Genomic DNA, 56821 nt, shown 5'->3' with positions numbered 1-56821 from the left:
AGCAGCCCGCGAAACACCGGGTCGCGTCCCAGCTTGCCGCGCGCGAAGTGCCAGGCGAAGCTGCCGCCTTTCTTGTAGGGAACGGTCGCGGCCTCGTGCAGCTCGCGCCAGGCGGTGTCCGTCGAAGACGACGGCGACATCACGGCGCTCATGCTTTCAGGCCCTCGGGCAATGTGACAGCGCGCAGTCCATCGGCGCGCAGGCGTTCGAGCAACAAGGGCAATACCTCCAGCAAAACGGGTTGTCCTTCGGCCGTGCGCGCGGCGTTGCCGTCGTGCAGCAACAGGATGTCGCGGGCCTGCAGGTCGCGGCTCAGGCGCGCCATCACCTTGGCGGCGTCGCCTTCGCGCGTGTCGAAGCCGCGCCGCGTCCAGCTCACGAGCGAAAGGCCGAGGCGGTGCAGCACGGGTTCGAGAAAGGGGTTGCGCAGGCCGGCCGGCGCGCGGAAACAGGTCGGGCGCTGGCCGGTGATGTCGCTCAGGATGTCCTGTGCGCGCGCGATCTCGGCCGCGAAACCGCGTGGTCCGAGAAAGGAAAAATTGTGCCGGTGCTGCGCCGTGTGGTTCTGGATGCTGTGGCCGCGCGCGACGATCTCGCGCGCCAGCTCGGGGTGCGCCAGCACGCGCTCGGCAATGCAGAAGAAGGTGGCGCGCTGGCCGTGCGCGTCGAGCAGGTCGAGCACGCGCGGCGTGACCTCGGGCTCCGGCCCGTCGTCGATGGTGATCGCCACTTCGCGCCGCGCCGCCGCCGCCTCGGGCAGCCGCGTGACGTTCGGCCCCAGCAGGTTGCTGCGCGGCGTCAGGCCGGCGCCGGTGATCAGCGCGTGGTTCAACACGATGGCGCCCACGGCCCAGGGCCATGCGCCCGGCACCAGCACGCCCGCGCCGATGGCCGCGACGTGCCACGCCGCGCTGGCGCGGATGGCCGTCGGCCAGGGCCAGGATTCGGTGCGGGTCGAAGCGGATGCGGTGGACATGGAAGCGGATTTTCCCATCAGGCACGCGGGGCCGGCGAACCCTGCGGCGGCGTCACGCGCCGCGCAAAAGCCGCCGACAACAGCAGCGCCAGCAAGGCGCCCGGCGCCACCACGCGGCCGATGGACGACAGCGCCGGAATGTCCGAGATCGCGATCAGCCCGAACGACACCACGGTTGTCAGGTTGGCCAGCATCAGCGACGCCAGCGTGTCTTCGTCGGCACGCCCCGTGGTGCGCAGCTGGTCGAAGAACAGCGCGTAGTTGGAGCCCACCGCCACGATCAGCAGCAGCCCCACCAGGTGCAGGATGCCCAGGGCCGCCTGCAGCACGGCCATGCCGCCCAGCGTGAGCACCACCGCGAACAGCAGCGGCTGGCACACGGCCACCAACCGGCGCCACGAGCGCAGGTAGATGCCCAGCAGCACCACCACGGCCAGCGCGCCGAGCAGCACCTGCACGAAAGCCTCGTGCAGGTAGCGCTGGTACAGCCCCGCGAGCTCGCGGCCGACATCGACCACCTGCACTTCGGGCAACCCGGCCAGCGCGGCTTCGAGGCGGCCCTGGTCGAACTTGGCTCCCGGGTGCAGCACCAGCAGCGTGCCCCAGCCGCCGCCGGGGCGCTGGTACATCAGCGTGTTGAGCACCGAGCCCAGCGGCCCGTCGGCCAGGTCGGCGCGCTGCACGGGCGCGAGCTTGCGCGCCGCTTCCACGTCGTCCAGGAAGGGGCCGAGGCGCGAGGCCGGCAGCGGCAGGCCCTTGGTGGCCTCGCCGAGGTTGGCGCGCAGCGTGTCGGCATTCGGCAGGCTGGCGATGCGCGCCGCCTGCGTCTGCATGCTCGGCAGCACGCGGGTGACGGCTTCGTAGCCGACGAGTTCGCCCTTGTCCACCAGCGCGTCGAGCCGGGCCGCGGCGGCCTCGGTGTTGCGCAGCGCGGCCTGTTCGTCGTTGCCGTAGGCCACGACCAGCACGCCGCCGTCGCTGGCGCCGATGTCGTTGCGCAGCGTTTCGTCGAGCTGTTGCGCGGCCTTGGGCACCGGGCTCATCGCGCCAAGGTCGGCGCGCCACAGGTGGCCGCCCTGCCACAGCACCAGCGCCAGCGCGGCCACGCCGAGCGCGGCCAGCGGCCAGCGCAGGCTGGGCAGGCCGCGCACCAGCGCGCCAGCCATCTGCGCCATGTACTTGCGCATGCCCATGCCGGTGGCGCCGTCGGGTGCCAGCATCGGCAGCACGTAGCGGGTGGCAAGCGCCGCCGAGACCAGGCCGGCAATGGAGAACACGCCCAGCTGCGCCAGCCCCGGGAAGCCCGAGAACACCAGCGCCGCGAAGCCGCACACCGAAGTCAGCAGGCCCAGCCGCACGGTGGGCCAGTTCAGGTCGCGCCAGCGGCGCCAGCCGGTGCCGGCCACGGCGGCGCCTCGTGCCTGGATCAGGTAATAGATGGCGTAGTCCACCGTCTCGCCGATCAGCGTGCTGCCGAAGCCCAGCGTGAGCCCGTGCACCGAACCGAACACCACGCTCACGCTCGCCGTGCCGATCACCACGCCCGTGGCCACCGGCAGGAAGGCGATGACCAGCGCGCGCGGTGAGGCGAAGGCCAGCAGCAGCAGGCAGCCCATCACGATGCCGCCCACCACCGCGAGGTGCATGGCTTCGGTCTTGATCTTGTCGCGGCTCATCACCGAGAACACCGGCGGGCCGCTGAGCAGCAGCTTGGGGGCATCGGCGCCCATGTCGCGCGCGGCGGCCTCGTAGGCGGCATGCACCCGGGCGATGGCCACGGCCTGCGCGTCGAGGTCGCTGCCGGCGGCGCGCGTGGTGGCGATCATCAGCGCGCGCGGCGCGCTGCGCGACATCCACACGCCGTCTTCGCTGCGCGGCGCGCTCGCGGGCATCAGCTCCATGGCGATGCGCTGCGTCTCGCCGGTCGGATCGCGGTCGAGGAACGGCTTGACGACGTTGCCGGCCGGGGTGCCCAGCATCGACAGGGTTTCGTTGATCGCGTCGCGCAGGCCTTCGGTGCTGAACTGGCCGGGCGTGACGCCGGGCGACAGCTGGTAGCGGTGCTGGAACACCCAGGTGCCCGCGTCGCTCCAGTCGCTGACGTCGCCGTTCTGGACCAGGTCGAACAGCTTGCTCTCGCGCATGTCCTTGGCCACCGCGCGCGACACGGCCGCGCGTTGCTCGGTGCTGCCGCCCTCGATGCCCAGCATGAGCGTGCGCGAGGCCACGCCGCTTTGCAGCTGCTCGATGAGCACGCGCTGGCGAACGTCGGGGCTCTTGGGCAGGAAGGCCGAGAGGTCGGCGCCGATCTGCGTGCGGGCGATGATCACCGCGCCGCACAGCAGCACCAGCAGCCATGCCAGCAGCACGACCGCCCGGCGCGACCAGCTCGGCGGGCCGTCGGTCTGCGGCGCCGTCACGGCGTGGTGCGTCCGGGGGGGCCGGACGGAGCCATGGCCGCCGGTGCGGCCGGCGCCGTTGCGGCCGGTGCGGCGCCCGGCGTGATGTTCATCGACGAGCGGTCGCCGCCGACGAACTCCATCTCGAGCGCGAGCACGTCGCTCGCGCGGCCGCTGATGCGCATGCTGCGCACCTGCGCGGCCAGCCGGCTGTCCAGCGGCACGAGGTCGAGCGTCCACTTGGCCGGCGAGCCCGTCACCGTGCTCTTGAAGTAGCGCTGCAGCGTGGCGCCGTCACCGGTGAGCGTGCCGCGCATGGCTTCGACCAGGCCCAGCAGCTCGGGCATGCTGTCGAGTGCCAGCGTGCGGTTGCGGCCGCCGCGCGACAGCGTGAGCGTGTTGCCCTCGACCGCCATGGTCTCGATGCGCGGCGACAGCGTGCGGCGCACCAGCTTGTCGGGCGCGTCGAAGCTCAGCGTGCCGCTGGCGTCGAGCGGGCCTTCGAGGCCGTGCACGAAGCGTTGTTCGGTGAAGCGGGCCTCGCCGCTCTTCTGCTTGGCCAGCAGGCTCATCAGTTCGGGCAGGTCGAAGGCCGCCCAGGCCGGTGCCGCGCCCAGCGTCAGGGCCAGCGCCAGCACGAATGCCTTGCCAAGCGAGTCAAGCCGCATCTTCGAGCCAGAAATCATGAAAGTTGAACCAGTTGTAGGGGTACGCGCGGCACAGCGCCTCCAGGCGCGCCACGTAGGCTTCCACCGCCGCGCGGATGCGCGCTTCGCGCTCCTCGGGGCTGGTGGCACGCTCGCGGAAGTCGGCCAGCGGGTCGAACCGGACATCGTAGCGCCCGCCTCCGCCATAAAGCCCCGCCATGAAGAAGACCTTGCGGCGCAGCAGCGACGCGAGGCGAAACGGGCCGTCGTTGAAGACGGCGGGCTGCCCGAGGAACGGCAGCACGATGTTGTTGCCGCGCTGCTGGGCGGGCTGCTCCTCGCTGCCCGGCAGCGTTCGGTCGGCCAGCATGCCGCCCATCCCGCCGCCGTCGAGCCAGTCGCGCAGGTCGAGCATCGAGTGCGGGCGGCCCAGCGCGATCACGTGCGGGCGCAGTTCGGGCACCGCAATGGCGTTGAGGATGCCGGTGATGCGCTGCGCGTTGTCCGGGTACATGAGCATCGCCAGGCGCATGTCGCGCTGGTGCGTCTGCTGCTTGCAGGCGCCCAGCGCCTCGAAGCTGCCGACGTGCGCGCCGAGCAGGAAGGCACCCCGCCCGCTCGCCAGTTCGGCGTCGACCGGCTCGTTGCCTTCGATCTTCACCTCGAACAGGTCCATGCGCCCGCGCAGGAAGTACACGCGGTCCAGCACGGTCGAGGCAAAGGCGTGCAGCAGGCGGAAACCGTCGAACCAGCCCGCGCGCGGGCCGATGGCACGGAACAGGTACCGCTTGATGTGGCGGCGCTGCGCCGGCGCGAACAGGAGAAAGTACAGCGCGATCGGCGGCAGCAGCAGCCGCGTGACGTGGCGCCCGAAGAACAGCGCCATGAACACGATGAAGCGCAGCGCGAGCATGTTGCTGCGCTCGGGCGCACGGGCCCAGTCGCCGCTCTCCCCTTTGGGGGTCGGGTGAGACGCCTGGCTCGTGTGGGCCGCCTCTTTCACGGCGTGCGTCTCGACGTGCGTGTGCTTCATCACGCCGAATCTTGCACGGCCGTCCAGCGGCCGGTGACGGCCACCACGCCGTCGCAGCGCACGTCGAAACGCACGCCGCGCGCGACGCCGGCTTCCGGCTGCAGCTCGATCGACAGGGTGCTGCCGGGCCGCACGGGCGCCAGGAACTTGGCGGCGGCGAGCGTCGGGTTGGCGCCCAGGCGCGCGGTGAGCGCCGGCACGCGGCGAATGGCTTCCATCACCTCGGCCAGCACCAGCGCGCCCGGCAGCAGCGGCTGCCCCGGGAAATGCCCGGCAAACACGGGATGGTCGGCGGGCACGGTGTGCGCCATCTGCACCGGCGTGTCGTCCTCGGCGAGCTGCGCCAGCGCGAACTCGCGCAGCGCCCGCACGGTGAGCTTGCCCGTGCCTTCGCGCGGGAACGCCTTGACCTGCACCACGCGGCGCGGCACGAACACCGGCTCCAGCCGCTGGCGCAGGGCCGCGATGATCTGGCCCGCGCTCAGCGTGGGCGCGACCACGAAGGCCACCGGCCGCACCACGCCGTCGGCCACCTCGTCGGGCAGCCAGAAGGCGCCGTCGTCCACGCCGGCAATGCTGTTCAGATGAAAGTTCAGGTGCGCCAGCGAACTGCGCCGCCCGGCCACGTGGATCAGGTCGTTGGCGCGGCCGAACAGGCGGAAGCGGCGCTCGTCGAGCAACTCGAGCACGTCGGCCATGGGCGTGGGCTCGGGCATGAAGTCGCCCTGGAAGATGAAGCGCTCGGGGCCGCCGTCGGCCGAGGGCTCGGCGTGCACGCTGATCTCGCCGAAGGTTTCCCAGATCTCGCTGTCGGTGGTGCGGCGGGTGGCCACCTGCCCCGACTCGGTGCTGCCGTAGATCTCCAGCAGCACGGCGCCCATGGCCTGCTCGGCCTGTTGCGCGAGCTGCGGCGACAGCGGCGCGGTGGCCGACAGGATGAGGTCGACCGGCGGCAGCGCGATGCCCGACAGCAGCAGCGTCTTCAGGTGGAACGGCGTGGTCACCAGCGCGCGCGGGCGCGGCACCGAGGCCAGCGTCTGCGCCACGTCGGCCGGAAAGAACGGCCGGCCGCTTTCGAACGCGGCACCGCCGAGCATGGCCAGCAGCGCCGACGACTCGAGGCCGTAGCTGTGCTGCACCGGCACGGTCGCCACCAGCGTCAGGCCTTCGAGCGTGGGCCGCTCGAGCACGCGGCACAGGCGCTTCACCGCCACCGCGACGTCGCCGACCAGCGTGCGCCAGGTCTTGGCATGCGGCTGCGGCACGCCGGTGGAACCCGAAGTCAGCAGGCTGGCCGCATGCATGGCGCCGTCGATGCGCGGCACCGCGGCGCCGGCATCGCCTTCGAGGCTGGAGCGGTCTTCGATCAGCACGCGCTGCATGCCAGGGGTCTGCAGCTTCGCATCGTCGGTCAGCGCGAAGAGGTTCGGCCCGCCCGATTCGACCAAGCGCGCCAGCGTGTCGGGCCGCGCGTCGGGCGGCAGCAGGCTGGCATGGCCGCGCACCAGCGCGGCGCCCAGGCTCACGGCGAAGGCGTAGCGGTCGACGCACAGGTTCACGGCCGGCCCCTGCGCCGGCAGGGTGGGCGCGAAGCGCGCCACGTCGGCCAGGTACTGCCGCGTGCTCACGGGCACGCCCGCGCGCCAGGCCAGGGGGGCATCGGGGTCGCGCTCGGCGAGCAATGCCAGGAAGCCGGCCGGTTCCGAAGTCGAGGTATCTGTCGTCACGCGGGCCACGCCTGTGTCATCGGCCACCGGCGCTGGAATCCACCGACGATGTGCCGTAGAACGCGCGCACGGCATCGACCAGCCGCGTGCGTTCGAATTCGGGATGCAGCCGGTACCGCACCAGGTGCTCGCCCACGAACAGCAGCGCCACCATCACGGGGCACAGCACGTTCGAGAACAGCGACCAGTCGGAAAACGGCCGGGTGAAATAGAGGGCGATCGACGCCACCACCACCAGCGCGAAGAACGCGGTCCAGATGCGCGTCAGTTGCGTGGTGTAGGCCAGCATGTGTCCCTTCAGCGGGTGCACGCGCTGCGCGAACTGGGTGATCAGCGGCAGGCCGTGGCCGCGCAGCGTGGAGCCGAACCAACCGCACAGCGCGGTATTGATCGCCACGTGCTGCATCACGTACAGGCGGTTCGGGTCGCCGGCCTCACCGAGGAAGACGAGCGCGAAGCCGCCCACGCCCAGCGCGGCCGCGGCGGCAAAGCCCCACCGGCCGAACCAGCTCGCGGCAAATCCCATGGCGGCCAGCCAGAGCGGGCCGAGCAACACCACCACCGCCCAGGGCGCCGTGGGGTGGAACACCGTCATCCAGTGAGAGAGGCCGGCATAAGCCACCCCTACCACCAGCAGGAGTGCTATTCGCCATCGAGACATGGGATCAGGTAGCGGCGCGATGCTGGGCGACGTGGGTCGCGAGCGTGCGCAGCGACTGGAAGATCTGCTGGTTGCGCTCATCGTCCGAGCGCAGCTGGAAGCCGTAGCGGCGCGACACTTCGAGCGCCACTTCGAGGATGTCGATCGAGTCGAGTCCCAGGCCTTCGCCGTAGAGCGGGTCGGTCGGCACGATGTCTTCGGGCGCGACTTCGAGATTGAGCGCGTTCACGAGCAACACGGCCAGCTCTTTTTCAATCGGCGACTGTTCGGATGCGTCGCCAGAGGCGGGAATGGGGGGCTGAGCAGTCGATGACAAAAAAACCTCCTGAAACTTTTTCCTGAACTACCGTGCGGCCGTGGATTATAGGAGTGCCGCTTGATTAGACTGCCCCTTTCGCTACGACCCGGAGCCCCCCATGGCCGACCCACTTCCGATCGCACGGCATGACGCCATCGAGTGCGCCCTGCTTCCCGGCCTGGCCAACCGCCACGGCCTGATCACCGGGGCCACCGGCACCGGCAAGACAGTCACCCTCCAGACCATCGCAGAGAAGCTCTCGGGCATCGGTGTGCCGGTGTTCATGGCCGACGTCAAGGGCGACCTGACCGGCATCAGCCAGAAGGGTGCCATCGGCGGCAAGCTGGCCGCCACGCTGAAGGAACGCGGCATCGAGGCGCCCGAGCCCGCGGCCTGTCCCGTCACGCTGTGGGACGTGTTCGGCGACCAGGGCCACCCGGTGCGCGCCACGGTGTCCGACATGGGCCCGCTGCTGCTGGGCCGCATGCTCGACGTGAACGAAACCCAGGCCGGCGTGCTGAACCTGGTGTTCAAGATCGCCGACGACAACGGCCTGCTGCTGCTCGACCTGAAAGACCTGCGCGCCATGCTGCAGTACGTGGGCGAGAACGCGAGCCAGTTCACCACGCAGTACGGCAACATCAGCGCCGCCAGCGTGGGCGCCATCCAGCGCGGCCTGCTGCAGATCGAGACCCAGGGCGGCGACAAGTTCTTCGGCGAGCCGATGCTCAACATCGCCGACTTCATGCAGACCGAGGGCGGCAAGGGTGTCATCAACATCCTGGCGGCCGACAAGCTCATGAACTCGCCGCGGCTGTACGCCACCTTCCTGCTGTGGATGCTGTCGGAGCTGTTCGAGCAGTTGCCCGAAGTCGGCGACCCCGACCAGCCCAAGCTGGCCTTCTTCTTCGACGAGGCCCACCTGCTCTTCAACGAGGCGCCCAAGGCGCTGGTGGAACGCATCGAACTCGTGGTGCGCCTGGTGCGCTCCAAGGGCGTGGGCGTGTATTTCGTCACCCAGAACCCGCTGGACATTCCCGATTCCGTGCTGGCCCAGCTCGGCAACCGCGTGCAGCACGCGCTGCGCGCCTTCACGCCGCGCGACCAGAAGGCCGTGAAGGCGGCCGCCAGCACTATGCGCCAGAAGCCGGGGCTGGACATCGAGACCGCCATCACCGAGCTTGCCGTGGGCGAGGCGCTGGTGAGCTTGCTGGACGACAAGGGCCGCCCGAGCGTGACCGAGCGCGTGTTCGTGCTGCCGCCGGCCAGCCAGCTCGGCCCGATCACGCCCGACCAGCGCAAGGCGCTGATTGCCGGGTCGCTGGTCGCGGGCGTGTACGAGAAGACGGTCGACCGCGAATCGGCCTACGAAAAGCTCAAGGGCCGCGCCGACAGCGCGCCCGACGCGCCGCCCGCCACGCTGCCTGGTGGCAAGCCCGCTGCGGAGGCTTCGGGCTCCGGCATGGGCGGCATGCTCAACGACATGCTGTTCGGCACCACCGGCCCGCGCGGCGCCAAGCACGACGGCCTGGTGCAGACCATGGCCAAGTCGGCGGTGCGCACCATGGGCACCTCGGTGGGCAAGGAGATCCTGCGCGGCGTGCTGGGCGGGATCTTCGGCAGCAAGAAGCGCTGACCAGCTAGAAGCTGGAAGCCGGGGCTGCCTACCAGCGCAGCAGCCGCGGCCCCAGCACCGCGCCGGCCAGCACCGGCACCGCGATGCCGCTCACGTACCAGACCGCAAGAAACGGCGCGGTGAGCTCCATGCAGTGCAGCGCATAGACAGAAGCCCCCACCCCGCCGGCCAGCGCACCGGCCGCGGCGCCCGCCAATGCGGGCCGCGTGGGCGCCAGCCCCTTGAGCGCCACCAGCGTGGCCGCGAGCACCGGCAGCGCCATCAGCCCGATGCTGGCCGCGCAGATGCGCCACGACTGCCCCATCAGCGACGGCATGCGCTCGGCCATCGGCACGGTGAACCACGCGATCGCCGCGAGCACCCAGATGCCGAGCACCGGCAACGCCGCGCCCATCCAGGCATGGCGGGCCTCGACGCCCGGGCGCGCGAGCCGCTGCACCGCCACGTAGCCCGCCGCGGCAATGCACAGCGGAAACAGCACCTTGACCCAGAACATCGGCCAGAACATGGCCTGCACGATGTCGCGCCGCATGCCGTATTCGGCGAACAGGATCAGCAGCGACACCGGCACGCCGGCCAGCAGCGCCATGCGCAGGCGCCGGCTCGCGGCGCGGCGCGGCGCGGCCACGTCGCCGGTGGCGAGCATCGCGATGAGCTCGTCGGTCTTCATGCGGCTTCTCCCCAGCGGTTGCCGAAGCGGGCGGCCAGCGACTTCAGCCCGCGGTGGATGCCCACCTTCACGGCCGACTCCGACATGCCCGTGAGGCTCGCCGTCTCGGCCACCGACAGCCCCTCGATCTTCACGTGCACGATCGGCAAGCGCTGGCGCTCGGGCAGCGACTCGAGCAGCCCGCCGAGGTCGCGCCTGGCGTCGCTGGCCTCCTCGGCCGACGCGGCGAACACGGCCAGGTCGTCGTCCAGCGGGTCATGCAGGTCGTCGCGGACCGACTTGGCGCGCAGCAGGTCGATCATCTTGTAGCGCGCAATCGCGTGCACCCAGGCCGTCAGCGGCTGGTCGCTCTGGTAGGTGTGGCGCTGGTTGTGCATGGCGAGCAGGCATTCCTGGACGAGGTCTTCCACTTCATCGGGCCAGCCAAACAGGCGCTTGCCCAGAAAGGCGCGCAGGTGCGCGCTCAATTGCTGCAGGAACTCGCGGTAGGCCTTCGCGTCGCCGTCGAGGCCGCGAAGGAACAGGCTGCGCAGCGCCGCTTCCACGTCGCTCGAATTCGTCCTGCTGCCTATGGTGTTTCGTGCCATCCGGTCGGCCGGTTACAGCCTCGTCGAAAAATAGTCGTGCAGGATTGTGCCGCGAGCCACCGCACCCGCTCGGCCCGGCTCGCCACGACCCCACGCCCGCACTGAAATTCCATGGACGGAGCGGCCATGTCCGGCGGACCCGCCCGGCGCCGGAGGTGGCGCGAATCACGGCCTGGACGTCGTTCGCCGAGCCATCGGCCGCGCCCCGGACGCGGCGTTGTCCGTCCCCGCGCGGCTTGCAAGCCGCGCGGGCGGTCGGTACATTGCATTTTTTGAGGGCCACCAATGTCTGCCGACAGCACAACGATCCCTTCTTCTTCCCCCTCCTCGGCTGCTTCGACCGCCTCATCCGCTTCGACCGCCTCGTCCGCTCCGTCGCCCTTGTCATCCTTGCCGCTGGCAGAGCAAACGACGCCGCCCGGCCTCACGCCCCGCTTCCCCGTATCGCCGCTGGCCACCTCGCCGCTGGCCACCTCCCCGCTGGCGACCCCGCCGCTGCACGCCTCCTCGTCGACCGGCCACATCCGCCTGACCTCGCACGCCGGCGGCTTCGGCGCCCTGCCCATCCACTGGGGCGCCGCCACCGCCACCGAGCGCGGCCCCGTGGTCGGCACCACCACCAAGCGGGCGCACCGCAACGTGATCGGCACGCACAGCGGCTCGTACAGCGTCTACCGCGCGCTGGCCGTGGCGGCGGGCGCGCTCAAGCGCGAGCACAAGGCCGACCTCACCAACACCGCGCCCACCGACGTGATCGGCCCCTACCCGCAATGGAGCGAGCCCGGTCGCATCGTGTCGCTCGACCCGTGGGGCGCGCTGGTGGCCGACGTGTTCTCCACCGAGCTGGCGGCCGGCTACGACATCCGCCCGACCATCGCGATCACCAAGGCCCACGTGATCCTGCCCGAGGTGATCGAGGCGCTGCAAAGCGGCCGCCTCAAGGCCGACGGCCATTTCCTCACCGCCGGCGGCGCCGCCATGGTGACCAAGGCGGCCATCGAGCCCGTGTGGTACCTGCCCGAGGTAGCGCGCCGCTTCGGCTGCTCCGAGACCGACCTGCGCCGCACCCTGTTCGAGGAAACCGGTGGCATGTATCCCGAGCTGGTCACGCGCTCCGACCTCGAGGTGTTCCTGCCGCCCATCGGCGGGCAGACGCTCTACATCTTCGGCAACCCGCGCGACCTGGCCAATCCCGCGGTGGAGCTCACCGCGCGCATCCACGACGAGTGCAACGGCTCCGACGTGTTCGGCTCCGACATCTGCACCTGCCGGCCCTACCTCACGCACGCCATCGAGGAGTGCATCCAGGGCGCGCAGCGCGGCGGCGTGGGCCTCATCGCCTACTCGCGCAAGGAAGGCCGAGCGCTCGGCGAGGTGACCAAGTTCCTGGTCTACAACGCACGCAAGCGCCAGGTGGGCGGTGACACGGCCGACCAGTATTTCGCGCGCACCGAGTGCGTGGCCGGCGTGCAGGACATGCGCTTCCAGGAGCTGATGCCCGACGTCTTCCACTGGCTCGGCATCCAGAAGATCCATCGGCTCGTGTCGATGAGCAACCTGAAGTTCGACGCGATCACCGGCTCGGGCATCGAGATCGGCGAGCGCGTGAACATTCCCGACGAACTGATTCCGGCGGACGCCCGCGTCGAGATGGACGCGAAGATGGCCGCCGGCTACTTCACACCCGGCCCGGTGCCGGACGCCGACGAACTCAAGAAGGCCAAGGGCCGCGGACTCACCGAATGACCACCAGCCACAACACCGACCCCCATATGCCCGTCGACGGTTCCGGCAGCCTGCCGCCCGGCGGCGCGGGCAAGGTCGATCCGTCGATCGAATTCACCGTGGACGCCGGCCATGCCGCCGGCGCGGCCAGCCTGCTGCGCACCACCACCGCCGTCCGCCAACGCGCCGCGGCCTTGCTGGCACGCGCGCGCAACGGCGAATCGCAGTGGTTTCGCATCGGCGACGACAGCGCGCTGGAAGACGCCGCGCGCAACGTCGCCGAGGTCACGCGCGAGCGCTATCCGTGGGACACCATTCCGTACCACAGCCGCTGGCGCCACTTCGAGGCCGGCGGCGTCAACCGCCTCGAAGAACTCAACACCCTGCTCGGCGAACGCGACGCGCGCCAGCGCGCCCGCGCCCACATCGACCTGGTGCTGGTCAGCGTGCTGCTCGACGCCGGCGCCGGCCCCGACTGGCACTACACCGAGTCGGCCACCGGCGAACGCTTCACGCGCTCCGAAGGCCTGGGCGTGGCGAGCTACCACGCCTTCTGCGCCGGCCTCTTCTCCTCCAACCCCGACAACCCCTACCAGGTCGACGCGGCCGGCCTGCGCGGCCTGGTGGCCGACCGGCTCGGCGACGCCTTCCAGGTCAGCGAGGTGAACCCGCTGGTCGGCCTGGCGGGCCGCGCCACGCTGCTGCGGCGCCTGGGCGAGGCCATGAACGAGCAGCCCGAGACCTTCGGCGACGACGGGCGCCCCGGCAAGCTGTTCGACGCGCTGGTCGGCCCCTACGGCCCGGCCGCGCCGCCGACCGCGGAAATCACGGCGCACCAGATCCTGTCGCTGCTGCTGGAAACGCTGTCGCGCATCTGGCCGGCGGCCAATGCCGTGGACAGCATCGCGGCGGACGGCAGCGACAGCGCGGGCGGCATCGGCTCGGGCGACCCCGCGCTGGCGCTGGGCGACTGCTGGCGCCACAGCGCGGTGCGCGGCCCCGGGCTCACCAACGGGTGGATGCCGTTCCACAAGCTGTCGCAGTGGCTGACCTACTCGCTGCTCGAACCCTTCGAATGGGCCGGCGTGAAGGTGCGCCACCTCGACGCGCTCACCGCCTTGCCCGAGTACCGCAACGGCGGCCTGCTGATCGACAGCGGCGTGATCGTGCCAAAAGACCCGGCTTTTCTGGCCCGCCGCTGGAAGGTGGGCGACGAGTTCATCGTCGAATGGCGCGCGCTCACGGTGGCGCTGCTCGACGAGGTGGCGCCGCGCGTGCGCAAGGTGCTCGACCGCACCGAGGAAGAATTGCCGCTGGCCTGCGTGCTCGAAGGCGGCACCTGGGCGGCCGGCCGGGCGCTGGCGCAGCGCCTGCGCGACGGGGCGCCGCCCCTGTTGATCGAGAGCGACGGCACCGTCTTTTAGACTCTCGGGTTATCCCAGCAACGCCACACGCACAATTCCAATGAGCAACGTCCACCTCGTCAGCCACCCCCTCGTCCAGCACAAGCTCACGCTGATGCGCCGCAAGGACGCGTCCACCAACAGCTTCCGCCGGCTCCTCAACGAAATCAGCATGCTGATGGCCTACGAGGTCACGCGCGACATGCCGATGCAGGACATCGAGGTCGAGACCCCGCTGGAAACCATGCAGGCCAAGGTCATCGACGGCAAGAAGCTGGTGCTGGTGTCCATTCTTCGCGCCGGCACGGGCATCCTGGACGGCATGCTGACCGTGGTGCCCGGCGCGCGCGTCGGCCACATCGGCCTGTACCGCGACCCCAAGACGCTGACGGCCGTGGAGTACTACTTCAAGATGCCCGGCGAAATGGACAGCCGCGACGTGATCGTGGTCGACCCCATGCTGGCCACCGGCAACTCGGCCGTGGCCGCGGTCGAGCGCCTGAAGGAACTCAACCCCAAGTCGATCAAGTTCGTCTGCCTGCTGACCTGCCCCGAAGGCGTGAAGACCATGCAGACCGCGCACCCCGACGTGCCGATCTACACGGCCGCGATCGACCGCGAACTCGACAGCCACGGCTACATCCTGCCGGGCCTGGGCGACGCGGGCGACCGCATCTTCGGCACCAAGTAACGCTCGCACCCAGGCTCCGCGCACTTCGTGTCGCTTCTCCTTCCCCCTGCCGGGGGCAACACCCGAGGCCCGGCAGAGCCGGTTCCTCGGTGTTTCTGGAAGGGGTCCGTCCGGGAGCCTGGCAAGCGGGCATGGGGATTGCAGCGCGTATCTTTTGAATAAACCGAGGAGAAGCACCGTGACAGCACGCCGTCAATTGATCATTCGTTCCGTGGCCGTTGCCGCCGCACTTGCGGCCGGCGCCCCCGGCCTCGCGCTGGCGCAGGCCAAGCTGAAGGTGGCGGCGGTGTACACCGTGCCGTTCGAGCAGCAATGGGTGGGCCGCATCCACAAGGCGCTGAAGGCGGCCGAGGCGCGCGGCGAGATCGAATACAAGGCCACCGAGAACGTCAGCAACGCCGACTACGAACGCGTGATGCGCGAGTACGCCACGGCGGGCAACCAGCTGATCCTGGGCGAGGTGTTCGGCGTGGAAGCCGCGGCGCGCAAGGTGGCCAAGGACTTTCCCAAGGTCGCGTTCCTGATGGGCTCGTCGCTCAAGCCGCAGGCGCCCAATTTCAGCGTGTTCGACAACTACATCCAGGAACCGGCGTACCTGAGCGGCATGGTGGCCGGCGGCATGACCAAGAGCAACCGCATCGGCATGGTCGGCGGCTTCCCGATTCCCGAAGTCAACCGCCTGATGAACGCCTTCATGGCCGGCGCCAAGGAAACGAATCCGAAGGTGGAGTTCAGCGTGAGCTTCATCAACAGCTGGTTCGACCCGCCGAAGGCCAAGGAAGCGGCCTTCGCCATGATCGACAAGGGCGCGGACGTGATGTACGCCGAGCGCTTCGGCGTGTCCGACGCGGCCAAGGAAAAGGGCAAGCTCGCCATCGGCAACGTGATCGACACGCAGAGCCAGTACCCCGACACCGTGGTCGCCTCCGCGCTGTGGAACTTCGAGCCCGCGGCCGACCGTGCGATCAAGCTGGTGAAGGAAGGCAAGTTCGCGGCCGAAGACTACGGCGTGTACGCGCAGATGAAGCACAAGGGCTCCGAGCTGGCGCCGCTGGGCACCTTCGAGAAGAAGGTGCCCGCGGACATCGTTGCCAAGGTGAAGGCCAGGCAGGCCGACATCCTGGCCGGCAAGTTCACCGTGAAGGTGGACGACGGCCAGCCCAAATCCACCGCCAAGTAAAAAGCCGAGCCCCCGATGCCCATGAAACGTGCGCGATGGCAGATCGCCGGCCTTGCCGTGGCCGTTGCGGCGTTGACCATGGGACTGGCCGCGTGCCAGCGTGAGCCGCAGAGCGCACCAACGCCTGCCTCTGCGCCGGCGGCCGCGCCACCGGCAGCCCCGGCTTCTTCGGCCGCCGCGCCTCCCGCGGCCGCGGCCCCGGTCGGCATTCCCGCCGCCCTGCAGGAACGCGCCGACGCCCTGCTCGCCGCGCACCGCCAGATGATCGTGCTGATGACCGGCGAGCGCACGCTCGACGCGGCCGGCAAGCGCGCCATCGGTGCGGTCGGGCAGATGCTGTTCCACGACATGCAGGAGCGCCAGCGCGCGCTGATCGCCCAGGCCGGCGAGATGACCGACCCGGCCACCGTGCCGGCGCTGAACGCGCTGCTGGACCGCATCGAAAGCGAGCCGAGCTGGTTCGACGCCGACCGGCTGGCGTTCAAGGAATTCCTGGGCGAGCTGAGCACGCGCTACAGCCAGGCGCAGTCGCTGCCCGGCCTCAAGCTGGGCCGCCGCGCGAGCGAAGACCTGGCCGTGCTCGCCGAGATCGAGCAGGCCTACGACCGCGAGCTGAAGGACGTGTTCGGCCGCTTCGCGCAGCGCGGCATCGAGCCCAAGCGCGAGAAGTGGGCCGACTACGTGGCCAAGCTGCAGGCCCTGTACTCGCGCGAACAGATCCTGAAAGACTTCGGCACCATCGTTCCCTACACGCTGGCGCCCCAGTCCGCCGGCGGCGGCAAGGAAGCCAAGGAGAAGGAAGGCGCCGACACGCGCGAGATCTTCGGCACCTCGCTGCCGCCCAAGACCGTGGTGCTGACCTTCGACGACGGCCCGCACGCCAGGCACACCGACGAGATCCTCGAGATCCTGAAGCGCTACGACGCGCCAGGCATCTTCTTCGAGCTCGGCCAGAACCTGGGCAAGCTCGACGCGCAGGGCAAGGCCCAGCTCGGCGCCAACGGCGCGGTCGCCAAGCGCGTGCTGGCCGCCGGCCACACGCTGGCGAACCACAGCTTCAGCCACGGCATGATGGCCAAGATGACCGACGACGCGGTGCGCAACGAAGCCACCGAGACCGAGGCCCTGCTCGACGCCACGGGCCGGCCGCAGTCGACGCTGTTCCGCTTTCCCTACGGTGCGCGCAACGAGGCCAAGCTGACCACGGTCGAGGCGCTCAAGCTGCGCTCCATGCTGTGGACCGTCGACTCCATGGACTGGGCCGACCCCGTGCCCAAGTCGATCGCCGACCGCGTGCTGGCCGAGGTCGACAAGGCCAAGCGCGGCGTGATCCTGTTCCACGACATCCAGGGCCGCACCGTGCAGGCCCTGCCCACGGTGCTCGACCAGCTGGTGGCCGACGGCTACCGCTTCGCCACCTGGCGCGACGGCAAGTTCGTCGTCAACGCAGCCAAGCGCCCGGCGCCCGACGACGGCGTGGCCGCCACCGCCGGCGACACGCTCTACCGCGAGAGCCACGCGCTGGTGATCGGCATCGACAAGTACGCCCAATGGCCCGGCCTGCACCACGCGGTGACCGACGCCAAGGCGATGGAGCAGCAGCTCGTCACGCGCCTGGGCTTCAAGCCCGAGAACGTCACCGCGCTGTACGACGCCCAGGCCACGCGCGCCAACATCCTGCGGGTGCTCAACGACAAGCTCACCGACCCCAAGCGCGTGAAGCGCGACGACCGCGTGCTGGTGTTCTTCGCCGGCCACGGCAGCACCCGCAAGCTCGCGAGCGGGCGCGACGTGGGCTACATCGTGCCGGTCGACGCCACGTCCGACGACCTGGCCGCCGACGCCATCTCCATGCCGCAGCTGCAGGAAGTGGCCGAGGCGCTGTCGGCCAAGCACGTGCTCTTCATGATCGACGCCTGCTACTCGGGCCTGGGCCTCACGCGCGGCGGCGGGCCGCGCAGCAGCAAGAACTTCCTGAGCGACAACGCGCGCCGCATCGGCCGCCAGATGATCACCGCCGGCGGGGCCGACCAGCAGGTGGCCGACGACGGCCCCGGCGGCCATTCGGTCTTCACCTGGACGATGCTGCAGGCGCTGTCGGGCAAGGCCGACCTGAACGGCGACGGCGTCATCACCGGCACCGAGCTCGCGGCCTACGTGTCGCCCGCGGTCTCGGCCATCGCGCGGCAGACGCCGGCCTTCGGCAGCCTGCCGGGCTCCGAGGGCGGCGAGTTCGTGTTCGAGCTGCCCGCCGAGCGCGAAGGCCTGAGCGGCGACAGCCTGCAGCTCGACGCCGCGGCCAGCCAGGTCAACAAGCGCATCGACGAGGCCAACGAGCAGGCGGTGCACACGGCCGCGGTGCCCAAGGCCGGTGCAGCAGGCGCATCCGCTGCCGCCGCGCCCGCCATCGAGGTGGTCGTGAAGAACCTCGACGGCGCCGACGCCAAGCTCACCATGCCGGCCGCCGCGCCGCTGTCGCCGCGCGTGGCCGCCCAGCGCGCCAACGACCGCGGCCTGCAGCTGTACCGCGAGCGCCGCTACGACGAGGCCGAGGCCGCGTTCACCGAGGCCCTGAAGCTGCAGCCGCGCTTTGCGCTGGCGGCCAACAACCTCGGCTTCGTGTACTTCAAGCGCGGCAAGCCGGTCGAGGCCGCACGCTGGTTCGAACAGGCGATCGAGATGGACGGCAGCCGCGCGCTGGCCTACCTGAACCTGGGCGACGCCTACCTGCAGGCCGGCAACGACGCCAAGGCGCTGGCCGCGTACACCACCTTCGTCGGCCTGGCGCCGAAGCACCCGCGCATCGCGGCGCTGCAAGCCTGGATCGCCACGCCCGACGCCGCGCACCGCCCTCCACTACCGACCACCAACTCATGACGACATCGCTCCTGCTGGCGCACCCGCTCGCGCGCCTGCGCCGCCCGTTCCTTGCCGCCGCTCTGGGTCTTGCGCTCACCGCGCTCGCGGGCTGCGCCGGCGTCTACCGGTCCGGCGGCACCAGCATCAACAGCAGCACGCGGCTGGACGACACGCCCCGCATCGCGGTGATGTCGGCCTTCGAGCCCGAGCTGAAACTGCTGCTCACGCGCCTGCAAGGCCCGGCCAAGCACAGCGTGAACGGCGTGGAGTTCACCACCGGCACGCTCGAAGGCAAGCCCGTGGTGCTGTTTCTCTCGGGCATCAGCATGACCAACGCGACCATGAACACGCAGCTGGTGCTCAACCGCTTCCGCGTCACGAACATCGTGTTCAGCGGCATCGCGGGCGGCGTGAACCCGCAGCTGCACGTGGGCGACGTGACGGTGCCGGCGCAGTGGGGCCAGTACCTCGAAGTATTGATGGCGCGCGAAACCGCGCCGGGCAAGTTCGCCGCGCCGCCCTTCATCACCGATGCCACGCTGCCCAACTTCGGCATGATGTTCCCGCGGCCGGTCGAGGTGCGCTCGGCCGCGAAGCCCGAGATCGCGCGCAAGTTCTGGTTCGAGGCCGACCCGAGGATGCTCGAGGTGGCGCGCGGCATTAGCAACGTCGAGCTGGCCAATTGCGGCGCCGGCAAGTGCCTGCCGCGCAAGCCGCAGCTGGTGGTGGGCGGCAACGGCGTGTCGGGCCAGGCCTTCATGGACAACAAGGCCTACCGCGAATACACCTACAAGACCTTCCAGGCCAACGTGCTCGACATGGAAACCGCCGCCGTGGGCATGGTCGCCTACAGCAACGGCGTGCCCTACATCGCCTTCCGCTCGCTCAGCGACCTCGCGGGCGGCGGCGACGGCGAGAACGAGATGGGCACCTTCATGAGCATCGCGGCGGACAACTCGGCCAAGGTCATGCTGGCCTTCCTCGCCGCTTGGAAGTGACGACGGCCCACGTCCCCGGTACCCGCGACATCCGCGACACCCGCGACACTGGCGACATCCGCCACGCCCGCCAAGCCATGCCCGTGCGCCTCGTCCTGCTCCCGGGCATGGACGGCACGGGCGATCTGTTCGAACCCCTGCGCGAAGCCATGGGCGCGCACGCGCCGGTGGACGTGGTGCGCTACTCCGGCACCGAGCGGCTGGGCTACAGCGAGCTCGAACCGCTGGTGCGCGCGCACCTCGCGCGGTTGCCCGAGGGCGAGCCCTTCGTGCTGCTGGGCGAGTCGTTCTCGGGGCCGCTGGCCATCTCCATCGCGGCCTCGCCGCCGCCGGGCCTGCGTGGGCTCATCCTGTGCTGCAGCTTCGCGCGGCCGCCCAGCCCCGGGCTGGCGCTGATGCGCGGCGGGCTGATCGACCTGCTGATGACGCTGCTGCACGCGCCGCAGATGGCCGGGCCGGTGCGCCGCATGCTGCTGGGCCGCTTCGCCACGCCGCGGCTGGCGGTGCTGCTGCAGGCCTCCATGCGCAAGGTGTCGGGCGCCGTCATGACGCACCGCATGAAGGAAGTGCAGCGCGTGAACGTGGTCGACAAGCTCGCCCAGGTGCGCGTACCCTCGATGTACCTGCAGGCCATGCAGGACCGCGTGGTGCCCGCGCAGGCGGCGCGTGTCATCCAGCGCGTGCTGGCCGACCTGCGCGTGGTGCGCCTGGAAGGCCCGCACGGCCTGCTGCAGGCGGCGCCCGACGCCACCGCGCGGGCCATCGAAAACTTTTGCCGCGAGCTCGGGGAACCCGTGCCCGCTTCGACATGAACTCCACCGTGCTCCGGCTCGCGGGCATCACCAAGCGCTTCGGCAGCCTGGTGGCCAACGACGCCATCTCCCTCGACCTGCAGGCCGGCGAAGTGCTCGCGCTGCTGGGCGAAAACGGCGCCGGCAAATCGACGCTGATGTCGATCCTGTTCGGCCACTACGTCGCCGACGAAGGCCGCATCGAGGTCTTCGGCGCGCCGCTGCCCGCGGGCAACCCCAAGGCCGCGCTGGCGGCCGGCGTGGGCATGGTGCACCAGCACTTCACGCTGGCCGACAACCTCAGCGTGCTCGACAACGTGATGATGGGCACCGAACCGCTGTGGCGCGCGGTGTCGCGCCGCGCCGCCGCGCGCGAGCGGCTGCTGGAAGTGGCGCAGCGCTTCGGCCTGCCGGTGCAGCCCGACGCGAAGATCGGCAGCCTGTCGGTCGGCGAGCGCCAGCGCGTGGAAATCCTCAAGGCGCTGTACCGCGGCGCGCGCATCCTGATCCTCGACGAGCCCACGGCCGTGCTCACGCCGCAGGAAAGCGAGGCGCTGTTCGCCACGCTCGCGCAGATGGTGGCGCAGGGCCTGTCGGTGATCTTCATCAGCCACAAGCTCGGCGAGGTGCTGCGCGTGTCGCACCGCGTGGCCGTGCTGCGCGGCGGCAAGCTGGTGGCCGAGGCGCGCACCGCCGACACCACGCAGGCGCAGCTCGCCCTGTGGATGGTCGGGCATGCGGTCGAGGCGCCACAGCGGCGGCCGGCGAAATCGGTGGGCGACGCGGTGTGCGTGCTCGACCATGTGAGCACCACGCCCGGCAAGGACGGCGGGCAGGACCGGCTGCGCGAGGTGTCGCTGACGCTGCGCGCGGGCGAGATCACGGCCATCGCCGGCGTCTCGGGCAACGGGCAGGTGGCGCTGGCCGAGCTGCTGTGCGGCACGCGCCGCGCCACAGCAGGCTCTGCGCAGCTCATGGGCCGCCCGCTGCCGCCCTCGCCCGCCCGGCTGGTGCAGCGCGGCGTGGCGCGCATTCCGGAAGACCGGCATGCGGTCGGCGTGGTCGGCGACCTGCCGGTGTGGGAGAACGCGGTGTCCGAGCGGCTGCGCAGCCCGGTGTTCTCGCGCTGGTCGTTCTTCGTGAAGCGCGCCGCCGCCCGCCTGCATGCGCGGCGCATCGAAAAGGCATTCGACGTGCGCGGCGCCGGCCTGATGGCGCCGGCCCGTTCGCTCTCCGGCGGGAACATGCAGAAACTGATCCTGGGGCGTGCCCTGCTGGCGCCCGAGCTGCCTGAACAGGCCAGGGGCGACGACAACAAGAAGTACCCGAACCGCGCGCCGCGCCTCATCGTCGCGCACCAGCCGACCTGGGGCCTGGACATCGGCGCGGTCGCCTATGTGCAGCAGCAACTCATTGCCGCGCGCGACGCCGGCGCGGCGGTGCTGGTGATTTCCGACGACCTCGACGAAGTGCTCGCGCTCGGCGACCGGGTGGCCGTGATGCACGGCGGCCACCTCGGCGAAGCGCGCCCCGCCGCGGCCTGGACCCGCGAAGCCATCGGCCTGGCCATGGCGGGTGCCGCGGCGTCTCAACCCCGGAAGGCCGCCCCATGATGCGGCTCGAACGACGCCACGAAACCTCGCGCGCCGCGCTGGTGCTGGCACCCATCGGCGCCATCGTCTTCACCATGGCGGTCAGCGCGCTGCTGGTGATGTGGGCCGGCGCGCCGGTCGGCCGCACCTACGCGCTGCTGCTGCAGGGCGGCTTCGGCTCGGTGTTCGCGTGGAGCGAAACGCTGACCCGCGCCATTCCGCTGATCCTCACCGGGCTGGCCGCCACCGTCGCCTTCAAGGCGCGGCTGTTCAACATCGGCGCCGAAGGCCAGCTCTACGCGGGCGCCCTGGCCGCCGTCGCCGTGGGCGGCATGCATGGCGGCACGGGCTTCGAGCTGTCGCCCTGGCTGCTGTTCCCGCTGATGATGCTGGCCGCCGCGGTGGCCGGCGCGCTGATGCTGCTGGGCCCCGCGCTCATGAAGAACAAGCTCGGCGTCGACGAGGTCGTGACCACGCTGCTGTTCAACTTCATCGTGCTGCTGGGCGTGTCGGCGCTGCTCGACGGGCCGATGAAAGACCCGAGCGCCATGGGCTGGCCGCAGAGCGTGTCGCTGCAGTCCGACCTGGAGCTGGGCAAGCTCATCGCGCAGACGCGCGTGCACACCGGGCTCCTGTGGGCGGTGTCGCTCGCGGTGATGGTGTGGGCCGTCTTCAAGTACACGGTGCTCGGTTTCGACATCCGCGCCGTGGGCGCCAACGCGCGCGCCGCGGCCTTCGCGGGCGTGCCGGTGACGCGCACCGTGGTCATGGTGGCGCTGCTGTCGGGCGCGCTGGCCGGGCTGGCGGGCGCCATCGAGGTGGCGGGCCGCACCAGCTACGTCACGCTCGACATGTCGCCGGGCTACGGCTACACGGGCATCGTCATCGCGATGCTGGCCGGGCTGCATCCGCTGGGCGTGATCGCGGCCGGCGTGTTCGTGGCCGGCGTGCTGGTCGGCGCCGACACCATGAGCCGCGCGGTCGGCGTGCCGACGTACATCGCCGACGTGATCGTCGCGGCCTCGCTGATCGCGGTGCTGGTGGCGACGCTGCTGACGCAATACCGCGTGCGGGTGAAGAAATGACAAGCGCTTTTGCCTCTTCTGCCTTGCCACTTCCCCTCCCGGGGGAAGGCTGGGATGGGGGCACGCGGCCTTCGAAGCTGCGCGGCGGTGGAAGCCGCCAGCCCCCACCCAAACCCTCCCCCGGAAGGGGAGGGAGAAATACCGCATGACCGACTTCCTCGACATCCTCGCCAACCCCGCCTTCTGGGTCGCGGTGCTGCGCATCGCCACGCCGCTCATCCTCGGCACGCTCGGCGTGCTGCTGTGCGAGCGCGCGGGCGTGCTCAACCTCGGCATCGAGGGGATCATGGTCGCGGGCGCCTTCACCGGCTGGCTCGCGGTGTATGCCGGCGCGCCGCTGTGGGCGGGCGTGGGCGTGGCCGCGCTCACCGGCATGGTGTTCGGCCTGCTGCATGCCTTCCTGACCGTCGGGCTCGCGCTCTCGCAGCACGTGTCCGGCCTGGGCATCACCCTGCTGGCCACCGCGCTCAGCTACTTCGGCTACCGCGTGAGCTTTCCGAAGGTGAATACACCGCCGACCATCACGCCCTTCGCGCCGATGGACTGGCTGCCCGTTCCCATCCTGAGCGCGCAGACCGCGCTCACCCTCTTCGCGCTGCTGCTGGTGCCCGTGGTCGGCTGGGTGCTGTACCGCACGCCGCTGGGCCTGGCGCTGCGCATGGCCGGCGAGAACCCGCAGGCCGCGGAAAGCCAGGGCGTGTCGGTCGCGGCCACACGCACCGGCGCCATCGTCGCGGGCTCGGCGCTGATGGGCATGGCGGGCTCGTTCCTCACGCTGTCGGCGTTCAACGCTTTCTTCTTCAACATGGTGAACGGCCGCGGCTGGATCTGCGTGGCGCTGGTCGTGTTCGCCTCGTGGCGGCCCGGCAAGGCCCTGCTCGGCGCGCTGCTGTTCGCCTTCTTCGACGCGCTGCAACTGCGGCTGCAACAATCGGGCGACGCCGTGCTGCCCTACCAGCTGTACCTGATGCTGCCGTACCTGCTGTCGATCCTGGCGCTGGTGCTGGTGGCGCGCAAGGCCAGCTACCCGCAGGCACTGATGAAGCCCTACCGCAAGGGAGAACGCTGACGATGACCATGACCTCCACCGCGCGCGGCGCCCTGCTCGCCGCCTCGCTGGCGCTGTGCGGCGCGAACGCGCAGGCGCTCGGCGCCGACTACAGCTACGAGACCTTCAAGACGCCCGACGCCGTGAGCTGGGTGCAGCTGTGCGGCACCTGGGGCAAGGACCACCACGGCACCTACCGCGTGGTGCATGCCGACCAGTACGCGCAGTCGTTCCTCTACGTGCAGTGGATGACGCGCGACGCCAACGGCAGCCTGCATGCCGAGCACACGGTCGCGGTCGCGGAGCTCGACAACGACCATGCGGAGATCGCGCTGAGCGACCTCACCTGCCGCGCCACGCCGCGCGGCATCGTGGTGACGGCCAAGGCCGACTCGGGGCACGACGACAAGCTGCGCCGCGTCACGATCGAAGTCGGTCCGGCGCCGGGACAGTACCGCTTCCGGCCGCAGCGCACGCGCTGAACCCCGGCGGGCCAGCGCCGAACGAACACCGTCCGCCCCACGATCACAAAGACCCACGATGCTCGACCTCCTCATCACCAACGCCACCCTCCCCGACGGCCGCACCGGCATGTCGATCGCCGTGCAGGGCGGGCGCATCGCCGAAGTCACCGAGGGCCTTGCCGCACCCGCGCACGAGACGCTCGACGCGCAGGGCCTGCTGCTCTCGCCGCATTTCGTCGACCCGCATTTCCACATGGACGCCACGCTGAGCTACGGCCTGCCGCGCGTCAACCAGAGCGGCACGCTGCTCGAAGGCATTGCGCTGTGGGGCGAGCTGAAGCCGTTGCTCACGGCAGAGGCGCTCATCGAGCGCGCGCTGGCGTACTGCGACTGGGCGGTGGCCAAGGGCTTGCTCGCGGTGCGCACGCACGTGGACACCAGCGACCCGAGCCTGCTCGCCGTCGATGCGCTGCTGGAGGTCAAGCGCCAGGTGGCGCCCTACCTCGACCTGCAGCTGGTCGCGTTCCCGCAGGACGGCGTGCTGCGCTCGCCGGGCGGTGTCGCCAACATCGAACGCGCTCTCGACAAGGGCGTGGACGTGGTCGGCGGCATTCCGCATTTCGAGCGCACCATGGCCGACGGCGCGGCCAGCGTGAAGCTGCTGTGCGAAATGGCGGCCGGGCGCGGCAAGCTGGTCGACATGCACTGCGACGAGTCGGACGACCCGCTGTCGCGCCACATCGAGACGCTGGCGTTCGAGGCGCAGCGCCTGGGCCTGCAGGGCCGCGTGACGGGCTCGCACTGCACGTCGATGCACTCGATGGACAACTACTACGTGAGCAAGCTGCTGCCGCTCATCGCGCAAAGCGGCGTGGCGGTCATTGCCAACCCGCTCATCAACATCACGCTGCAGGGCCGCCACGACACCTACCCCAAGCGCCGCGGCATGACGCGCGTGCCCGAGCTGATGGCCGCCGGCGTGAACGTGGCGTTCGGCCACGACTGCGTGATGGACCCGTGGTACGGCATGGGCTCGGGCGACATGCTCGAAGTGGCGCACATGGGCCTGCACGTGGCGCAGATGACCAGCCAGGCCGGCATTCGCCAGTGCTTCGAGGCGGTGACCACGAACGCCGCGCGCGTGATGCACCTGGAAGGCTATGGCCTCGCGGCGGGCTGCGAGGCGAGCTTCGTGCTGCTGCAGGCGCGCGACCCGGTCGAGGCGATCCGCCTGCGCGCCACGCGGCTCAAGGTGTTCCGCAAGGGCAAGCTGCTGGCGCAAACACCCGCGGCCACCGCGAGCCTGCACATCGCCGGCCGCGGCGATTCGACCAGCTGGATGACGCCCCGGCGCTGAGCTGGACAACACGCCGGCGCCAGGCCCGGGTCAGTCGTCTTCCGCGGCCGCCGGCGCGGTGTTGCCGAGCAGCGCCGCCTCGATCTTGCGCACCTCGCGGCGCAGCTCGCGCGCCATGTCGTCGCAGCGGTCGGCGCCGAGCCGCCCCGAGATGGCCGCGATGCTGATCGCGCCCACCGGGTTGTTCTTGGGGAACGCGATGCCGATGGCGCCCGTGCCGGGCGTCACCACGCTGTCGATGAAGGCGTAGCCCCGCGCCCGGCCCTGCGCCACGGCCTCGCGCAGGAAGTCGGCCGTGAACGAGGCGAACTTCTCGTACCGATGGCCGTTGGCCTGGATGATGGCTTCGGCCTCCGCCTCGGGCATGGCGCACAGCATCGACAGGCCGCCCGCGCCCACGCCCAACGGGCGGCGGATGCCGATGTCCAGCGGCATCGCCTTGATCGGAAAGTCGCCCAGCGCGCGGTTGGTGCACACCGCCTCCATGCCGCTGCGCTCGCTGAGGTACAGCGTGTCCTGCGTGAGGTCGGCCAGCCGGTGCAGCGCGCCGTCGCACAGCTCGCTGAGCCGGTAGCGCGGCCGCGCGAGCAGGCCCAGCTCGTACAGCAGCGGCCCCAGAAAGTACTTGCGCGTGGCCACGTCGCGATCGACCAGCCCTTCGATTTCCAGCCGCGTGAGCATGCGCGCGCAGGTCGACTGCGGCAGCCCGCTGGTCGCCGCGATTTCGCCGATGCGCATGCCCCGCCGCCCGCGGGACGCCACAACGCGGAGCATGCCGACCACCCGCTCGATGCTCTGCGTGCCGGTGCGTGCGTTCTCACCTTGTGGCGATTCTTTTCCTGCCATGTCTGCCCTTCCGGTTTTGTCTCCTAGGTGTCGCTTTATATTGCATCCACATTGTGGATATTTAAGGGTTATCCTCATCCGGGGCAAAAGGCCGGCTCATCTGTAATTCATGGGAAGCGACAACACACGTCGCCACATTGTGGATACACAAGGAATGCAGATGCCCCAAACGATGACCGAGAAAATCCTGGCCCGCGTGGCCGGACGCCCCAGCGTTCGCGCCGGCGAGGAAGTGCTGGCCCGTCCCGATTTCGTGATCGCCTACGACTTCCCCGGCTACACCGACGTGTTCTTCAAGGAAGCCAAGGAGGAGTTCGGCGTGGACAAGGTGCCCAGCCCCGAGCGCTTCGTGCTCTTCATCGACCACATGGTCCCGGCCACGGCGCCCAAGGAAGAAGAGCTGCACAAGGTCACCCGTGCCTGGGGCAAGGAACAGGGCGTGCCGGTGCACGAGCGCGAAGGCATCGGCCACCAGGTGTCGGCCGAGCTGGGCTACGCCACGCCGGGCGCGTTCGCGGTGCACTTCGACGGCCACGTGAGCCAGCTCGGCGCCTTCGGCACGCTGGCGATGGGCGCGCGCAAGAGCGTGCTCGAGACCTTCGTGAGCGAGACCATGGCGCTCACCGTGCCCGGCACGGTGAAGATCGAGCTCACCGGCACGCTGCAGCCCGGCGTGATGGCGCGCGACGTGTTCCACCACATGGTGCGCGTGCTGGGCCCGTCGTCGTGCCGCTTCAAGGTGGTCGAGCTGTGCGGGCCGGTCATCGACGAGATGAGCATCGAAGGCCGCCAGACCATCTGCGGTCAGGCCATGTTCCTGGGCGCGACCACCATGCTGATCGCCCCCGACGCCAGGACGCTGGCATACGCCGAAGGCCGCTCGAAGATCGTGCTCGACCCGGTCTACCCCGACGCCGACGCCGTGTACGACCGCGAAGTGACCATCGACGTGAGCGCGCTCACCCCCATCGTGGTGGCGCCGCCCAGCCCCGCCAACACGCGCGACCTGTCCGAATACGCGGGCCTGGAAGTGCACACCGGCTACCTCGGCTCCTGCGCCAGCGGCCGGCTCGAAGACCTGCGCGCCGCGGCCGACGTGCTGCGCGGGCGCCGCATCAAGCCGGGCTTCCAGCTGCACGTGGTGCCGACCTCGCAGGCCATCATGTCGCAGGCCGCCAAGGAGGGCCTGATTTCCACGCTGGTGGACGCCGGCGCCTTCATCAGCTCGTCGAGCTGCGACTACTGCTACGGCCGCATCGCGACCATGACCGACGGCCAGCGCGCCGTGTCGACCGGCACGCTGAACACCCCGGGCCGCATGGGCAGCGCCGATTCGGAAATCTTCATCTGCAACGCGGCGGTGGTGGCGGCCTCCGCGCTCGAAGGCTGCATTGCCGACCCCCGCCCGTACCTGGCCGAAGCTGCCGAAGCCAAAGCCAAGGCCTCCCGCGCCCTCGAAGGGAGCGCCGCATGAGCATGTCCAACCTGCAAGGCCGCGCGGCCTGGGTCTTCAAGGAAGACGACTTCGACATCGACCTGATCGTCGGCATCAAGAACATCAAGATCACCGACATCCACGAGCTGGCGGCCGTCACCATGACGAGCTACGACCCCGACTTTGCCAAGTCCGTGAAGAAGGGCGACCTGCTCGTGGGCGGCCACAACTTCGGCTACGGCCACCCGCACTACCCCGCGATGCGCGCCATGCGCCACCTGGGCGTGGCCGGCGTGATTGCCGAGTCGTTCTCGCCGGGCTTCTTCCGCGGCGAGATCAGCATGGGCTTTCCGCTGGTCACCTGCCCCGGCATCCGCGAGATCGCCACGCGCTGGGACGAGCTGAAGGTCGACTGGGAGGCCAGCACCGTCACGAACGTCGGCAGCGGCAGGCAGTTGCCGTTCGAGCGGCTGTCGTCGGTGGAGCGCGGCACGCTGGAGGCCGGCGGCTTCATTCCGTACCTGAAGGCACGGCTGGCGAAGCAAGGCGAAGCATCGCCGGCCGCACCGTCTGCGGCCTGAGCCCGGAGCACACCGCATGCTCCAGATGATCGTGAGCGGCGTCGCCCTGGGCGCCATCTACGGGCTGATCGCCCTGGGCATCGTGATGGTGTTCAAGGCGACCGGCATTCTCAACTTCGCGCACGGCGAGGCGGCCATGCTCTCGGCCTTCACCGCCTGCACGCTGGTGCGCCTGGGCCTGCCGATGTGGGCCGTGGTGCCCATCGTGCTGCTGTTCGGCGCGGCGCTCGGCATGCTGATCGAGCGCTTCATCATTCGCCGCTTCATCGGCAAGGCGCTGCTGTCGTCGGCCATCTGCACGCTGGGCCTGTTCCTGATCTTCGGCGACCTCGCCATCTGGATCTGGGGCAAGGACACGCAGGAGCTGCCCAGCGTGTTCCCGGCCGCGCCCATCGACCTGGGCGGCGTGATCGTCTCGGGCATCGACCTGGGCATCGTGGGCGTGTGCGCGGCGCTGGCCGGCGCGCTGTTCGCGTTCTTCCGCTTCACGCGGCTGGGCATCGCCATGCAGGCGACCATGGAGAACCCCACGGCCGCGCGGCTCATGGGCATTCCCATCAAGCGCATCTACTCGCTGGCCTGGGCGCTGTCGCACGTGATCGCGGCGGCCGCGGGCCTGCTGATCGCGCCGCTGACCTTCGTGCACTTCTCGATGATGCAGAGCGCCCTGCACTTCGCCTTCGCGGCGGCCGTGCTCGGCGGCATCGGCAGCATGCCCGGCGCGCTGCTGGGCGGCGTGATCATCGGCGTGACCTCCAACCTCACCGGCGCCTACCTGTCCTCCGAATGGAAGGACGCGGTGCCCTTCATCGTGATGCTGGCCATCCTGATCCTGCGCCCGCACGGGCTGCTGGCGCGGCGCCAGGTCAAGAAAGTCTGAGGCAAGCTCCATGACTCGCATCTTCGATTCGCGGCCCTGGCTGGCGCCGCTCGCCTTCATCCTGCTGTTCGTGCTCGCACCGCTCATTCCGGGCGGCTACGTGCTCTACATCTTCACGCTGGTGCTGATCTACACGCTCGCGTCCTTCGGCACCAACATCCTGACGGGCTACACCAACCTGATCTCGATGGCCGGCGCCGTGTTCTTCGGCATCGGCGCCTACGGCAGCGCGATTCTCACGACGCACTTCGGCGTGCCGCTGGTGCTGTCGATGCTCATCGCGGCGGCCATTGCCACCGTGGTGGGCGTGCTGCTGGCGCTGCCGGTGCTGCGGCTGGAGGAAGTGTTCCTGGCCATCGCCACGCTGGGCTTCGTGATGATCTCGGTGGAGATCGCCAAGTCCGGCGGCGAGCTCACGGGCGGCGAGAACGGCATGGGCGCGCCCGGCCCGACGCTCCTGGGCTTCGCGCTGGACGAGCGGGCCTACCACCTGTTCGTGGCCGTGGTGCTGGGTGCCGCGCTGTGGATTGCGCGCAACCTCTCGCAGAGCCACTTCGGACGCGGCTTCCTGGCGCTCAAGGGCAGCGAGACCGCCTCGCGCGCGCTGGGCCTGAATGCCACCAAGCTCAAGCTCATTGCCTTCGGCGTGTGCGCGTTCTACACGGGCCTCTCGGGCGCGCTGTATGCGCCGGTGGTGCGCTTCATCGATCCGTCGCTGTTCAACATCATGGTGTCGATCAGCTTCGTGTCGATGGTGATCGTGGGCGGGCTGGGTTCGATCATGGGCTCGGTGCTGGGGGCGGTGTTCGTCATCGGCGCGCCGCAGCTGCTCACCTACTTCGGCTTCGACCAGTTCCAGCGCGCGCTGTACGGCGTGGCGATGATCCTGGCGCTGATGTTCCTGCCCGACGGGCTGGCCAGCCTGCTCAAGCGCAAGAAGCTGCCGGGCGCGGATGCGGCCTCGGGTGCGGCATCGGGTGCGACATCGGGTTCGGAGGTGCCGCGATGAGGGCACTGATCGACGGCGCCCCCGTCGCCACCCGCGCGCAAGCCCCGGCCGGCACGGCCCCGCTGCTGTCGCTGCAGGACGTGCGCATGAGCTTCGGCGGCATCGTTGCCGTGCAGGACGTCGGCTTCGACGTGATGCCCGGCACCGTGCACGCGCTGATCGGGCCGAACGGCGCGGGCAAGACCACGATGCTCAACTGCATCAGCCGCTTCTACACGCCGCAGAAGGGCGCGATGCGCCTGCGCACGGCCCACGGCGAGCACGACCTGCTCAAGTGCAAGGCGCACCAGATCTCGCGCCTGGGAATTGCGCGCACCTTCCAGAACCTGGAGCTGTTCGCGGAGCTCACGGTGTTCGACAACGTGCTCATCGCGCGCTCGGGCGCCATGCGCTGCACGCTGGCCGAGGCACTGCTGCGGCTGCCGCGCCAGCGCCGCGAAGAGCGCGAGCAGCGCGAGCGCACGCAGCAGATCATCGACAGCCTGAAGCTGGGCGCGCATGCCCACACGCTGGTGCGCGACCTGCCCTACGGCACGCAGAAGCTGGTGGAGCTGGCGCGCGCCATGGCGCTGGAGCCGGTGCTGATGCTGCTCGACGAGCCGGCCGCCGGCATGAACAACCGCGAGATCGACGCGCTGGGCGACACGCTGCGCCGGCTGCAGCAGGCCACGGGCGCGACGCTGCTGCTCATCGAGCACAGCATGCCGCTGGTGATGTCGATCTCCGACACCATCACCGTGATGCACAACGGCGCCTTCCTGGCGCAGGGCTCGCCGCGCGAGATCGAACAGAACCCGGCCGTGGTCGAGGCCTATCTCGGAGGAGGCAAGAGTGGCAAACGCCGTTGAAGACAGCAAGCGCGGAGAACCGCTGCTGCGCGTGGACAACCTGGGCGCCGCCTACGGCAAGATCCGCGCGCTGCACGGCGTGTCGATCGAGGTGCCGGCGGCCGGCATCGTGTGCGTGCTGGGCGCCAACGGCGCGGGCAAGACCACGCTGATGCGCGCGCTCTCGGGCCTGCTGCCGGTGTCCGGCGGCACCGCGGTGTTCGACGGGCGCAGCATCGCCAACGTGCCAGCCGAACAGCTGGTGCGCCGCGGCGTGGTGCATGTGCCGCAGGGCCGCATGGTGTTCGCGCAGCTCTCCGTGAAGGAGAACCTGGTGCTCGGCGGCTACACCCGCCCGGCCGGCGAGGTGCGCGAGGACATCGACCGCGTGCTGGGCTACTTTCCGCGGCTGAAGGAGCGCATCACCTCGCGCGCGGGCACGCTGTCGGGCGGCGAGCAGCAGATGCTGGCGATTGCGCGCGGCCTGCTCGCCAAGCCCCGCCTGCTGATGCTCGACGAGCCCTCGATGGGCGTGGCGCCCATCATGAAGGACGCCATTTTCTCGACGCTGCGCGACATCCGCGACCGCGAGCGGCTCACGCTGCTGATCGTGGAGCAGGACGCCGACATCGCGCTCGACATTTCCGACGAGGGCTACGTCATCGAGACCGGCCGCGTCGTCATGCACGGGCCGGCCGCCGAGCTGGCCGGCAACGAGGACATCCGCCGCGCCTACCTTGGCGGCTGAGGCGGCTGAGCCCAAGCAGATTTTTTCCCCACACCAATGACAGGAGACAGACCCATGACCCACCCCGCTTCGCGCCGTACCGTGCTCGCCGCCGGCGCCGCCCTGCTGTGCGCCGCCGCACTGCCGACCCTGGCCTTCGCCTTCGAGAACAAGGCCGAGGGCGTGCTCGACAAGGAGATCGTGCTCGGCTCGTCGCAGCCGATGTCGGGCACGCTGGCCTACATGGGCAAGGCGGTGGACGAAGGCATCCGCACCTACTTCGACATGGTGAACGAACAGGGCGGCGTGAACGGCCGCAAGATCAAGCTCATCACCTACGACGACGAGCTCAAGCCCGCGAAGTCGGTGGCCAACGCCAAGCTGCTGGTGGAGCGCGACAACGTGCTGGCGATGGTGGGCAACATCGGCCACGCCACCAACATCAGCGCCTACGAGTACAGCTCGACCCGCAAGGTGCCGACCATCGGCGCGCTGAGCATCTCCGACCTGACCTCCACGCCGCCGCGCGAGCTGCTGTACGTGCTGCCCTCGCCGCAGTCGACCGAGACGGCCGCCTACATCGACTACGCGGTGGAGAAGCTCAAGGCGAAGAAGATCGCCATGCTTTACCAGAACGACGGCTGGGGCAAGCCGGCCTACGACATCGCGTCCAAGCAACTGGAGAAGCACGGCCTGAAGCTGGTGGAGGCGCAGAGCTTCGAGCGCTTTGCCACCGACATCACCTCGCAGGTGTTCAAGCTCAAGCAGGCCGAGCCCGACGTGGTGATCGTCTATGCGCTGGGCCAGGAGGCCGTGCTGTTCTTCCGCGGCGCGGAAAAGCTGGGCTGGAAGCCGACCGTGTTCGGCGCGGGCGGCCTGAACGACCCGAAGTTCGTCGAGCTGCTGGGCAAGAGCCCGGCCAAGCTGTATGTGGGCTCGTACTACGACGCGGTGGAAGGCGACAACCCGGTCATCAAGGACTTCTTCGCGCGCTACACCAAGCTGTACCCGAAGTCGGCCCCCTCCTCCACGGCGCTCATGGGCTACTCGGCCGCGGCGGTGACGGTCGAGGCGCTCAAGCGCGCGGGCAACGAGCCCAGCCGCACCAAGGTGGTGGCCGCGCTGGACGGCATGACCGGCTTCGACCAGAAGATCGGCCCGAAGATTTCGTTCCAGCCGCTGAGCGCCGGCGGCTATGCGCGCCGCGGCCAGACCGGCGTGGCGCTGATGGAACTCAAGGACCAGAAGTTCGTGTCGCTCGGCGGGTACATCGACCCGGTGAAGCGTTGATTCCCCACTTTTCCGAAGGAGCACTTTTCCCATGACCTCAGTTCGCAAGACGATGCGCGCGCGCATCACCTCCGGCCCCACCTTCTGGATGGCCGGCGCGCAGGACGCGCTCTCGGCGCTGCTCGTCGACCAGTCGGGCTTCGACGGCATCTTCACCACGGGCTTCGGCATCTCGGCCTCGCTGCTGGGCCAGCCCGACGTGGAGCTGTACACGCTGACCGAAAACGTGGGCGTGGTGAACCGCATCGCCAACGTCGTGAAGAAGCCGATCTTTGCCGACGCCGACACCGGCTACGGCAACGTGATCAACGTGGCGCGCACGGTGCGCGAGTTCGAGAAGACCGGCGTGGCCGCGATCTCCATCGAAGACCAGTTCAGCCCCAAGCGCTGCCCCGCCGCCGCCACGACGATGCCGCTGGTGCCGGTGCGCGACGCCGTGGCGAAGATCCGCGCGGCGGTGGATGCGCGCCAGGACCCCGACTTTCTGATCGTGGCGCGCACCGATGCCATCGATCCGTCGGAGGCGACCGACCGCGCGTGCCAGTACGCCGAGGCCGGCGCCGACCTGATCCAGCCGATCTCGCGCACCTTCAAGGGCTTCGAGGACCTGGTGAAGCTCAAGGAGGCCACGGGCCGGCGGCTGTCGCTGCAGCTCATGCAGGGGCTGTGGATGGCCAAGCTGAGCCGCGCGCAGATCGAGTCCGTGGCAGCCTTCGCGACCTACCCGATCGTGACGCTGATGAGCACGGTGCATGCGCTGCAGGCCAACCTGCAGGTGCTGTCGGAGCGCCGTACCGGCGACGTCGACGGGCTGCCGAGCGGCCAGACGACGATGCCGGCGTTCAAGGACTTCATCGGCTGGAACGCCATCGAGGAGCGGCAGGCGTACTACGAGGTGAAAGCCGACGAGGTGGAGCCGGCACTGAAGCGCGCCGCCTGAAGCGACATGTGCAGCGGCGGGTGCAGCGGCACGCACAGCCGCGCATGCAGGCCCTGACCGGGCGGCGTCTCAAGTTCGAGCCGCCCGCCATGCGCCTGCGCGACACGCTGCACGATCGCCAGGCCGAGCCCCGCGCCGGCCGCGCCGCTGCGGTCGGCATGGCCGCGGCGAAAAGCCTGCTTGAGCGCTTCCGCCTCGGCCGGGTCGATGCCGTCGCCGTGGTCCGCGACCTCGACGATCGCTTCTTCGCCTGACACGCGGGTCGACAGCGTGACCGGCGCCCGGCCATGGCGCCAGGCGTTCTCCACGAGGTTGCCGATGGCCCGCTGCATCGCCTGCGGGCGCAAGGGCAGCAATGGCACGCCGCCCAGCTGCAAACTGACCGGCCGGCCGTGATCGGCACTGGCCTCGGCCAACGAACGCGCCAGGTCGTCGAGCGAGGCCAGCGCCAGCCGCTCGTCTGCGTCGCCGCGCGCAAAGTCGAGGAACTGGCCGACGATGGCGTCCATCTCCTCCACGCTGCGCGTCATGCTGCTCACCAGTTCGGGCTCCATGCGGTCGCGCACGATCTCCACGCCCAGGCGCAGCTTGGTCAGCGGGGTGCGCAGGTCGTGCGAGATGCCGGCCAGCATCAGCGCGCGTTCGCGCTCGGTCTGGCGCAGGCTGCCGACGAGCTGGTTGAAGCTGCGGCTCACGGTGGCGACCTCGGTGGGCCCGTCTTCGGGCAGCGGCGCCGGCTCCTGGCCCCGGGCCAGAGTTTGCGCGGCTTCCACCACGCGCACCAGCGGTCGGTTGAGCCGGCGCTGGAACCACAGCGCACCGGCCAGCGCGAGCAAGGCGCTGCCGATCGACACCGCCACCATCGCACCCGTGAACTCGCGCGCGGGCAGCACGCCGGGCATCACCACCCAGTGGTCGCTGCCGTCGAGCGTGAGCCGCAGCGCCAGCCCGCCGTCGGTCTCGCGGCGCCACACCGCCTCGACGCCCTGGCTGGCGACACGCGCCGACACCGAGCGCACGAAGCCGCGCTCCAGCGGCGTGAGCAGCACGCGCGGGCTGACGGCCTGCTGCTCGCGCGCCTTGTCCGCACGTCCAGCACGATCGGCACGCTCGGCCCGGCCCGCCAGCGCCTGCCGGTTGAACCCCTCCACGAACGCCGGCCGCTGCGCCGGCGGCAGCGCCACCAGCCCCGCGCGGATGGCCGCCACGTTGCGCGCCACGCTGTCGGCAATCTGGTCGAGCCGCGGCTTGATGATCATCTCGCGCAGCAGCAGGCCGCCGCCGATCTGGCCCAGCGCGATGAGCGTCACGATCAGGAGCGCGTTGCGCCCGAACAGGCTGCGCGGCAGGAATTTCATGGCACGAACAGGTAGCCCACGCCCCACACGGTGCGGATGTGGCGCGGCTGGGCGGAGTCGGCTTCGATGAGCTTGCGCAGGCGCATCACCTGCACGTCGATGCTGCGGTCGGTGGCCTCGTGCGCGCGGCCGTGGGCCAGCTCGATGAGGCGCTCGCGGCCCAGCGGGCGGTTGGCATTGAGCGCGAGCGCCTGCAGCAGCGCGAATTCGCCGGTGGTGAGGGGCACGTCCTGCATGCCGCCGTCTGCCGCCCGCTCCAGGCGCCGCTCGCCGAGGTGCAGCGTGAAAGCGCCGAAGCGCACGCTTTCCTGCGCCGGCGCGGGCCCGGTGTGCGCGCCCAGCATGCGCTGGCGCCGCACCAGCGCCTGGATGCGCGCCAGAAGTTCGCGCGGGTTGAAGGGCTTGGGCAGGTAGTCGTCGGCGCCCATCTCGAGGCCGACGATGCGGTCGACCGGGTCGCCGCGCGCGGTCAGCATGAGGATGGGAATGGTCTCGCCCTGCGCGCGCAGCCGGCGGCACACGGCCAGGCCGTCTTCGCCCGGCATCATGACGTCGAGCACCAGCACGTCGAAGCGCTCTCGGGCCAGCAGCTTGTCCAGCGGCTGGGCGTTTTCGACGGTGCGCACCGCATAGCCCTGGTCGCCGAGGTAGCGCTGCAGCAGCGCGCGCAGGTCGGCTTCGTCGTCGGCAATCAGGATGCGGGCCAGCGCTTCGGTCATGCGGGGGATCGTAACGGCGCCCGGGCCGGCCGGCCGGGCCCGAAATCATGACAAACGATGACAGGGCCCCGCGTGCGCGCTCACGGATTGTCATGAACCGGCCCGGCGCCGCCATGGCTGGCTCACACCTCGCGCCCACAGTCGCTGTCATGGCTTCGCACGGTGCGCGGCCGCTACCGCAAAGGAGTTCCGGACATGAAGCGCGTTCTTTCCCCGTCGACCTTCGCCATGCTGGCGGGGGCCTTGTCGATCACGGCCCTCATGACGCTCTCGGCCACCGAGGCCGCCGCGGCCAGCCGCCATGTCGTGCGGCCCGATGCCGCGGGCGGCACCACCGCAAGCAACATGCGCGGCATGCGCGGCCCCGACGGCGGCTATGCGGCGCGCGCCGGCACCACCTCGGTCAACCCCGACGGCTCGGCCAGCCACCGCAGCGGCTTTGCGGCCTCCGGTGCACGCGGCAACGTGGAGAGCAGCGGCAGTGCGACACGCGATGCGTCGGGCAACGTGACGCAAGGCCGCAGCACCACGGCCACCAGCGCCGCCACCGGCAACAGCGTGCAGAGCAGCACCAGCTACAGCAGCGGCACCGGCCTCACCCACAGCGCCACCTGCTACAGCGCGGCCGGCGCGGTCATTCCCTGCCGCTGAGCGAAAGGCACCGCCATGACCACCCGCCACGCCCTTCTGCTGGTGCTTGCCACCGCCTCCTTCACCGCCTGCGCGCAGGCGCCCGATGCCGGCCGCGTCGAGCAGATGCGCAGCGAACTGCACAAGCGCTTCGGCGCCGCCGACGCCAACGTCGACGGCCGCCTCACGCGCGACGAAGCCCGCGGCAAGATGCCCTGGGTCTACCGCAACTTCGACGCCATCGACAGCGCCCATGCAGGCAGCGTGACGATGAACCAGATCGAGGCCTACGCCGCGACCCAGCAGCGCAACGGGCGGCAGAAATAGCATGTCCTTCGATGTGCTTCGCGAATCGATGGGGCCGGGCATTGCCGTCTGGCTGACCGCCCTGCTGGTCTTCGTGCTGGCCGCGGCCACGCTCGAAGGGCTGGTGCAGACCTTTGTGCGGCACCGGGCCTACGACTGGCGCGCCTACGGCGCCTCGCTGGCCGATGCCGTGGGCCGCCGCGCGGTCGATGCGCTGGGGCTGTCGATTGCCGCGCCGGTGCTGGCCTGGGCGCATGCCCACCGCGTCGACACGATTACGCTGTCCACACCCGCCGCCTTCGCGCTGCTGTTCGTGGGGCAGGAGTTCTGCTACTACTGGTACCACCGCGCGGCGCACCGGGTGAGATGGTTCTGGGCCACGCATGCGGTGCACCACTCGCCCAACGAGCTGACGCTGGCCGCCGCGCTGCGCCTGGGCTGGACCGGCAAGCTCACCGGCACCGCGCTGTTCTTCGCGCCGCTGGTGTGGCTGGGCTTTCCGCCGCTGGCGGTGGTGGCCACGCTGGCCGCCAACCTGCTGTACCAGTTCTGGCTGCACGCGCCGTGGATGCCGCGCCTGGGCCCGCTCGAATGGGTGCTGAACACGCCCACGCACCACAAGGTGCACCACGCGTCCAACCCCGAGTACCTGGACCGCAACTACGGCGGCGTGCTGATCGTGTTCGACCGGATGTTCGGCACCTTCGCCGCTGAGCGCGAGGACGTGGCGATGCGCTACGGCCTGACCACGCCGCTGCGCACGCACAACCCGTTGCGCATCGCCTTCCACGAATGGGCGAACCTGGGCCGCGACCTCTGGAAAGCCCGCGGCTGGCGCGCGAAAATCTCCACCCTCTTCGGCCCTCCGGGAGCTTCTTCATGACACGTCTTCTTCGGATCTGCGCGGCCTGGCTGGGGCTGCTGGCCTTTTTTCCTGCAGTGGCGCAGCAACCCGGCGCACCCGCGACACCTGGGACACCCGCCGGCATCCGCCGCATCGCCGACCTGCCCTACGGCCCCGACGCGCGCCAGCGCATGGACGTCTACCTGCCCGCGAACGCACACGGTGCGCCGGTGCTGGTGATGGTGCACGGCGGCGCGTGGATGTTCGGCGACAAGGCGGCAGCCTCGGTGATCGACCTGAAGGTCGAGCACTGGGTGCGCGACCAGGGCTTCATCCTGGTGTCGGTGGGCTACCGCTTCGTGCCGCAGGTCGACGTGCTGCAGCAGGCGCAGGACGTGGCGCGCGCGGTGGCCACGGCGCAGGCCAGCGCGCCTTCGTGGGGCGGCGACGCGGGCCGCTTCGTGCTGATGGGCCACTCGGCCGGCGCGCACCTGGTGGCGCTGCTCGGCGCCTCGCCCGACATCGCGCGCCAGCAAGGCGCGCGCCCCTGGCTCGGCACCATCGCGCTCGACAGCGCCGCGCTGGACACCACGGGGCTCATGCGGCGGCGGCACATGAACTTCTACGACCGCGTGTTCGGCAGCGACCCCGCGCTGTGGCGCGCCGTCTCCCCGACCGACACGCTCGCGCCCGGTGCGGCGCCGGTGCTGCTGGTGTGCTCGACGCAGCGGCGCGACGGGTCGTGCACGCAGTCGCAGCAGTTCGCGGCGCGGGTGGCGGCCACCGGCGGGCGCGCCGAGGTGCTGCCCGAAGATCTTTCGCATGCGCAGATCAATGCGGAGCTGGGGCTGCCGGGCGGCTACACCGCGGCGGTGGATGGGTTCGTGCGATCGGTGGGGGCGCAGGGCGCGAAGGCCACCACGGGCGCCCTGGGCGCCCAGGGCGCGATCGGCAAGCCGCAAAGCTAGCGAACTAGGATGGAGGGCATGCCGAAGCAGCCCTCCTCCGATTTCTCCCAGCCTTTCTTCGAACTCGACAACGCGGAGCGCGACAGCGTCGGCCTCGACCCGGTGCCGCCGCACTGGGCGCGCGTGATGTTCAAGGACACCGTGGCTTTCTTCGACGGCGACACGCTGCGCAAGTTCTTGCGCGCAGGCGCCGACGGGTACCTCGAAGTCGACACGCTGCTCGAAACCCGCGAACGCGCCTTCCTGCTGCCCAAGACATCGCGCGGCAAGGAGCGCAAGATCTCCGCGGCCGTGCTGCTCATGACGGAGCGCGCCAACGGCCGCTGGTTCCAGGCCTCGTTCATCGGCGAGCGGCTGAAGGAATCGGATGTTTCCGCGCTCAACACGCGCAACATGCGCGCCATCGATTTCTGGCAGGACGGCAGCCTGCACAACCACGCCGAGCTGCGCGTCTACCTGCGTGCGCGGATGCAACGCATCTCCGATGGCCTGCACCAGGAGATCGCCGAGATGAAGTCGGCCCCGCGCCAGCAGCTGAAGTACCGCCCCGGCGATGTCTTTCGCTTTCGCATCGACGACACGCGCTACGGCTTTGGCCTGCTGCTGGGCAGCCTGAAGGAGATTCGCACGGCCGGCCTGCTGCCGCAAGACCACCCCTGGCACTACGTGATGTCGGTGCCGCTCATCGTGCGATTGTTCGACGGCGCATCGGCCGACCCGCACCCCAGCGTCGAAGCGCTGTCGGCCTGGCCGCTGCTGCCGGCCCAGACCATGATGGACAACCAGCTCTTCTGGGGCGGGTTTCCGGTCATCGGCCGCAAGGCGCTGGTGCCTGGCGACATCGACTTTCCCTGCGGTGTCGGCACGGCGCCGACGCAGGAAGGGCATGCGTTCTTCTACTGGGGATTCGGCTGGCACCGGTTGGCGGATGCAGCGATCGGCGACGAAACCGACAGCGGCATGGGCATCGGCATGCTGGACCGCACGCCCCTGCAGGAAGCCTTGGCGGGCCGCGTGCCGGGGCGGCCCTGGGAGTTGCGGCACCCCGAGCACGCCGCCACGTTCAAGCGGGTGCTGGCCGAGATCGGGTGCGACGGCGTGGCGGACTATGCCGCGTATGCGCAGTGGGCCGGCAGCCTGTCGCCCGAGGCCTTCATCGCGCAGATGCAACCGGCGGAGCCAACGCCCAAAAGCAAGCCAAAAAGCAAGCCCAAAGCCAAGCCCAAGGCCAAACGCGCACCCAAGGCGAATACCTAAGCCAGCTGGCTCGCCAGTTCCTCCAGCGCCTCGCCCACCGGGCGTTCGACCTTCAGCGTGAGCAGCTCGTCGGCCCGCGTGCGGCCCAGGTTCACCGCCGCCACGGGCTTGCCCGCCGCAGCCGCTGCCTGCACGAAGCGGAAGCCCGAATACACCATCAGCGACGAGCCGGCCACAAGCACCGCATCGGCCGCTTCCAGTGCCGCGAAGGCCGCGGTGACGCGCTCCTTGGGCACGCTTTCGCCGAAGAACACCACATCGGGCTTGAGCAGGCCGCCGCAGTGCGCGCAGGCGGGCACGTCGAAGGCGGAGAAGTCGTGGCCTTCGAGGTCGGCGTCGCCGTCGGGTGCGGCGCGGGCTTCGAGCGCCGCCCAGTGCGGGTTGCGTTCGCGCAGCTCGAGCTGCAGCGCCGCGCGCGGCATGCGCCGTTCGCAGGCCATGCAGCGCACGGTATCGATGCGTCCGTGCAGGTCGATGGTGTCTCGGCTGCCGGCGGCGTCGTGCAAGCCGTCGACGTTCTGTGTGAGCAGCAGGCCCACGCGGCCCGCCTGCTCCATCTGCGCCAGCGCGCGGTGCGCAGCGCCGGGCCGCGCACCGGCCATGGTCGGCCAGCCGATCAGGCTGCGCGCCCAGTAGCGGCGGCGCGTCGAGTCCTCGCCCATGAAGGCCTGGTAGGTGACGGGCGACGGACGCTTCCATTCGCCCTTTGCGTCGCGGTAGTCGGGAATGCCCGATTCGGTGCTGCACCCCGCGCCGGTGAGCACGAAGAGCCTGGGGTGGCGGGTGGCGAAGTCGGCTAGCGCGGCGGGCGCGGTGCGCGCGGGGGGATTGGCGGACATGCGGCCAGCATAAGTCGGCGGCCCGATTCCTGCTAAAGGCCTCGTTCTTATCCGTCTGCGGAGAACGCCATGACATCCTTTCGCCCCACGCGCCGCGGTGCGCTGCACATCCTGGCCGCGGGCGTCGCCTCGGCCGCCCTGCCCGCCTTCGCCCAATGGCCCGACCGGGCGATCAGGATCGTCGTGACCTTCCCGCCCGGCGGCTCCAGCGACGTGCTGGCGCGCGTGATGGCCGAGCAGTTGGCCAAGAAACTCGGGCAGCCGGTGGTGGTCGACAACAAGCCCGGCGCGGGCGGCACCATCGGCGGTGCGCAGGTGGCCGCGGCGGCGGCCGACGGCTACACGCTGATGCTGTCGAACACCACGCCCATCGCGCTCGGGCCGTTCACGCTCGACAAGCAGCCCTACGACCCGGTGACGGGCTTCACCCACATCGCCTACCTGGGCGCGGCGCCGCTGGTGGTCATGGCGAGCAAGCCGTCGGGCCTGAAGACCTATGCCGAGTTCGAGGCGATGGCGCGCAAGGACGGGCGCATGGACTTCGGCTCGGGCGGACCGGGGTCGATCGGCCACATCCACGGCGAGCTACTCAGGAAGACCACCGGGATCAACATGGTGCACGTGCCCTACCGCGGCGGCGCACCGATGACCACCGACCTGATCGCCAACACCATTCCAGTGGGCATCGACGTGATCACCGCGTACGTGCCGTTCTTCAAGAGCGGCCAGCTGGTGCCGCTGGCGGTGACGGGCACGCAGCGCTCCCCGCTGATGCCCGACGTGCCGACGATGGTGGAGCTTCACCAGCCGAAGCTGGTGCTGGAGAACTTCTTCGGGCTCTCGGGCCCTGCGAGGCTGCCGCCGGACGTGGTGGCTCGGCTCAACACCGCGTGCAACGAGGTGCTGGTGATGCCCGAGATCCAGCAGAAGCTGACCGAGCTGGGCATCGTGGCCAAGCCGGAATCGGTGGCGATGTTCAACGGCTTCGTGAAGGAGCAGGTCGACGTGCTCGGGCCGACGGTGAAGGGCGCGGGGATCAAGCTGTAGACCGGAACCCGAGCCCGGCCACCAACTCCTGCAGCCTCAGAGGCGAACGCAGACCGCCTGCCGCTCCTGCAGCACCGCCTCCTGCGCGAACCGCAGGCGGTAGGCGCCGACGATGCGCGTGATGGCCGCATCGTCCTTCTCGCTGCGCGGATGCACCAGCACGACGATCTTGGAACGCTCGCGCACCACACCGCCCTGCACGCCCTGCACGCCACTCCACTGGCCGGTGGCGTCGATCACCGTCAGGCCTTGCGGAAAGGCCGGCGTCACGTTCTCGTCGAGGAAGGCGCCCCATTCGGCGTCCGAGACCTGGCCGCCAGCGGGAATGGCGCGGCCGAAGTAGAGCGTGTCACGCTCGAAGGCCTCGAAGCCGCTGCCGCATCGGCTGGCGGCGACAGTCGCCGGCGGCAAGGCGCCGCACCCGGCGAAGGCAAGCACCGTTGCGGCGGCCATCAGCGAGAACGAGGTGCGTGCCATGGCGCGGTGACCGCTCAGGCCTCGGGCGCGATCGCCTCGGCGTACTCGTAGAGCGCGCCCAGGATTTCCTCGGCGCGCTCGTCGGCCTCTTCGGACAGCGCATCGACCTCGCTGAACAGCATCTCGATGGTGCGCGCCCCGCCCTCGCCCTTGAACAGCCGGGCCACGCGCAAGGATTCCCAGCGCTCGGTCTCGTCTTCGTTGAGCAGCTCGGGCCAGTTGCGCGCGCGGTAGCGGAACAGGATCTCGTCGAGCCGGCCGTCGTCGAAACCGGTGCGGTCCTTGGCCAGCTCTTCGGGCGACAGCGCGCGCAGCTGGTTGAGGCGGCGGCGGTCGGCGTTGCCGACGAAGCCGCCGTAGAGGTCTTCGTCGACGTCGGGCGCGGCCTCCTTCGGCCGGGCGTACACCTGCGACCAGATGGCGCTCATGTCGGGCAGGTCGCGCGCGATGGCGGCGTGGCGCATGGCGGTGTCGAGGTCGATGTTCCAGCGCTCGGCCATGGCCGGCGCCAGCGTGCGCAGGTTGCCCACCACCATCGGCGACTTGTTCAGGTGCACGCCCTTCATGGGCAGGCGCACCACGCCTTCGGGCAGGTCGGCGGTGCGCGTGAACAGGCGCAGGCGCAGCGTGTCGGCGTCGAGGTCGCGCAGTTCGCTGGGGTCGTGCGCGAGGTCCCAGGCCAGCAGCTCGTTCTTGTTGGTCGGGTGGCTGGCCAGCGGCCACATCACGGCGATGCAGCCGCGCTCGACCGGGAACATGCCCGACACGTGCAGGAAGGGCTTGGCGGTCTCGCGCATGGCCGGCAGGCCGAGCTCGCTGGCCACGCGGTCCTTCTTGTGCAGGCTGAAGGCAAAGTCGAACAGCTTGGGCTGCTTGTCGCGAATGAGGCGGGCCAGCGCGATGGTGGCGCGCACGTCCGACAGCGCATCGTGCGCCGATTCATGCAGCAGGCCGTTGGCGCGCGCCAGGTCTTCGAGCTTGAAACTGGGCTTGCCGTCTTCCTTCTTCGGCCACTGGATGCCGTCGGGGCGCAGCGCGTAGGTGAGGCGCACCACGTCGAGCAGGTCCCAGCGGCCGCAGTCGTTCTGCCATTCGCGCGCATACGGGTCGATCAGGTTGCGCCAGAACAGGAAGCGCGTGACCTCGTCGTCGAAGCGGATGGTGTTGTAGCCCACGCCGATGGTGCCGGGCTGCGAGAAGGCCTTCTCGATGTGCGCGGCGAACGCGTGCTCGGGAATGCCGCGCTCCAGGCACACCTGCGGCGTGATGCCGGTGATCAGGCAGGCCTCGGGGCTGGGCAGGTAGTCGGGCGCGGGCTTGCAATAGACCATCAGCGGCTCGCCGACCTCGTTCAGCTCGGCGTCGGTGCGGATGGCGGCGAACTGCGAGGGGCGGTCGCGGCGCGGCACGGCGCCGAAGGTTTCGTAGTCGTGCCAGAGAAAGGTGTGGTTCATTCAGAGCAAGGGTGAAGACAAGCGCGCAATGGCATCGCCGAGGCGACGCCAGAAACTTTGGGGCCGGTTGGCGCGCACCGCGCCGGCGCTGTGCAGGTCGGTCTCGAACTGCGCCGCCAGCGGCCGGGCCAGTTCGGGACCATAAACCACCGCGCACACCTCGAAGTTGAGGCGGAAGCTGCGGTTGTCGAAATTGGCGGTGCCGATCATCGCGCAATGGTCGTCCACCACCAAGGTCTTGGAGTGCAGCATGCGCGCCTTGTACTCCCAGACCTTCACGCCGGCGGCGATCAGCTCGTCGAAATAGGAGCGCGCGGCGGCGCTCACGATGGCCGAGTCGCTGCGCCGCGGCACCAGCAGGCGCACGTCGACGCCGCGCAGCGCGGCGCTGGTGAGCGCCATGAGCGCGGGCTCGCCGGGCACGAAGTACGGCGTGGTGAGCCAGGCGCGCGTCGTGGCCGAATGAATGGCCTCGACGTGCATGCGGTGGATGGCTTCCATCGCGTTGTCGGGGCCGCTGGTGACGATCTGCACCGGGATGTCGCCCGCCTCCAGCTGCGGCAGCAGCGCGTTCAGCGTGTCGTCCATGCCGCGCGGGTCTTCGCCGGTGGCGTAGGTCCAGTCCTCGAGGAAGGTGGTCTGCAGCCAGCGCACCGCGCTGCCCTCGATGCGCAGGTGCACGTCGTGGTACGCGTCGGGATTGGTGCGCTTGTCTTCCTCGTCGGTGATGTTCACGCCGCCCGTGAAGCCCACGCGGCCGTCGCACACCACGATCTTGCGGTGGGTGCGGTAGTTGGTCACCGGGCGCAGGCGGCGGCCGATCTTGGTGTCGTGGAACAGCGCCAGCTTCACGCCCGCCTCGAGCATCGGCGCCATGAACTTGCGCCCGATGCGCTTGGAGCCCAGCGCGTCGATCAGCAGGCGCACCGTCACGCCCTGCCTTGCGCGCTCGACCAGCAGGTCGCGCAGCGCGGTGCCGATCTTGTCGGGCTCGAAGATGTAGTACTCGAGGTGGATGTGGTCCTGTGCGGCACGCACGGCGTCGAAGATGGCGTCGAAGGTGCGCGCGCCGCCCGAGAGCAGCTCGACGTCGACCGCGCTCGACACCGGCAGCCCGCAGGTCGCCGTGCCCAGCCTGGCCATCTGCTGCAGCGCCGGCGGCGCGTTCTGCGCGGCGTCGCGCAGGCGCGCCACGTCGGCCTGGGCGAAGGCGCTGGCGCGGCTGCGCAGGCGCTTGAGCCGCTGCTTGCGCAGGCGCTGCGGCCCGAGGAAGTAATAGATGACGAAGCCCGCGAACGGCAACAGCGCGAGCGACAGGATCCAGCTCATCGTGGACACCGGCGCGCGCTTCTGCATCACGATCCAGATCGACAGCACCGCGATGTAGCCGCTCCATGCGAGGGAGAGGCCGGTCTTCCATTCGGGGCTGAGGACGGGGAGGATCAAGGCAAGAGGGAGCGAAAAGGAGCGAAGGGGAACGAAAGGGAGCGAGAAGGCGGTCGAAGTGGCCGCGCCCAAAGAAAAAGGCCGGCAGCGCGAATGCTACCGGCCTTTTCAGGCGCTTTCGAGGCAGGCCGGCGGCCTTATGGGCCGCGGCTCGTCCGGTTCTCTCAGCCCGTGGCGGCTTCTTCCGCTTCGGGCTTCGACTTGCCTTCCTTCTTCGGAAGCGGCTGGATGTCGAGCAGCACTTCGTCCTTGTCGTCGAGGTCGACTTCGAGGCGGCCACCGTCGGTCAGGCGACCGAACAGCAGTTCGTCGGCCAGTGCACGACGGATCGTGTCCTGGATCAGGCGCTGCATCGGACGCGCGCCCATCAACGGATCGAAGCCCTTCTTCGCCAGGTGCTTGCGCAGCTTGTCGCTGAAGGTGACTTCCACCTTCTTCTCGCTGAGCTGGGTTTCCAGCTGCAGCAGGAACTTGTCGACCACGCGCAGGATGACGTTTTCGTCGAGCGCCTTGAAGTTGACGATGGCGTCCAGCCGGTTGCGGAATTCGGGCGAGAACAGGCGCTTGATGTCGCCCATTTCGTCGCCCGCCTGGCGCGGGTTGGTGAAGCCGATGGTCGCCTTGTTCATGGTCTCGGCGCCCGCATTCGTCGTCATGATGATGATGACGTTGCGGAAGTCGGCCTTGCGTCCGTTGTTGTCGGTCAGCGTGCCGTGGTCCATGACCTGCAACAGCACGTTGAAGATGTCGGGGTGCGCCTTCTCGATTTCATCGAGCAGCAGCACCGAGTGCGGCTTCTTCGTGACGGCCTCGGTCAGCAGACCGCCCTGGTCAAAGCCGACGTAGCCCGGAGGCGCGCCGATCAGGCGGCTCACCGCATGACGCTCCATGTACTCCGACATGTCGAAGCGGATCAGCTCGATGCCCATGATGTAGGCGAGCTGCTTCGCGGCTTCGGTCTTGCCGACGCCCGTGGGGCCGGAGAACAGGAACGAGCCGATCGGTTTGTCGCCCTTGCCCAGGCCCGAACGCGCCATCTTGACCGCCGAGGCGAGCACTTCGAGCGCCTTGTCCTGGCCGAACACCACGCTCTTGAGGTCGCGCTCGATGGTCTGCAGCTTGCCGCGGTCGTCGTTGCTGACGTTGGCCGGGGGAATGCGCGCGATCTTCGCCACGATTTCCTCGACTTCCGTCTTGCTGATGGTCTTCTTGCGCTTGCTCGGCGGCAGGATGCGCTGGGCGGCACCGGCTTCGTCGATGACGTCGATCGCCTTGTCGGGCAAATGACGGTCATTGATGTACTTGGCGCTGAGCTCGGCGGCGGCCTGCAGGGCCGCCACGGCGTACTTCACGCCATGGTGTTCCTCGAAGCGCGACTTCAGGCCCTTCAGGATGTCGACGGTTTCCTGCACCGACGGCTCGACCACGTCGACCTTCTGGAAGCGACGCGACAGGGCCGCGTCCTTCTCGAAGATGCCGCGGTATTCCGTGAAGGTGGTTGCGCCGATGCACTTGAGCTGGCCGCTGGACAGCGCCGGCTTCAGCAGGTTCGACGCGTCGAGCGTGCCGCCCGAGGCTGCGCCCGCACCGATCAGGGTGTGGATTTCGTCGATGAACAGGATGGCGTTCGGCTTGTCCTTGAGCGACTTGAGCACGCCCTTCAGGCGTTGTTCGAAGTCGCCGCGGTACTTGGTACCGGCCAGCAGCGCGCCCATGTCGAGCGAGAACACCTGCGATTCGGCCAGGATCTCCGGCACGTCGCCCTGCGTGATGCGCCATGCGAGGCCTTCGGCGATGGCCGTCTTGCCCACGCCGGCCTCACCCACCAGCAGCGGGTTGTTCTTGCGCCGGCGGCACAGGATCTGGATGACGCGCTCGACCTCGTACTCACGGCCGATCAGCGGATCGATCTTGCCGTCCTTGGCCATCTGGTTGAGGTTCTGCGTGAACTGCTCGAGCGGCGATGCCTTCTCGTTGCGTTCGCCGCCGCCCTCTTCGCCCTCGCCCGAAGGCGCTTCGCCGGTGCCCTTGACGGCTTCAGGCGGATCGCTCTTCTTGATGCCGTGGGCAATGAAATTGACCACGTCCAGGCGGGTGACGCCCTGCTGGTGCAGGTAGTACACGGCGTGCGAGTCCTTTTCGCCGAAGATCGCGACCAGCACGTTGGCGCCGGTGACTTCCTTCTTGCCGTTGCCGGTGGACTGCACATGCATGATGGCGCGCTGGATCACGCGCTGGAAACCCAGCGTGGGCTGGGTGTCGACATCATCGGTACCCGCCACCTGGGGCGTGTTGTCCTTGATGAAGTTGGTGAGCGACGCCCGCAGGTCGTCGACGTTGGCCGAGCAGGCGCGCAGAACTTCCGCGGCGCTCGGGTTGTCCAGCAAAGCGAGCAGCAGATGTTCCACGGTGATGAACTCGTGGCGTTGCTGCCGGGCCTCGACGAAGGCCATGTGCAAGCTGACTTCCAGTTCCTGGGCAATCATGTGATTTCCTTTTGCCTTGCTGTAAATAAGTTCTCAGATGGGTTGGAGCTTGCGCAATTCAACTGGTTCATGCAACCGGTTCGCTGACACATTGCAGCGGATGCCCGGCTTGCTGGGCCGCTTCCATCACCTGGTTCACCTTGGTGGCCGCCATGTCGCGGGAATAAACCCCACAGACGCCGCGGCCATCGAGGTGGATCTTGAGCATGATCTGGGTCGCGGTTTCGCGATCCTTGCTGAAATATTCCTGCAGCACGACGATCACAAACTCCATCGGCGTGTAGTCGTCGTTCAGCATGACCACCTGGTACATCTGGGGCGGCGCAGTTTTCTGCGGCCGGCGCTCCAGGACGACCGAATCTCCGTCATCGCCCGCCGGTTTCTGCGCCGGCGGGGTGTTTGGAGTTTTTGGAATTCTCGTTGCCATGAAAAAGATTCTATAGAGCGTGCAAGCGGCGTGCCGACGCCAGAGGACTTGGTGGCGCGTATTCGACAAATCAAGGGCCTTGCGTCGTTGCCGACAACAGAAATTGCACATAAAAAAACCGGCGCGAGGCCGGTCTTTCATATATTGCGCAGCACCCGCGCCTTGGGCGCCGGCAATTTTTTTCCTGGCGGACGTGCCGGCGCCGGTAAATCGGGCGGCAATGCGTCGATTTCCGCGTCGCTGAGTTCGCGCTCGGGAGCTTCCGGAGCAACCGTGGACGCCGGCGGCGCGGCTTTTGGTGTTTCGAATCGACGCACCTGCTCGGTGGTCGGCAACGCAACCAGCATTCTTTGCGGCCGCGCCACCGGCGCCGGCGGTGCCACCACCAGCGGCACCGGGCCGCCTGCGTTGCCCCGCAAGGCCTGCCACTCCTCGCGACGCAGCGTGTCCTGCCCGGCCTGCCATCGTTGCTGTTCGCGCGCCTGCTCGCTCCAGTGCGCCGCCTGCAGCTTTCCCAGACGTTCGAACTCCAGCCGGACGGCTTGCTGCACCCATTGCGGCACGCACAGCGAGGCCAGTTGCGTGTCGCGCTCGGCCTTCTCGCGGGCCAACTCGAGCGTCCACCGCAGGGCCTCCAGCTGCGCGGTCGCCCTGCGCGTGTAGACCCACGCCCCCAGAACAGCGCCCAGCGCGCCGACGAGGAAGCAGACGATCGGCAAGCCGAGCGACATGCCGTGCATCAAGCGACCTCCCCTTCGGCATCCCTTTTGGGGTCCCGTTCGCCGTCCCGTTCACCCTCCCATTTGCGCAGCAGATCGAGCGGAATCGCGTCGGCCACCTCGCAGAAACGCCGGCCGATCATGCGTTCGGCTTGCTTGAGCAGGACCGCGACCGGGCTGCTGGGCTCGTAGATTTCAAGCCATTCGCGCGCGACCCGGAGGCTGTCGCGCACATCTTCCCGCCACGCGACGCGCACGCCAGCGCCATCGGACGTCGCGGGTGTGATCGGCATCGCAGGGGCACCGAAGCTCTCGAGCGGATGGGCCGGTTCGCCGACCCTCTCGCTCACTGCTCGTTCGACCGGATCGAAAAGTTGCAATAAAACCACCAACGGCTTCAGCGAAGGCGCGTCCTGGCCCAGGTGGGCGGCGGACCACACGGCAATCCGTCGTGCGGCACGCGACGCCTCGGCGAGTTGCCGCACCGGGGCCGAGGCATCGGAAGCCAGCCGCAGTTCGTCCAGTTGTTGCGCCATCGAATCGGGACTGGGAGCATCGAGCGGCCGAGGCACGGCCCCGGCGCGTTCCACCTCGCGAACGGTCAGGTGGCGGGCGGCGTTCGCTGCGACCACGATGTCGCGTACGTCGCCCAAGAGCCCGTCCGGGTCGGCCAGCGCCGCGAGGGCATTGGCACGAACGGCCGGATCGCGCTCGCCTTCCACGACCATTTGCGGGTGAATGGCATCGGGCCAGGTCTGCAAGACTTCGGCCAGCGCGACCAGCGATTGCGCAAGCCCCGCGGCCTGGGCAAGCCGCGTGCGGGCCCTGCAGAGCCAGATCAGCAGGTTGATGTCCCAGGTCCGCAACAGCAGGCGCCGGCAGTCGCGCTCGATCTCCGCCCAGTTCGGCGCCTCCGGCGTGCCGACGAAGTCGCCGTACTGGGCAACCCCGCGCGGCAGCATGCGCGACAGCAGCACGGCGTACTCGGCGTCGTATTCGAGACTCGGACCGCAGGGCGTGTCGGCGCTGATGGGATGCAGCCAGTCCGGCACGGCGTCGTGCGGCATGCGCAAACGGGAAATGGGCGAGGCGTTGGAAGGGACGGCGTGGGTCATGGTGATGCGAACGAAAAAACTCAAACTGCCGCGGGCGCGGCGTCGCGACAGCGGGACCCGACGTACTGCTCGGGTTCGAAGACCATCCCGACGGTGTAGCCGCCGGCTTGCGCGGCGCCTTTGCCGGCCGGATCGGCCCCGCTGGCTGGCCCTGCGCCTTCGGCCCCGCCGAGCCAGGTCGACCAGCCCAGCTTCTCGGTGTCTTCCAGCCGCGCGGGCGGCGTGCTGTCGTTGCGCACGCGCAGTTCGACTTCCCAGACGAACTCGTGTCCCACGAAGCCGCGCACCCACTCGACGAGCAAAGGCAGGTCGCGCCCCTGCGGCGTGAAGCCCAGGTACTGGTCGAGGCTAAGCGGCCCGAGCACCAGCCGGAACTTGTTCTGCCGGTCGGCCACGACCTCCCCGGCGATCGCGCCCACGCCCATGACGCTGGAGGCCCGCGCCTGGCCCAGATGGCTGCGGTCGTCCGAATCGATGCGGATCCAGTGGAGGACGAACTCGTGCAACTGCACCGGCACCGCGAAAAATCGCGCGAGCGTGGCGGCCAGCCCATCGGGGTTGCGGGCCTCCCGGCCCAGGTGCGTCGATGCCGCAAGGCGCGCATGGGCGGGGAGCACCGAATCGCGGATCTCCAGCGGGTCGTGCCCCGTCAAGCGGGCGACATAGCCGCTGAAGACCTCGTCGTTCATACGATCGAGCCCCGCGGCGGCCTGGCTCTGCGCCCACGCCCGGTAAATGTGCGTCAGGTAGCGGTGATGGAACAGGTCCAGGAAATCCGCGAGCGTCGTGTCGTTGTGGTTCTCGCTGCGCTCGCGCACCATCTCGGTGTAGTGCAGCGGCAACGGGCCGTTCGGTCCGAGCATGCCGAGACCGTAGACGCGCACGACGGGGAGCCTCGGGTTGTTCCCCGAGCGGGGATTCGCGGCGCCGGGCACTTGCGCGCCCCCTTCGCCCGGCAGCACGGCTTCGGCGATTTCGCGCGGCGCAAAGGTCAGCGCGGCCGCCTGCCCCAGGCGAAAAGACTCTTGCTGGGGACGGCTCGCCAGCCCTATCGGTGGCTCCTGTGCATGCTGCGCGCCAAGCCGGCGCAGCAAGGCGAAGAAGCCGAACTTCCATGGCGTTCGGCGTAGCCGCTCAAGCATCGGCATCGGCATCGGCATCGGCATCGGCATCGGCATCGGCATCGGCATCGGCATCGGCATCGGCATCGGCATCGGCATCGGCTGCGGCTGCGGCTGCGGCTGCGGCTGCGGCTGCGGGACAGCATCGCGCTTCAATGGGGTGTGCCCTCATCGAGACCGGCATCTGTGCGCGTCGAGCCGATGCGAACGTGGCTGTCCGGCGACAGCGCGTGATGCTCGCGCCGCGTGAGGCCAGGCAACGGGACCTTTGCGTCGCGGGCCAGTTCAGGAGCGAACAAGCTCAGCACGTCCTCGGGTTCCGCTGCATCGAGCAGGCCGGAGTGCGCCAGTGGCTCGAACTCTTCGATGATGCGATCGATGCCTTCACGCGGCAGCAGGATGTCGCGCAGCAAGGCGTAAGGCTCCGCCTGCCTCTGGAGGTCGTCCAGCGAGGGGGCCGGCTCGCCGCCCGTCGCCAGGAGGCCCTCCCAGTCGGTGCGTCCGGCAAGCTGACCGGGGTCGCGCACCACCCGGACGAACTCGTCATGGAGCTCGTCGAGCAAGGTCAGCGGTTCGTCGGATCTGGGCAGCGGTGCTTCTGGAGAAAGAACAGGTGCGGCATGCGGTGTAGTTTGCGCTGACGAGTCCATCAATGCCGAAAGGACGTCTTGCGTTGAACGCCCCCCCGCGCCCGAGACGCCCAGCATCCCGAAAGGACTCGGGTGCATTGCCATGCCGGCACCGTCTTCGGCGTGAGCGGCCAGCTCGCGCAGGTCGAAAGCCGATGGCTCCTGTGCGATCGGCCCCTTGCTGCCGGACGCCACGGGCGTCGGATCCTCGGAGGCTTCGCCCTCCCCCCGCTCCACCACGAAACGCAGCAGGCCGAGTTCCAGTGAGTCACCCTCGGCGATGGGAACCGACCCGCCCCCGGGAACGCGTTCGCCGTTGACCACGCACGTCAATGTGAAGCTGCCGTTCAGCAGTTGCCAACGCCCGGCTTCGATGTTCCAGGCGACGCGGCACATGTTCGCCAGGCGCCACTGGGCGTCGCTTTGGCGTTCGCCGCAAAGTTCGAGGGCGTCGGCCATGCCGGCGCCGGCCGCGGGAATGCGCAATGCACCGCTGCGGGCATCACCCGCGCGATGCGTCAGGCGAAGACGCAAGGGCGGGATCTCGCCGGAGCCGGTGGACGCCCCAGGTCTGTTCATGGTGCTCATGGCATGCCACCCCACAATTTCTGCAAGCAGTTGGCTGCGCCGACAAAACGCCCTTGCGCATCCTGCTGCCAGAACGCACTCTCGGCGCGCGCGTCGCTCAAACGCTGCGGCCAGTCGGACCACGGCAGGTAACGAACCCCATGGAGTCGCGCACCGAGGTCGTCCTGCAGCGACGGGCCGGCCCAGTGATCGAGCAAACAGACGGCGCGATGGGCCTGCTGCACCTGTTGAGCCTGTCGGGCCTGTCGGGCCTGTTGCACCTGTTCCGCCTCGGCGTCGTCGCTCCGCCGTGCGCCCAACACCCCGGCCTGCGCGCGCCACAACGCCTTCACCGTACCTTCCATCGCTGCAAGATTGGCGCGGCCTTCCACCTGCGTATGGCGGGCTACCGCGCGAGCCAGCCAGAACTGCCAGTCGCACGGCTGCCGAAGCTGCGCTTCGAAATGCCGCAGCACCCAACGCGGCTGGGCCTTCTGGTACACCACCAAGGGGTGATGGCGCCCCACGCGGTCGATCGACGGCGCGATCACACCCAGCACGAAGCGCCGACGCGCAAACGCAAGCGTCCCGGGTGGCAGGACGAAAGCGGCGGGCAAGGCCACCGCCTTGGCGCTGGCATCGACGCCTGCGCTGTGGCTTTGCTCGTCGAGCCAGCCCGCCCATGCTTCCAGCTCGCCATGGCGCACGCCGCTGCGCACGAAGTCTGCGTGATCCGGCAGCTTCCCCCAGATGGCAGGTGCCGTGATGCGCCAGCCATCGATCCATCGGGGCCACATGGCTCAGGCCGCCCTGCCGGGACAACGGAAGCCCTTGAGCACGTCGCTGTTGAGCGGATTGGGCTGGCTTCCGGAATTGATGTCGATCAGTGCCTTGCGGCCGTCGAAGGCGTACTCGACGCTCAGGCGGCCCGGCGTCGCGGTGTTCACGATGCGCCCTTTTTCGAGCAGGCGAAAAAGCGCCCACGGCCCGTTCGTCAGGATGGTCGAGGTCGCTCCCGAGATGCGCGGATTCGCGGTGATCTCCGCCATCGAGCCACCCCGCGGTCCCGGCCAGTTCACGGACAAAGGCTGCACCGGGCCGTGCACGTAGCGTTGGCCCTGCCCGTCGATGTCGAGAACCAGGTCCGTGATGCCGGGTTCGAGTTCGAGCACGCGCACCTCCATCTTCCAGGCGAACTTCTTGCCGCCCGCGTCGCGAAAGAAGAGATCGCGGATCTGCTGCGCCCGATAGAAGGCGTCGAGGTTCGGACCGCTGCGGGCCAGCAGCTGGAGCAGCTCGCCGAGCAGTGTCGGGCCCGTGGTGGCGGGCGCCGGCGCCACGCCGAGGGCCGCGCCCTCTGCGCCGACCATGGCGTTCGCGGTGTTCGGATCCTTGTAGCGCCATGGGCGCACGCTGGTGTCGACGTATGCGGCGAGGTACTTGTTGAAAAACTCGTCGGCAGCGCCGCCGACCGCGAACACCTGGGTGAAGTCCTCGATGGACGCGTCCTGCGCCACCGCCACCAGCGGATAGCGCCCCTCCACGCCCCGCTTGCAAGGCTCGCTGACCTGCATCGCCATCAGGCCCATGATGCGGTCGAGTTGCAGTTGCGCCTGGTTGCGCAGGATGCCCGCCGAACCCTGCACGACCTTGTCGCTGCCGCTGGTGGCCAGTGCGCTCAGCACCTCGCGAAAAGGCGCCGGGAGTTTCCCGGCCTCCAGCTTCAGGCGCGCGCCGACTTCTGTCCCGCCGGGCGGCAGGCTGCCGGCCGCGAGTGCCGTGTCGGCGACGACCAGCAAGGTATAGAACTCGTTGACCAGGCCGGAGATCGATTCGAGACCCGCCTTGGCCCCTGCGGCGCCGGTGCTTGCCGCACCGATGTCCGGTTGGCCGGTCACGACTTCGCGCAACGCCGCGAAGCGGTTGTCGACGATCTGTTTCTCGAGCCGCTCCTCCGCGCGAATGCCGAGATTCCTGCCGAGGGCGTTGGTCTGCTTGTTGAGCTCGTCCGTGGCCTTGTCGAGAAAGCCCTTGTCCTCCTGCGCACGAACGGCCAACGGGCGAGACAGCGTGGTCTCGTGTGCGGCCGCGCGCGCCAACCGTGCCAACGGCGAATCGGGCGCGGCGAATTGCCGCAGCACATTCAGGTCGAAGCCGAGACTGGTGCTGTTGGTTCCGGTCGTGCTGTTGCTCGCGGTGGGGTCGCTGCCGCTGACGGTGCGAATCGATTCGAGGAAAGCTTCCCAGTGTCGCGCGTACTCCGCCAGATACTGCCGGCGGATGTCCTCGAGCAAAGGATCGTTCTGCAGCTTGCGGGCGGCCTCGTCCACCCATTGCGCGGCCTTCGCTTGGCCTCCCGCGACGCCGGCGACGATGCCGCCGCGCCCCATGACCCAGGCATCGTCGTCCAGCGCCCGGCCCACGAACTCCGGCAGGCGCCTGTTGAAGACGTCGTGGTAGCCGTCGTAGGTGAAAAGCCCGGGCACGCCTTTCTCGAGCGGCAGGCCGCCGGCCCGCGAGAACACCGTGCCGGCCTGCGGCCCGACCGCCCGCACCAGCGTGAATTCCTGCGGCGCCTCGGGCAGCATGGCGGCCTTGGCCCTTTCGTAGACGCGCTGGGTCGAGGTATTGCCGTTGAGGAAGTCCTGCACCGAGCGCACCAGCGCTTCGTTGGGCAACGAGCCCGACTGCACCGGTCGCTCGCCGGAAAAGAGCGCCGCCACGTGATCGATCATGGAGGCGCGGCCGCCGAAGGCCGCGGCGCTGTCCGCGTTCTCCCAGTCCTTGAGCACCCAGTTGCGCACGTCGCGCGCGCCGCCCTTCATGTAGCGCTCTCGGTCGTGCAGCAGCTTGTAGACGCGCAGGGTCTCGTAGGCGGTCTTGGCGTCGCCGTCCTTCACACTCTGCGCCAGCACGGCTTCCAAACGCTTGAGGATGGTCGGCAGCAGCATGTGGTCCTGCAACCGCGCATAGGCCTCGCCGGTCGCGCCCAGGATCGGGGGTGCTGTGTACAGACCATAGAGAAAACTGCCGGGCGGGTTGTCGAGATCGAGGCCGGCATAGCCCGGCAGCTCGCGGGCCCCGTTGAGCACGTCGGGAACGCTCGCGGGGTTGAAGTTGGCGAACAGCGTGCGCACCTGGCCGGCAAGCACTTGCGCGCGCTGGCCCACGGTGTCCAGGTAATGGCGGTTGTTGCCGAAGCTGAGTGCCAATGCGCTGGCAAGCCAGAGAAAAAGCACCACGAACAGCGCATGCCCCGCCAGCCGCAGCAGCCGGAAGCGGAACTCCCAGCGCAGGTTCGGGCGCACCAGGTGCGCCTCGGGAATGATCACCCTGGTCAGCACGTCCTGCAGAAAGAAGCCTTGCTGCCCACGCGTCGGCGCCGAGCCGGCTGCCCTTCGGGGCAGCACACCGAGGCTGCGCTGCAGCCGCTGGAACAAGGTGCCGGGGTCGGCCGGCAAGTCCGTGTCGGCCTGCGCACCACTGGTGAAATAGACGCCGCGCAAGGTGTCGTGCAGTTGCGTCCGGTCGAAGCGTGACGCCAGGAAGATCTCGTCGAGCATCGGGACCAGCGGACCCGCCAGCCCCGCCAGTTCCTGCGGCAGGGCGAACAGCCGCTTGCGGCGCTCGACGTCGAACTCTTCGTTCAGGCGCGTGCGCAATCCGGCCGCGAGCCGCTCCTTGAGCAACGCGAGCTCTGCCTGCATCTGCGCGCGCAATGCTTCGCGCCGTTCCACGGCGGCACGGGAGCTCTTCATGCCATGGAACGGCAAGGTGAAGCCCCAGGCCTGCGTGCGCCCTTCGCTGGTGAGCGACTGGAAGTACTCGCTGAATCCGCGCAGCAGGTCCATCTTGGTGACAACCACGTACACGGGGAAACGGATGCCCAGTTCCTCGCGCATGTCGGCCAGCCGGTCGCGCACCATGCCCGCATGTTCGGCGCGCTCCATGGCCGTCATGGTCAGCAGTTCGGCCGCATTGAGCGCCACGATCACACCGTTGAGCGGCGCGCGGGTGCGGTGCTTGCGCAGCAGGCCCAGAAAGCCGCGC

Annotated in this window: 52 protein-coding genes (2 of these 52 running past the window's edge); 27 read left to right on the top strand and 25 right to left on the bottom strand. The window is 69.4% G+C overall.

Annotated elements, in window-relative coordinates; all coding sequences use genetic code 11:
• The 8 genes in view from BM013_RS00590 to BM013_RS00555 are tightly spaced (at most 16 nt apart) and all read right to left on the bottom strand, a layout consistent with a single transcriptional unit that may run on beyond the window.
• Nucleotides 1–152 carry the 5' portion of a class I SAM-dependent methyltransferase gene (locus BM013_RS00590; RefSeq protein WP_093121511.1) on the bottom strand. Its footprint begins 619 nt before the window's first position, so the window shows 152 of its 771 coding nt (coding positions 1–152); the start codon lies at nt 150–152; the stop codon falls past the left edge of the window.
• A complete protein-coding gene (locus BM013_RS00585) occupies nt 149–994 on the bottom strand; it encodes a polysaccharide deacetylase family protein (protein ID WP_093121508.1) in 846 nt (281 codons plus the stop codon). Before BM013_RS00585 ends, BM013_RS00590 begins: the two co-directional genes overlap by 4 nt.
• On the bottom strand, nt 994–3396 hold the full coding sequence (locus tag BM013_RS00580; RefSeq protein ID WP_093121506.1) for an MMPL family transporter: 2403 nt from the start codon (nt 3394–3396) through the stop codon (nt 994–996). The genes BM013_RS00585 and BM013_RS00580 overlap by 1 nt, the downstream gene beginning before the upstream one ends.
• Complete coding sequence (locus BM013_RS00575) at nt 3393–4043, bottom strand: LolA-related protein (RefSeq protein WP_177225396.1); 651 nt, start codon at nt 4041–4043, stop codon at nt 3393–3395. Before BM013_RS00575 ends, BM013_RS00580 begins: the two co-directional genes overlap by 4 nt.
• Entirely contained in the window at nt 4033–5055 is a 1023-nt protein-coding gene (locus BM013_RS00570) for an acyl-CoA synthetase (RefSeq protein ID WP_093121500.1), read from the bottom strand. Before BM013_RS00570 ends, BM013_RS00575 begins: the two co-directional genes overlap by 11 nt.
• Nucleotides 5055–6782, bottom strand: coding sequence for an ApeI family dehydratase (locus tag BM013_RS00565; protein ID WP_177225395.1), 1728 nt, complete (start codon nt 6780–6782; stop codon nt 5055–5057). The genes BM013_RS00570 and BM013_RS00565 overlap by 1 nt, the downstream gene beginning before the upstream one ends.
• A gap of 16 nt (nt 6783–6798) precedes the next feature.
• Complete coding sequence (locus BM013_RS00560; RefSeq protein ID WP_093121498.1) at nt 6799–7443, bottom strand: COG4648 family protein; 645 nt, start codon at nt 7441–7443, stop codon at nt 6799–6801.
• Nucleotides 7444–7447: 4 nt separating this feature from the next.
• Nucleotides 7448–7759, bottom strand: coding sequence for a phosphopantetheine-binding protein (locus BM013_RS00555; RefSeq protein WP_093121496.1), 312 nt, complete (start codon nt 7757–7759; stop codon nt 7448–7450).
• 100 nt (nt 7760–7859) lie between these two features.
• On the opposite strand from BM013_RS00555, the gene BM013_RS00550 reads away from it, so the two are divergent.
• Nucleotides 7860–9377, top strand: a complete 1518-nt coding sequence (locus BM013_RS00550; RefSeq protein WP_093121494.1) for a helicase HerA-like domain-containing protein — start codon at nt 7860–7862, stop codon at nt 9375–9377.
• A gap of 28 nt (nt 9378–9405) precedes the next feature.
• Here BM013_RS00550 and BM013_RS00545 read toward each other — a convergent pair whose 3' ends face one another.
• Both BM013_RS00545 and BM013_RS00540 read right to left on the bottom strand, forming a co-directional pair.
• Nucleotides 9406–10047 carry an NrsF family protein gene (locus tag BM013_RS00545; protein ID WP_093121491.1) on the bottom strand — a complete coding sequence of 214 codons (642 nt, stop codon included), beginning with the start codon at nt 10045–10047 and terminating at the stop codon, nt 9406–9408.
• On the bottom strand, nt 10044–10634 hold the full coding sequence (locus tag BM013_RS00540) for a sigma-70 family RNA polymerase sigma factor (protein WP_177206500.1): 591 nt from the start codon (nt 10632–10634) through the stop codon (nt 10044–10046). The genes BM013_RS00545 and BM013_RS00540 overlap by 4 nt, the downstream gene beginning before the upstream one ends.
• 465 nt (nt 10635–11099) lie before the next feature.
• Between BM013_RS00540 and BM013_RS00535 the strand changes: the two genes are divergently transcribed.
• From BM013_RS00535 to BM013_RS00480, 12 genes are all read left to right on the top strand, one after another.
• Nucleotides 11100–12380 carry a GTP cyclohydrolase II gene (locus BM013_RS00535; RefSeq protein ID WP_218153633.1) on the top strand — a complete coding sequence of 427 codons (1281 nt, stop codon included), beginning with the start codon at nt 11100–11102 and terminating at the stop codon, nt 12378–12380.
• On the top strand, nt 12377–13783 hold the full coding sequence (locus tag BM013_RS00530; RefSeq protein WP_093121488.1) for a URC4/urg3 family protein: 1407 nt from the start codon (nt 12377–12379) through the stop codon (nt 13781–13783). Before BM013_RS00535 ends, BM013_RS00530 begins: the two co-directional genes overlap by 4 nt.
• 40 nt (nt 13784–13823) lie before the next feature.
• Nucleotides 13824–14453 (top strand): uracil phosphoribosyltransferase, encoded by a 630-nt coding sequence (upp, locus tag BM013_RS00525; RefSeq protein WP_093121486.1) that lies wholly within the window; start codon nt 13824–13826, stop codon nt 14451–14453.
• A 178-nt stretch (nt 14454–14631) separates the two neighbouring features.
• Nucleotides 14632–15633, top strand: coding sequence for a BMP family protein (locus BM013_RS00520; protein WP_093121483.1), 1002 nt, complete (start codon nt 14632–14634; stop codon nt 15631–15633).
• A 15-nt stretch (nt 15634–15648) separates the two neighbouring features.
• Nucleotides 15649–18510 (top strand): polysaccharide deacetylase family protein, encoded by a 2862-nt coding sequence (locus BM013_RS00515; protein ID WP_093121480.1) that lies wholly within the window; start codon nt 15649–15651, stop codon nt 18508–18510.
• A complete protein-coding gene (locus BM013_RS00510) occupies nt 18507–19490 on the top strand; it encodes a 5'-methylthioadenosine/S-adenosylhomocysteine nucleosidase (protein ID WP_177225394.1) in 984 nt (327 codons plus the stop codon). Before BM013_RS00515 ends, BM013_RS00510 begins: the two co-directional genes overlap by 4 nt.
• A 77-nt stretch (nt 19491–19567) precedes the next feature.
• Entirely contained in the window at nt 19568–20302 is a 735-nt protein-coding gene (locus BM013_RS00505) for an alpha/beta fold hydrolase (protein WP_093121476.1), read from the top strand.
• Nucleotides 20299–21894: an ABC transporter ATP-binding protein gene (locus BM013_RS00500; RefSeq protein ID WP_093121473.1), complete on the top strand. Its 1596-nt coding sequence runs from the start codon at nt 20299–20301 to the stop codon at nt 21892–21894. Before BM013_RS00505 ends, BM013_RS00500 begins: the two co-directional genes overlap by 4 nt.
• Nucleotides 21894–22958, top strand: a complete 1065-nt coding sequence (locus BM013_RS00495) for an ABC transporter permease (protein WP_177225419.1) — start codon at nt 21894–21896, stop codon at nt 22956–22958. Before BM013_RS00500 ends, BM013_RS00495 begins: the two co-directional genes overlap by 1 nt.
• A 145-nt stretch (nt 22959–23103) precedes the next feature.
• Nucleotides 23104–24027 (top strand): ABC transporter permease, encoded by a 924-nt coding sequence (locus tag BM013_RS00490; RefSeq protein ID WP_093121468.1) that lies wholly within the window; start codon nt 23104–23106, stop codon nt 24025–24027.
• A gap of 8 nt (nt 24028–24035) precedes the next feature.
• Nucleotides 24036–24488 carry a hypothetical protein gene (locus BM013_RS00485; RefSeq protein ID WP_093123243.1) on the top strand — a complete coding sequence of 151 codons (453 nt, stop codon included), beginning with the start codon at nt 24036–24038 and terminating at the stop codon, nt 24486–24488.
• 58 nt (nt 24489–24546) lie between these two features.
• A complete protein-coding gene (locus BM013_RS00480) occupies nt 24547–25827 on the top strand; it encodes an amidohydrolase family protein (protein WP_093121465.1) in 1281 nt (426 codons plus the stop codon).
• Between the two features lie 30 nt (nt 25828–25857).
• Here the strand turns inward: BM013_RS00480 and BM013_RS00475 are convergent, their stop codons facing one another.
• A complete protein-coding gene (locus tag BM013_RS00475) occupies nt 25858–26673 on the bottom strand; it encodes an IclR family transcriptional regulator (RefSeq protein WP_093121463.1) in 816 nt (271 codons plus the stop codon).
• Nucleotides 26674–26845: 172 nt separating this feature from the next.
• Between BM013_RS00475 and BM013_RS00470 the strand changes: the two genes are divergently transcribed.
• The 8 genes from BM013_RS00470 to BM013_RS00435 are packed head-to-tail and all read left to right on the top strand — an operon-like array spanning nt 26846 to nt 34362.
• Complete coding sequence (locus BM013_RS00470) at nt 26846–28147, top strand: 3-isopropylmalate dehydratase large subunit (RefSeq protein WP_256221328.1); 1302 nt, start codon at nt 26846–26848, stop codon at nt 28145–28147.
• Nucleotides 28144–28689 carry a LeuD/DmdB family oxidoreductase small subunit gene (locus tag BM013_RS00465; RefSeq protein ID WP_093121458.1) on the top strand — a complete coding sequence of 182 codons (546 nt, stop codon included), beginning with the start codon at nt 28144–28146 and terminating at the stop codon, nt 28687–28689. The genes BM013_RS00470 and BM013_RS00465 overlap by 4 nt, the downstream gene beginning before the upstream one ends.
• 16 nt (nt 28690–28705) lie before the next feature.
• On the top strand, nt 28706–29569 hold the full coding sequence (locus BM013_RS00460; RefSeq protein WP_093121456.1) for a branched-chain amino acid ABC transporter permease: 864 nt from the start codon (nt 28706–28708) through the stop codon (nt 29567–29569).
• A 10-nt stretch (nt 29570–29579) separates the two neighbouring features.
• Nucleotides 29580–30578: a branched-chain amino acid ABC transporter permease gene (locus tag BM013_RS00455; RefSeq protein WP_093121453.1), complete on the top strand. Its 999-nt coding sequence runs from the start codon at nt 29580–29582 to the stop codon at nt 30576–30578.
• Complete coding sequence (locus BM013_RS00450) at nt 30575–31426, top strand: ABC transporter ATP-binding protein (protein WP_093121451.1); 852 nt, start codon at nt 30575–30577, stop codon at nt 31424–31426. The genes BM013_RS00455 and BM013_RS00450 overlap by 4 nt, the downstream gene beginning before the upstream one ends.
• The gene (locus BM013_RS00445) at nt 31410–32153 is read left to right on the top strand and encodes an ABC transporter ATP-binding protein (protein WP_093121449.1); all 744 of its coding nucleotides are present in this window, start codon (nt 31410–31412) and stop codon (nt 32151–32153) included. Before BM013_RS00450 ends, BM013_RS00445 begins: the two co-directional genes overlap by 17 nt.
• 54 nt (nt 32154–32207) lie before the next feature.
• Nucleotides 32208–33422, top strand: coding sequence for an ABC transporter substrate-binding protein (locus BM013_RS00440; RefSeq protein ID WP_093121445.1), 1215 nt, complete (start codon nt 32208–32210; stop codon nt 33420–33422).
• Between the two features lie 31 nt (nt 33423–33453).
• Entirely contained in the window at nt 33454–34362 is a 909-nt protein-coding gene (locus BM013_RS00435) for an isocitrate lyase/PEP mutase family protein (RefSeq protein WP_093121443.1), read from the top strand.
• On the opposite strand, the gene BM013_RS00430 is transcribed toward BM013_RS00435, so the two are convergent.
• Both BM013_RS00430 and ompR read right to left on the bottom strand, forming a co-directional pair.
• Complete coding sequence (locus BM013_RS00430; RefSeq protein ID WP_093121440.1) at nt 34311–35720, bottom strand: ATP-binding protein; 1410 nt, start codon at nt 35718–35720, stop codon at nt 34311–34313. The two genes, BM013_RS00435 and BM013_RS00430, sit on opposite strands and share 52 nt — an antisense overlap.
• Nucleotides 35717–36439 (bottom strand): osmolarity response regulator transcription factor OmpR, encoded by a 723-nt coding sequence (gene ompR / locus BM013_RS00425; protein ID WP_093121438.1) that lies wholly within the window; start codon nt 36437–36439, stop codon nt 35717–35719. The genes BM013_RS00430 and ompR overlap by 4 nt, the downstream gene beginning before the upstream one ends.
• Before the next feature lie 195 nt (nt 36440–36634).
• Here ompR and BM013_RS00420 point away from each other — a divergent pair, with 195 nt between their 5' ends.
• From BM013_RS00420 to BM013_RS00400, 5 genes are read left to right on the top strand one after another with little or no spacing between them, the layout of a single operon-like run.
• Nucleotides 36635–37090: a hypothetical protein gene (locus BM013_RS00420; RefSeq protein WP_256221327.1), complete on the top strand. Its 456-nt coding sequence runs from the start codon at nt 36635–36637 to the stop codon at nt 37088–37090.
• 15 nt (nt 37091–37105) lie between these two features.
• Nucleotides 37106–37396, top strand: a complete 291-nt coding sequence (locus BM013_RS00415) for an EF-hand domain-containing protein (protein WP_093121435.1) — start codon at nt 37106–37108, stop codon at nt 37394–37396.
• A gap of 1 nt (nt 37397) precedes the next feature.
• A complete protein-coding gene (locus BM013_RS00410; protein WP_093121434.1) occupies nt 37398–38258 on the top strand; it encodes a sterol desaturase family protein in 861 nt (286 codons plus the stop codon).
• Complete coding sequence (locus BM013_RS00405; RefSeq protein WP_093121433.1) at nt 38255–39187, top strand: alpha/beta hydrolase; 933 nt, start codon at nt 38255–38257, stop codon at nt 39185–39187. The genes BM013_RS00410 and BM013_RS00405 overlap by 4 nt, the downstream gene beginning before the upstream one ends.
• An 18-nt stretch (nt 39188–39205) precedes the next feature.
• The gene (locus BM013_RS00400; protein ID WP_177225393.1) at nt 39206–40444 is read left to right on the top strand and encodes an immunity 26/phosphotriesterase HocA family protein; all 1239 of its coding nucleotides are present in this window, start codon (nt 39206–39208) and stop codon (nt 40442–40444) included.
• On the opposite strand, the gene BM013_RS00395 is transcribed toward BM013_RS00400, so the two are convergent.
• Nucleotides 40441–41283: an NAD-dependent protein deacetylase gene (locus BM013_RS00395; RefSeq protein ID WP_093121430.1), complete on the bottom strand. Its 843-nt coding sequence runs from the start codon at nt 41281–41283 to the stop codon at nt 40441–40443. The genes BM013_RS00400 and BM013_RS00395 overlap by 4 nt on opposite strands.
• A gap of 69 nt (nt 41284–41352) precedes the next feature.
• On the opposite strand from BM013_RS00395, the gene BM013_RS00390 reads away from it, so the two are divergent.
• Nucleotides 41353–42330 carry a Bug family tripartite tricarboxylate transporter substrate binding protein gene (locus tag BM013_RS00390; RefSeq protein ID WP_093121429.1) on the top strand — a complete coding sequence of 326 codons (978 nt, stop codon included), beginning with the start codon at nt 41353–41355 and terminating at the stop codon, nt 42328–42330.
• A 36-nt stretch (nt 42331–42366) separates the two neighbouring features.
• Here the strand turns inward: BM013_RS00390 and BM013_RS00385 are convergent, their stop codons facing one another.
• The 11 genes from BM013_RS00385 to tssM all read right to left on the bottom strand — a co-directional run.
• Nucleotides 42367–42807, bottom strand: a complete 441-nt coding sequence (locus tag BM013_RS00385; RefSeq protein ID WP_093121428.1) for a DUF3574 domain-containing protein — start codon at nt 42805–42807, stop codon at nt 42367–42369.
• 14 nt (nt 42808–42821) lie between these two features.
• Nucleotides 42822–44261, bottom strand: coding sequence for an exodeoxyribonuclease I (sbcB, locus tag BM013_RS00380; RefSeq protein ID WP_093121426.1), 1440 nt, complete (start codon nt 44259–44261; stop codon nt 42822–42824).
• Nucleotides 44262–45707, bottom strand: a complete 1446-nt coding sequence (gene cls, locus BM013_RS00375; protein WP_093121424.1) for a cardiolipin synthase — start codon at nt 45705–45707, stop codon at nt 44262–44264.
• Nucleotides 45708–45871: 164 nt separating this feature from the next.
• Nucleotides 45872–48193 carry an ATP-dependent Clp protease ATP-binding subunit ClpA gene (gene clpA / locus BM013_RS00370; RefSeq protein WP_093121422.1) on the bottom strand — a complete coding sequence of 774 codons (2322 nt, stop codon included), beginning with the start codon at nt 48191–48193 and terminating at the stop codon, nt 45872–45874.
• A 67-nt stretch (nt 48194–48260) separates the two neighbouring features.
• Nucleotides 48261–48620, bottom strand: a complete 360-nt coding sequence (clpS, locus tag BM013_RS00365; protein ID WP_070060554.1) for an ATP-dependent Clp protease adapter ClpS — start codon at nt 48618–48620, stop codon at nt 48261–48263.
• Between the two features lie 137 nt (nt 48621–48757).
• Nucleotides 48758–49360 carry a hypothetical protein gene (locus BM013_RS00360; protein ID WP_093121419.1) on the bottom strand — a complete coding sequence of 201 codons (603 nt, stop codon included), beginning with the start codon at nt 49358–49360 and terminating at the stop codon, nt 48758–48760.
• Nucleotides 49360–50454: a type VI secretion system protein TssA gene (locus BM013_RS00355; protein ID WP_256221326.1), complete on the bottom strand. Its 1095-nt coding sequence runs from the start codon at nt 50452–50454 to the stop codon at nt 49360–49362. The genes BM013_RS00360 and BM013_RS00355 overlap by 1 nt, the downstream gene beginning before the upstream one ends.
• Nucleotides 50455–50474: 20 nt before the next feature.
• Nucleotides 50475–51608, bottom strand: a complete 1134-nt coding sequence (tssG, locus tag BM013_RS00350) for a type VI secretion system baseplate subunit TssG (RefSeq protein ID WP_371279625.1) — start codon at nt 51606–51608, stop codon at nt 50475–50477.
• Nucleotides 51609–51727: 119 nt separating this feature from the next.
• A complete protein-coding gene (locus tag BM013_RS00345; RefSeq protein ID WP_093121417.1) occupies nt 51728–52792 on the bottom strand; it encodes a TagK domain-containing protein in 1065 nt (354 codons plus the stop codon).
• Nucleotides 52789–53568 carry a type VI secretion system-associated protein TagF gene (gene tagF, locus BM013_RS00340; RefSeq protein ID WP_093121416.1) on the bottom strand — a complete coding sequence of 260 codons (780 nt, stop codon included), beginning with the start codon at nt 53566–53568 and terminating at the stop codon, nt 52789–52791. Before tagF ends, BM013_RS00345 begins: the two co-directional genes overlap by 4 nt.
• A gap of 3 nt (nt 53569–53571) precedes the next feature.
• Nucleotides 53572–56821 carry the 3' portion of a type VI secretion system membrane subunit TssM gene (gene tssM / locus BM013_RS00335; protein WP_093121414.1) on the bottom strand. Its footprint extends 803 nt past the window's final position, so only the last 3250 of its 4053 coding nucleotides appear in the window; its start codon lies beyond the right edge, outside the window; it ends in the stop codon at nt 53572–53574.

It is taken from the genome of Variovorax sp. OK605 (genome assembly GCF_900115445.1).
GTDB lineage: Bacteria > Pseudomonadota > Gammaproteobacteria > Burkholderiales > Burkholderiaceae_C > Variovorax.
Note: the sequence above shows the minus strand (reverse complement) of the source record. Positions and strands in the feature narration are given on the sequence as shown.

Coding starts and splice junctions, on each gene's coding strand:
- BM013_RS00585 (WP_093121508.1), bottom strand. CDS start 994: ATGGGAAAATCCGCTTCCATGTCCACCGCATCCGCTTCGACCCGCACC.
- BM013_RS00575 (WP_177225396.1), bottom strand. CDS start 4,043: ATGCGGCTTGACTCGCTTGGCAAGGCATTCGTGCTGGCGCTGGCCCTG.
- BM013_RS00570 (WP_093121500.1), bottom strand. CDS start 5,055: ATGAAGCACACGCACGTCGAGACGCACGCCGTGAAAGAGGCGGCCCAC.
- BM013_RS00560 (WP_093121498.1), bottom strand. CDS start 7,443: ATGTCTCGATGGCGAATAGCACTCCTGCTGGTGGTAGGGGTGGCTTAT.
- BM013_RS00550 (WP_093121494.1), top strand. CDS start 7,860: ATGGCCGACCCACTTCCGATCGCACGGCATGACGCCATCGAGTGCGCC.
- BM013_RS00545 (WP_093121491.1), bottom strand. CDS start 10,047: ATGAAGACCGACGAGCTCATCGCGATGCTCGCCACCGGCGACGTGGCC.
- BM013_RS00540 (WP_177206500.1), bottom strand. CDS start 10,634: ATGGCACGAAACACCATAGGCAGCAGGACGAATTCGAGCGACGTGGAA.
- BM013_RS00530 (WP_093121488.1), top strand. CDS start 12,377: ATGACCACCAGCCACAACACCGACCCCCATATGCCCGTCGACGGTTCC.
- upp (WP_093121486.1), top strand. CDS start 13,824: ATGAGCAACGTCCACCTCGTCAGCCACCCCCTCGTCCAGCACAAGCTC.
- BM013_RS00515 (WP_093121480.1), top strand. CDS start 15,649: ATGCCCATGAAACGTGCGCGATGGCAGATCGCCGGCCTTGCCGTGGCC.
- BM013_RS00510 (WP_177225394.1), top strand. CDS start 18,507: ATGACGACATCGCTCCTGCTGGCGCACCCGCTCGCGCGCCTGCGCCGC.
- BM013_RS00505 (WP_093121476.1), top strand. CDS start 19,568: ATGCCCGTGCGCCTCGTCCTGCTCCCGGGCATGGACGGCACGGGCGAT.
- BM013_RS00500 (WP_093121473.1), top strand. CDS start 20,299: ATGAACTCCACCGTGCTCCGGCTCGCGGGCATCACCAAGCGCTTCGGC.
- BM013_RS00495 (WP_177225419.1), top strand. CDS start 21,894: ATGCGGCTCGAACGACGCCACGAAACCTCGCGCGCCGCGCTGGTGCTG.
- BM013_RS00490 (WP_093121468.1), top strand. CDS start 23,104: ATGACCGACTTCCTCGACATCCTCGCCAACCCCGCCTTCTGGGTCGCG.
- BM013_RS00485 (WP_093123243.1), top strand. CDS start 24,036: ATGACCTCCACCGCGCGCGGCGCCCTGCTCGCCGCCTCGCTGGCGCTG.
- BM013_RS00480 (WP_093121465.1), top strand. CDS start 24,547: ATGCTCGACCTCCTCATCACCAACGCCACCCTCCCCGACGGCCGCACC.
- BM013_RS00475 (WP_093121463.1), bottom strand. CDS start 26,673: ATGGCAGGAAAAGAATCGCCACAAGGTGAGAACGCACGCACCGGCACG.
- BM013_RS00470 (WP_256221328.1), top strand. CDS start 26,846: ATGACCGAGAAAATCCTGGCCCGCGTGGCCGGACGCCCCAGCGTTCGC.
- BM013_RS00465 (WP_093121458.1), top strand. CDS start 28,144: ATGAGCATGTCCAACCTGCAAGGCCGCGCGGCCTGGGTCTTCAAGGAA.
- BM013_RS00460 (WP_093121456.1), top strand. CDS start 28,706: ATGCTCCAGATGATCGTGAGCGGCGTCGCCCTGGGCGCCATCTACGGG.
- BM013_RS00455 (WP_093121453.1), top strand. CDS start 29,580: ATGACTCGCATCTTCGATTCGCGGCCCTGGCTGGCGCCGCTCGCCTTC.
- BM013_RS00450 (WP_093121451.1), top strand. CDS start 30,575: ATGAGGGCACTGATCGACGGCGCCCCCGTCGCCACCCGCGCGCAAGCC.
- BM013_RS00440 (WP_093121445.1), top strand. CDS start 32,208: ATGACCCACCCCGCTTCGCGCCGTACCGTGCTCGCCGCCGGCGCCGCC.
- BM013_RS00435 (WP_093121443.1), top strand. CDS start 33,454: ATGACCTCAGTTCGCAAGACGATGCGCGCGCGCATCACCTCCGGCCCC.
- BM013_RS00430 (WP_093121440.1), bottom strand. CDS start 35,720: ATGAAATTCCTGCCGCGCAGCCTGTTCGGGCGCAACGCGCTCCTGATC.
- ompR (WP_093121438.1), bottom strand. CDS start 36,439: ATGACCGAAGCGCTGGCCCGCATCCTGATTGCCGACGACGAAGCCGAC.
- BM013_RS00420 (WP_256221327.1), top strand. CDS start 36,635: ATGAAGCGCGTTCTTTCCCCGTCGACCTTCGCCATGCTGGCGGGGGCC.
- BM013_RS00415 (WP_093121435.1), top strand. CDS start 37,106: ATGACCACCCGCCACGCCCTTCTGCTGGTGCTTGCCACCGCCTCCTTC.
- BM013_RS00410 (WP_093121434.1), top strand. CDS start 37,398: ATGTCCTTCGATGTGCTTCGCGAATCGATGGGGCCGGGCATTGCCGTC.
- BM013_RS00405 (WP_093121433.1), top strand. CDS start 38,255: ATGACACGTCTTCTTCGGATCTGCGCGGCCTGGCTGGGGCTGCTGGCC.
- BM013_RS00400 (WP_177225393.1), top strand. CDS start 39,206: ATGCCGAAGCAGCCCTCCTCCGATTTCTCCCAGCCTTTCTTCGAACTC.
- BM013_RS00395 (WP_093121430.1), bottom strand. CDS start 41,283: ATGTCCGCCAATCCCCCCGCGCGCACCGCGCCCGCCGCGCTAGCCGAC.
- BM013_RS00390 (WP_093121429.1), top strand. CDS start 41,353: ATGACATCCTTTCGCCCCACGCGCCGCGGTGCGCTGCACATCCTGGCC.
- BM013_RS00385 (WP_093121428.1), bottom strand. CDS start 42,807: ATGGCACGCACCTCGTTCTCGCTGATGGCCGCCGCAACGGTGCTTGCC.
- sbcB (WP_093121426.1), bottom strand. CDS start 44,261: ATGAACCACACCTTTCTCTGGCACGACTACGAAACCTTCGGCGCCGTG.
- clpA (WP_093121422.1), bottom strand. CDS start 48,193: ATGATTGCCCAGGAACTGGAAGTCAGCTTGCACATGGCCTTCGTCGAG.
- clpS (WP_070060554.1), bottom strand. CDS start 48,620: ATGGCAACGAGAATTCCAAAAACTCCAAACACCCCGCCGGCGCAGAAA.
- BM013_RS00360 (WP_093121419.1), bottom strand. CDS start 49,360: ATGCACGGCATGTCGCTCGGCTTGCCGATCGTCTGCTTCCTCGTCGGC.
- BM013_RS00355 (WP_256221326.1), bottom strand. CDS start 50,454: ATGACCCACGCCGTCCCTTCCAACGCCTCGCCCATTTCCCGTTTGCGC.
- tssG (WP_371279625.1), bottom strand. CDS start 51,608: ATGCCGATGCCGATGCTTGAGCGGCTACGCCGAACGCCATGGAAGTTC.
- BM013_RS00345 (WP_093121417.1), bottom strand. CDS start 52,792: ATGAGCACCATGAACAGACCTGGGGCGTCCACCGGCTCCGGCGAGATC.
- tagF (WP_093121416.1), bottom strand. CDS start 53,568: ATGTGGCCCCGATGGATCGATGGCTGGCGCATCACGGCACCTGCCATC.